This is a genomic window from Methanosarcina soligelidi, assembly GCF_000744315.1.
GTDB lineage: Archaea > Halobacteriota > Methanosarcinia > Methanosarcinales > Methanosarcinaceae > Methanosarcina > Methanosarcina mazei.
Genome location: NZ_JQLR01000001.1, coordinates 633,651 through 691,321, shown reverse-complemented (window position 1 = coordinate 691,321; position 57,671 = coordinate 633,651). Strand labels below are relative to the sequence as shown.

Annotated in this window: 36 protein-coding genes and 3 pseudogenes (2 of these 39 cut by a window edge); 20 read left to right on the top strand and 19 right to left on the bottom strand. The window is 38.8% G+C overall.

Going from position 1 to position 57,671, the window contains the following annotated elements:
* From M886_RS03100 to M886_RS03080, 5 genes are all read right to left on the bottom strand, one after another.
* Positions 1–986: the 5' portion of a disaggregatase related repeat-containing protein gene (locus tag M886_RS03100; RefSeq protein WP_230625086.1), read on the bottom strand. The gene continues 2,248 nt to the left of window position 1, outside the view; 986 of the gene's 3,234 nt are visible here — the first part of the coding sequence; the start codon lies at positions 984–986; its stop codon lies off the left edge, out of view.
* Between the two features lie 982 nt (positions 987–1,968).
* Positions 1,969–3,126 (bottom strand): glycosyltransferase family 4 protein, encoded by a 1,158-nt coding sequence (locus M886_RS03095; RefSeq protein ID WP_235203858.1) that lies wholly within the window; start codon positions 3,124–3,126, stop codon positions 1,969–1,971.
* 157 nt (positions 3,127–3,283) lie between these two features.
* Complete coding sequence (locus M886_RS03090; RefSeq protein WP_048050635.1) at positions 3,284–4,423, bottom strand: glycosyltransferase family 4 protein; 1,140 nt, start codon at positions 4,421–4,423, stop codon at positions 3,284–3,286.
* A gap of 94 nt (positions 4,424–4,517) precedes the next feature.
* On the bottom strand, positions 4,518–5,522 hold the full coding sequence (locus tag M886_RS03085) for a glycosyltransferase family 2 protein (RefSeq protein ID WP_235203857.1): 1,005 nt from the start codon (positions 5,520–5,522) through the stop codon (positions 4,518–4,520).
* 41 nt (positions 5,523–5,563) lie between these two features.
* The gene (locus M886_RS03080) at positions 5,564–7,048 is read right to left on the bottom strand and encodes an IS1182 family transposase (RefSeq protein ID WP_015411731.1); all 1,485 of its coding nucleotides are present in this window, start codon (positions 7,046–7,048) and stop codon (positions 5,564–5,566) included.
* Between the two features lie 990 nt (positions 7,049–8,038).
* On the opposite strand from M886_RS03080, the gene M886_RS03075 reads away from it, so the two are divergent.
* Positions 8,039–8,938 carry a glycosyltransferase family 2 protein gene (locus M886_RS03075; protein ID WP_011033089.1) on the top strand — a complete coding sequence of 300 codons (900 nt, stop codon included), beginning with the start codon at positions 8,039–8,041 and terminating at the stop codon, positions 8,936–8,938.
* A 21-nt stretch (positions 8,939–8,959) separates the two neighbouring features.
* On the top strand, positions 8,960–9,979 hold the full coding sequence (locus M886_RS03070) for a glycosyltransferase family 2 protein (protein WP_048050634.1): 1,020 nt from the start codon (positions 8,960–8,962) through the stop codon (positions 9,977–9,979).
* Between the two features lie 578 nt (positions 9,980–10,557).
* On the opposite strand, the gene M886_RS03065 is transcribed toward M886_RS03070, so the two are convergent.
* Complete coding sequence (locus M886_RS03065; protein ID WP_048039618.1) at positions 10,558–11,763, bottom strand: glycosyltransferase; 1,206 nt, start codon at positions 11,761–11,763, stop codon at positions 10,558–10,560.
* Between the two features lie 195 nt (positions 11,764–11,958).
* Between M886_RS03065 and M886_RS03060 the strand changes: the two genes are divergently transcribed.
* The 3 genes from M886_RS03060 to M886_RS03050 all read left to right on the top strand — a co-directional run bounded on the left by M886_RS03060 (position 11,959) and on the right by M886_RS03050 (position 19,578).
* On the top strand, positions 11,959–13,143 hold the full coding sequence (locus tag M886_RS03060; RefSeq protein WP_048039619.1) for a glycosyltransferase family 4 protein: 1,185 nt from the start codon (positions 11,959–11,961) through the stop codon (positions 13,141–13,143).
* A gap of 761 nt (positions 13,144–13,904) precedes the next feature.
* The gene (locus M886_RS03055) at positions 13,905–17,246 is read left to right on the top strand and encodes a disaggregatase related repeat-containing protein (RefSeq protein ID WP_200880712.1); all 3,342 of its coding nucleotides are present in this window, start codon (positions 13,905–13,907) and stop codon (positions 17,244–17,246) included.
* Positions 17,247–18,102: 856 nt separating this feature from the next.
* On the top strand, positions 18,103–19,578 hold the full coding sequence (locus M886_RS03050) for a flippase (protein WP_048050632.1): 1,476 nt from the start codon (positions 18,103–18,105) through the stop codon (positions 19,576–19,578).
* Between the two features lie 270 nt (positions 19,579–19,848).
* Here M886_RS03050 and M886_RS03045 read toward each other — a convergent pair.
* From M886_RS03045 to M886_RS03035, 3 genes and pseudogenes are all read right to left on the bottom strand, one after another.
* Positions 19,849–20,109, bottom strand: a pseudogene (locus M886_RS03045) (UDP-glucose 4-epimerase); the annotation flags it as partial.
* Positions 20,110–20,137: 28 nt separating this feature from the next.
* Positions 20,138–21,382, bottom strand: a complete 1,245-nt coding sequence (locus M886_RS03040; protein ID WP_011032006.1) for an IS110-like element ISMma5 family transposase — start codon at positions 21,380–21,382, stop codon at positions 20,138–20,140.
* A gap of 239 nt (positions 21,383–21,621) precedes the next feature.
* Positions 21,622–22,317 (bottom strand): annotated as a pseudogene (locus M886_RS03035) (SDR family NAD(P)-dependent oxidoreductase); the annotation flags it as partial.
* A gap of 188 nt (positions 22,318–22,505) precedes the next feature.
* Between M886_RS03035 and galU the strand changes: the two are divergent.
* Complete coding sequence (galU, locus tag M886_RS03030) at positions 22,506–23,408, top strand: UTP--glucose-1-phosphate uridylyltransferase GalU (protein WP_175413352.1); 903 nt, start codon at positions 22,506–22,508, stop codon at positions 23,406–23,408.
* A 118-nt stretch (positions 23,409–23,526) separates the two neighbouring features.
* Here galU and M886_RS03025 read toward each other — a convergent pair whose 3' ends face one another.
* Positions 23,527–24,810: a UDP-glucose dehydrogenase family protein gene (locus tag M886_RS03025; protein WP_048037467.1), complete on the bottom strand. Its 1,284-nt coding sequence runs from the start codon at positions 24,808–24,810 to the stop codon at positions 23,527–23,529.
* 245 nt (positions 24,811–25,055) lie between these two features.
* Here M886_RS03025 and M886_RS03020 point away from each other — a divergent pair, with 245 nt between their 5' ends.
* The 6 genes from M886_RS03020 (at position 25,056) to M886_RS02990 (ending at position 31,290) form a co-directional block, all read left to right on the top strand.
* Positions 25,056–25,337, top strand: coding sequence for a hypothetical protein (locus tag M886_RS03020; RefSeq protein ID WP_226987736.1), 282 nt, complete (start codon positions 25,056–25,058; stop codon positions 25,335–25,337).
* Positions 25,338–25,913: 576 nt separating this feature from the next.
* Positions 25,914–26,999 (top strand): DUF354 domain-containing protein, encoded by a 1,086-nt coding sequence (locus M886_RS03010; protein WP_015411603.1) that lies wholly within the window; start codon positions 25,914–25,916, stop codon positions 26,997–26,999.
* A complete protein-coding gene (locus tag M886_RS03005; RefSeq protein WP_011033077.1) occupies positions 26,983–28,032 on the top strand; it encodes a polysaccharide deacetylase family protein in 1,050 nt (349 codons plus the stop codon). The genes M886_RS03010 and M886_RS03005 overlap by 17 nt, the downstream gene beginning before the upstream one ends.
* Positions 28,022–28,948, top strand: coding sequence for a glycosyltransferase family 2 protein (locus tag M886_RS03000; protein ID WP_015411601.1), 927 nt, complete (start codon positions 28,022–28,024; stop codon positions 28,946–28,948). The genes M886_RS03005 and M886_RS03000 overlap by 11 nt, the downstream gene beginning before the upstream one ends.
* A 44-nt stretch (positions 28,949–28,992) precedes the next feature.
* Positions 28,993–30,207: a glycosyltransferase family 4 protein gene (locus M886_RS02995; RefSeq protein ID WP_011033075.1), complete on the top strand. Its 1,215-nt coding sequence runs from the start codon at positions 28,993–28,995 to the stop codon at positions 30,205–30,207.
* A 75-nt stretch (positions 30,208–30,282) separates the two neighbouring features.
* On the top strand, positions 30,283–31,290 hold the full coding sequence (locus tag M886_RS02990) for a GNAT family N-acetyltransferase (protein WP_048039301.1): 1,008 nt from the start codon (positions 30,283–30,285) through the stop codon (positions 31,288–31,290).
* Between the two features lie 157 nt (positions 31,291–31,447).
* Here the strand turns inward: M886_RS02990 and M886_RS02985 are convergent, their stop codons facing one another.
* From M886_RS02985 to M886_RS02975, 3 genes are all read right to left on the bottom strand, one after another.
* Positions 31,448–32,905, bottom strand: coding sequence for a lipopolysaccharide biosynthesis protein (locus M886_RS02985; protein ID WP_011033073.1), 1,458 nt, complete (start codon positions 32,903–32,905; stop codon positions 31,448–31,450).
* Between the two features lie 326 nt (positions 32,906–33,231).
* Positions 33,232–35,166, bottom strand: coding sequence for a hypothetical protein (locus tag M886_RS02980; protein WP_048045863.1), 1,935 nt, complete (start codon positions 35,164–35,166; stop codon positions 33,232–33,234).
* A 673-nt stretch (positions 35,167–35,839) separates the two neighbouring features.
* Positions 35,840–36,775: a UDP-N-acetylglucosamine 3-dehydrogenase gene (locus M886_RS02975; RefSeq protein ID WP_230633320.1), complete on the bottom strand. Its 936-nt coding sequence runs from the start codon at positions 36,773–36,775 to the stop codon at positions 35,840–35,842.
* Positions 36,776–38,023: 1,248 nt separating this feature from the next.
* On the opposite strand from M886_RS02975, the gene M886_RS02970 reads away from it, so the two are divergent.
* Both M886_RS02970 and M886_RS02960 read left to right on the top strand, forming a co-directional pair.
* On the top strand, positions 38,024–39,619 hold the full coding sequence (locus tag M886_RS02970) for a glycosyltransferase family 2 protein (protein WP_011033070.1): 1,596 nt from the start codon (positions 38,024–38,026) through the stop codon (positions 39,617–39,619).
* A 369-nt stretch (positions 39,620–39,988) separates the two neighbouring features.
* Positions 39,989–41,446, top strand: a pseudogene (locus M886_RS02960) (IS66-like element ISMma15 family transposase).
* Here M886_RS02960 and M886_RS02955 read toward each other — a convergent pair.
* Both M886_RS02955 and M886_RS02950 read right to left on the bottom strand, forming a co-directional pair.
* Positions 41,432–43,549, bottom strand: a complete 2,118-nt coding sequence (locus M886_RS02955; protein WP_048050628.1) for a disaggregatase related repeat-containing protein — start codon at positions 43,547–43,549, stop codon at positions 41,432–41,434. The pseudogene M886_RS02960 and the gene M886_RS02955 sit on opposite strands and share 15 nt — an antisense overlap.
* A gap of 363 nt (positions 43,550–43,912) precedes the next feature.
* Entirely contained in the window at positions 43,913–45,523 is a 1,611-nt protein-coding gene (locus M886_RS02950; RefSeq protein WP_011033068.1) for a right-handed parallel beta-helix repeat-containing protein, read from the bottom strand.
* 236 nt (positions 45,524–45,759) lie between these two features.
* Between M886_RS02950 and M886_RS18545 the strand changes: the two genes are divergently transcribed.
* Complete coding sequence (locus M886_RS18545) at positions 45,760–45,909, top strand: hypothetical protein (RefSeq protein ID WP_155395167.1); 150 nt, start codon at positions 45,760–45,762, stop codon at positions 45,907–45,909.
* Between the two features lie 186 nt (positions 45,910–46,095).
* On the opposite strand, the gene M886_RS02945 is transcribed toward M886_RS18545, so the two are convergent.
* Positions 46,096–47,976, bottom strand: coding sequence for a disaggregatase related repeat-containing protein (locus tag M886_RS02945; protein WP_015411588.1), 1,881 nt, complete (start codon positions 47,974–47,976; stop codon positions 46,096–46,098).
* 1,895 nt (positions 47,977–49,871) lie between these two features.
* Here M886_RS02945 and M886_RS02940 point away from each other — a divergent pair.
* Both M886_RS02940 and M886_RS02930 read left to right on the top strand, forming a co-directional pair.
* On the top strand, positions 49,872–50,777 hold the full coding sequence (locus tag M886_RS02940; protein WP_048050627.1) for a polysaccharide deacetylase family protein: 906 nt from the start codon (positions 49,872–49,874) through the stop codon (positions 50,775–50,777).
* Positions 50,778–51,457: 680 nt separating this feature from the next.
* Positions 51,458–53,269, top strand: a complete 1,812-nt coding sequence (locus M886_RS02930) for a hypothetical protein (RefSeq protein WP_048050625.1) — start codon at positions 51,458–51,460, stop codon at positions 53,267–53,269.
* A 503-nt stretch (positions 53,270–53,772) separates the two neighbouring features.
* Here M886_RS02930 and M886_RS02925 read toward each other — a convergent pair.
* Both M886_RS02925 and M886_RS02920 read right to left on the bottom strand, forming a co-directional pair.
* Positions 53,773–54,312 carry a metal-dependent hydrolase gene (locus M886_RS02925; protein WP_048036617.1) on the bottom strand — a complete coding sequence of 180 codons (540 nt, stop codon included), beginning with the start codon at positions 54,310–54,312 and terminating at the stop codon, positions 53,773–53,775.
* Between the two features lie 108 nt (positions 54,313–54,420).
* Positions 54,421–55,125: a (5-formylfuran-3-yl)methyl phosphate synthase gene (locus M886_RS02920; RefSeq protein ID WP_011033063.1), complete on the bottom strand. Its 705-nt coding sequence runs from the start codon at positions 55,123–55,125 to the stop codon at positions 54,421–54,423.
* Between the two features lie 112 nt (positions 55,126–55,237).
* Between M886_RS02920 and M886_RS02915 the strand changes: the two genes are divergently transcribed.
* Together M886_RS02915 and M886_RS02910 are read left to right on the top strand one after the other, a co-directional pair.
* The gene (locus M886_RS02915; protein ID WP_011033062.1) at positions 55,238–55,960 is read left to right on the top strand and encodes a HisA/HisF-related TIM barrel protein; all 723 of its coding nucleotides are present in this window, start codon (positions 55,238–55,240) and stop codon (positions 55,958–55,960) included.
* A 164-nt stretch (positions 55,961–56,124) separates the two neighbouring features.
* Positions 56,125–56,397 carry a hypothetical protein gene (locus tag M886_RS02910; RefSeq protein ID WP_011033061.1) on the top strand — a complete coding sequence of 91 codons (273 nt, stop codon included), beginning with the start codon at positions 56,125–56,127 and terminating at the stop codon, positions 56,395–56,397.
* Between the two features lie 151 nt (positions 56,398–56,548).
* On the opposite strand, the gene tmk is transcribed toward M886_RS02910, so the two are convergent.
* On the bottom strand, positions 56,549–57,169 hold the full coding sequence (tmk, locus tag M886_RS02905; RefSeq protein WP_011033060.1) for a dTMP kinase: 621 nt from the start codon (positions 57,167–57,169) through the stop codon (positions 56,549–56,551).
* 157 nt (positions 57,170–57,326) lie between these two features.
* On the opposite strand from tmk, the gene M886_RS02900 reads away from it, so the two are divergent.
* Positions 57,327–57,671, top strand: partial view of a DUF166 domain-containing protein gene (locus tag M886_RS02900; RefSeq protein WP_048050624.1) — the 5' portion only. It continues 318 nt past the right edge of the window; the window shows 345 of its 663 coding nt (coding positions 1–345); its start codon is at positions 57,327–57,329; its stop codon lies beyond the right edge, outside the window.

The following is a 57,671-nucleotide window of genomic DNA, read 5'->3' as shown; positions in this document are numbered from 1 at the left end:
GATCCTGAAGGGCCTGCATTGTCGTAAGTCATGTACATATTTACAACTGCAGCGTTATGTACTCCCTCAAAGACGTTGTTTTCGATCAATACATTATGGAATCCGCTGCCAAGAACTCCGCCAACCCACTGAATATTTTTGTTCGTACCTGTGCCATTGAAAATATTGTGGTGGATGTAGCAGCTTGTTAAGGTTTTATCATAGGCTCCTTCGGTTCCGATAACCCATATTCCCGGTCCGTAAGTATTCGTGATCAGGTTATCATAGATCTCTACATTCATAACATCAGCTGATCTCTGGACCTGAATTCCCGGGCCTGCATCCGGGTAAGAATCAATAAAGTTATCATGGAATTTTACGTTGTTCGAATTCCAGACTCTAAGTGCACTGTTTATCCGGCAGGTAATCCTGTTATTCCAGGCCTCCACATTATCGGATTCAATAGCATAAAGCCCATCGTGTCCAAGCAAATAGATTTTATTGTTATAGAACTGGATATTCTCACAGTAATATGTTCGCAGTCCGTCGCCATGCCCATCGTGCATGTACATATCATAAACACTTATATTTTTCACTCTACCGAAATAAATACAGTTGTAATATCCTTTTCCCTTTGACAATTCGGTGTTACCGTTGTGGTTTGCATTAATTTCAAATCCTCTTACAGTAACATTGCTTATTGAACCCTTACTACCAATTAAAGGGACCATAGTCTCCCATCCTGCATGATTTACCAGTTTGACAACAGCATCTGAATCTCCCTCCAGAATAGTGTTGCTGCCCTGAATGTAAATGGTACTGTTGATGGTATAGGTAAAGGGACCTTTGAGATGAACGGTTGTATAAGCAGAGTTTTCCGCCACAAATTTAAGGGCCTGATTTATCTGCACTTCATCGCCTTTTCCGTCACAGTTAAAGTCCCCACTCCCGTCTCCTGCAACGTAAACAATAGGAGCCGTCGGAGTCTTACACAAAGCAGTAGGCATACTGATCAGTATAAGACAAACTATTAGAAAAGAAATTATAAATTTTTGATTCAACTTATCACCTGGATTATCATAATTCAGTTTTTTCCTGTTCTGGGTAATTAGCCCGTCCTGAGGTCATTATCTGAAAAATGATAGTGTTCCATTGATAAAAACTCAATTTTTTTATTCAGTTTCTCCCTGGTTATTGAGTTTTTATAGTTAGTATCCACTCCGTAGCATGAACAAATCATAAATGCTCTGGTTAAAATCTTCAATCCAGAGAATAATATATTAAAATAAAGAGAGATACCGACAACGGAATATTATTCTTCTTTTTCAGATAATGTCTCCTTTGTAAGTTAATTCCCCCCTTTTACAAACAATCGAAAAAAACATCTATAGTTTTACCTAATTTAATTTCAATTGTTCTCATTGTAAATTAGATATTATATTATAAAAAAGTATATGCAATGTTTTTAAAATATTTTAACAGTATGGGGAAAAATACTTTCTTTAGTTATACTACTGGGGATATTGGATGAAAAAGTTATAATAGCGGGGTTCTGATTAAAATCATCAAGAAAGATTCATAAATTAGAAAATTGGCGAAGTTACAGGTGTAATAGCAGAAAAGCAATGTTAAATGAAAAGATCCTAAAAAGGGTAAAACTCAGATCTTTTTAAAAAGTTTCTTATACACAGTTTTATCTGTATGACCTATCTGTTCTTTGTCTTCATGACCTCTCGGTTGTTTTATCTGTCTAATCTATCTATTAACTCTTGAGAATATGATCATAAGCGAAATATACGTAACTCAATCTGCACTCTTTATTTCTCTATTTTTCGACTTATTTCATTAATTCCTTAAATAAAAGTTAACTAACAATATTATAGAGGGATTAAAGAGGCAAATTCCAAGTTTCGAATCGTCTTAATAATCAAAGACCTGGTTTATAAGCTGGTTTATTATGCAGACAGAATATTATTTATATCTCGTGATTTAATGGCTTTTACTAGCTTCATTGCAAACAGACAGTACCTTTTTTGCAACACTATTCCAGCTATGATTTTTAACAATATATTTACGGCCCTTTTCTCCCATTAATTTTCTGGAATTTTCATCTCGGAGTAATTTTATTACAGCAGCTGCAAGTTCTTCCGAATTTTCAGGTGTCACAGCAATTCCTCCTCCAGACAGCTCAATTAAATCTTTTACGCCAGGAATCGCACTTGCTACAAGCGGTTTCCCGCAGGCAAGATATTCATATGTTTTTAAAGCTGACAAGCCAATTTTCGAATTTCTTTCTTTTATAAATGGGGCAACACAAATATCCGAGGCATTAATGTATACAGGGACTTTTTCGTAAGGTATCCTCCCAGTAAAGGTGAAATTATCCAGTAAACCCAGATCATCTGCCAACTTCATCCATTCTTTTTTCATAGTGCCGTCTCCAACGATCAGGAAGCGGGCGTCGGCAAATTCTTTCAAAATTAAAGGGGCTGCCCTTATCAGATATTCAACACCCTGCCAGGGAATTAAATTCCCAACAAAGCAAATGTAGTGCAGTGTACTGTCTAAATTTAATTCTTTTTTTACTTTATTTTTATCCATTGGGATAAATAATTCCGTGTTAGCACCATTATTTATTACAACAATTTTGGACTCCGGAATGAAATATATCTCCATAAGTCCCTTTTTTACTCCATCGGTTACAGCAATAAGTTTGCTGCATCCTTTTAAGTTTATGCTCTCTATCAGTTGTGCGATCTTAATTTTCGATTTTGATGAACCCTGAATAATCATCTCATCTATTGTAATCCCATTTACTTCTCCAACTTGTGGAATCCCCAGAATCGACGATACGATAGTAGAAGAAGCGCCACTCCCGGATAATCTTGCATAAAACAAATCCGGTTTCAATTTGATAGTATAATAAATGAGGTACAAAAAGAGAGATAATTGATATGTGAATATATTCAGGTAATTAGAAAATAAAAACTGGAAGTGAGTAGAAGGGACTTCTATTATATTCGGGTTTTTGTAGCTTCTATTTTTCGAACTTCTTGAAAAAAGTAGCACATCGACTCCCAATTTTTTAAGATTATTTAACAACTCAATTGTATGGACGTTGGATCCATTAAATAAGTCCAGCTGCATTCCATAACTAATAAACAATTTCATATAATTGTAACTCCCATTAAAGATATAGATGTCTTGTTATTTTATGTTACTACTTCCCATTTATTGCATATTCTCAAAATACAGTCAGTTAGAAAATAGCTTTTGAAGATTTACTGGCGAAAAAAGGATAAAATCATGCATCCCTGGAGGACAGTCGATAATATAATTTTTCAAAACCATCTGTAATTGTTTCCCAGTCATAGTTTCTCACAATATGGTCTCTGGCATTGATCCCTATTCTATTTCTGAATTCTTCATTTTCTAACAGATATATTATTGATTCAGCTAGTTTTTCAGGATTTTTCGGAGGAACCAGTATACCATTTTCACCATCCTCTATTAACTCGTCACACCCTTCAACATCTGTTGCAACCGAAGGTACCCCGCAGGACATAGCCTCCATTAGACTTGTTGGGAATCCTTCTCTATAGGAAGGCAATACGAAAATAGTTGTATTTTTGTAATATTCGATAATCTGTGATCTACTTAAAGAACCGGTGAATATGACATTATCATCCAGTTCAAGTTTTTTTACCTGTTTTTTTAAATTCTCCAGTATGGTCCCTGTACCCACTAAAATAAACTTGACATCTGGATATTTTTTGCACACAATGCTTGAACATTCGATTAAGTCGAATAAACCTTTAAACACTTCGAATCTGCCGGTATATAAAACGGATTTTAAATTTGATCTATTTTCGGGGGGCATAAAGAAATCAGTATCTACTCCGTTATGAACTATACTTATCTCCCTTTTAATTGAATGGTACATTCTAAAATTATTAGCAGATGAATTTGATACAGCTGTTAATATATCACTTTTCTGAACAATTTCCTGTTCCACTTTAAATAAATATTTGCGTAATAGTTTTACAATAAAGAAATGCAGAGTTTTTACTTCCATAGAATCAAGCTTTTTTGTAGAATTACCGTGTGAAGTGAATATAACAGGTAGCGAATTGTTAAATACTGGCTTAACTGGCAGAAAATATCCATGCAAATGGATCAAATCAAAGTCAAATTTTAATGATTTTAACAGTTTAGTGACATATATTTCGTGAATTTTAAACGGAGATGGAAAAAACGGGATAAATCTTACTCTATAAACAGAAATCCCCTCTATCTTTTCATAATATGTTTTTCTCCAGTTTCCTCTTGTAATGACTGTGACTTCATGTCCTCTTTCTACAAGTTTTTTTGATAAATTATAGACATAAGTGCTTATACCACCTATATCAGGCGGGAACTCAGAAGTATACATGCAGATTTTCATAATTTTTGTCCTATATAATTAAGTGAAAAAAGATCGTTTTAATTCCATAAAATAACATATTTTTGTCTCGGAAAGTGTTTTTCTCAAAATGTGATTACTGGATATTCACTTTAGATATTACTTGCGTGATCCCTCTATAAAACGAATTATATGGAAATCCGCCTTTTGAGATCCCTTTTATTAATTCCGAACACCCTTCTTTATATTTCTTATTAAACAACAGGTCATAAACACCATGGTCACACAGATACCTGCCCTGATTTCTTATTCTCATTTCATGAATCAAAGTATCGAACTCGGTAGACTCATAACTATCATGACCAGAGTTTCTTCTTTCAATTGCGAACTCTCTGGCGATATCTGCATATATTCGTTGAAGGGTGTGGTGTTGCATAGTTACACTGCTATCGGAAACTCTCCATCTAATTAAAGGTAGTGCGATGTTGGATAATTTATATTTATCACTGAGCCTTAAAATAAGATCATAGTCCTGTGAGTATCGAAATTTTTCTCTATAGGATCCCACATTATCCAGGGCTTTCTTTCTGACCATTATAGAACTATGAATAAAAGGATTAAGATTGATAAGAAATCTATTTACAAAGTATGGTTGTGACATTACATTCATAGAGCCAATTTTATTTCCGGAACTATTAATCAGATGTGCTCCTGATCCTACCAGCCCCGCTTCTGGATAAGCATGCAAATGATCAAGCTCTTTTTCCAATCTTGAAGGCTCTGCAAAGTCATCCGAGTCCAGCCTTGCAATAAACTCCCCTTTAGAATTGTTTATCCCAATATTAAGAGAAATTGTTAAACCAAGATTATTTTCATTATCAATTACTTTAATTCTGGGGTCTTTTTCTGAAAATTGATTAACTATCTTCAGCGTATTGTCCGAAGAGGCATCATTTATAATTATAAGCTCCCAATTTTCATAGGTTTGATCTAAAATACTCGAAATCGAGTCCGAGATAAATTTTTCAGAATTGTATGCAGACATTACAACGCTAATAAGATCTTTTTTCATTGAGAAAACAACCGTAACAGGTAGTCTCAAAACCATTTTTAATTCTACAATTGGGTAATGCCCTTTCAATTTTTATTTCATTTCAACAAGAAAAAGTAAATTTTCATAGCTCAACATAGCGTATTTGCCATTCTCGCTTGAATTCTCCCCTTATTCCATCCTTTACTTTCTCCTCCAACTATCATTTTCAGCATTTCTTTCAGGTTTTTCCCTTGTCTTTTTATGAAATCTGCTATTTTCTTTATATTGTGTACAGTGCACATCATAACAAATTCAATTCCTGTTTTCCTTTTCCCCCTCAGCAGAAATTCCCTAAACCCTCTATCCTGTTTCATCTGTCCAAACACAGGTTCTACGGTAGACATTCTTTTCTGATACTTTTCCGTACCCTCTTCTGTGTTCAGTTTAGCCCTCATATCCTTCATTAAATGTTCTCGAGGATCTCTTGTTATTGTTCTTTTTCCACTCTCAGTACATGCATTTTTCAACACACACTGAGAACAATAGCTACAGACATAATACCTTAAATCAGGCTCACCTTTCCTCTTTTGTATTCTTGAAAAGGGAATTTCAAAAGCAGCAGGACAATAATAGCAGTCTTTTTCTTCGTCGTATTTAAAAAGAGATTTCCTGAACTTCCTGGTTTTTCCTTCTTTTTCAGCTTTATAGTAGTTGTCAGGAATGTAAGCATCAATGCCTTCTTCCTGTAAAAATTCCAGATTCTCATATGAAAAATAACCTGCATCTGCAAGCACGATTGTTGGTTTATATCCCAGTGTATTTTTTACGTTCTGTATGATTGGTTCTACTTGATGCAGGTCGTTTTCTTCGTTGACAACGTCTGCTGCAACGATAATTTGTTCCTTTTCATCAACAGCAACCTGACAGTTGTATGAAGGTTTCTTGCTCCCATCTTTATGTTTCATAATTCGAGCATCGTTGTCTGTGATGTTTACTTTTTTCAGCTTTTCTTCATCAAGCTTCTTCTTAGCGTTTTTAATCTTCTCTAATCTTTTCTTCTTGTCAACTAGCTCTTCTGGAATCTGATATGGTGTTGAGTCACCATAAATTTCATCTTCATACTTATCTGTCTCAATACTCTCTTTTAGTATCCGATCTATTTCTTTTTCGAGAGAATCCGAACTCTTGCTTTGTCTTGATGAAGCATTTGCCTTGATCTTTGTTCCGTCAATCGAGATACTGGAACCAATCATATCCATTTCTTTACAAAAAGTGACAACCTGGGAAAATATCTCTTTAATAGGACCAAGGTGAGTTGAACGGAATCGACAAATAGTATGAAAATCAGGTTTTTGCATGGCTGCCAGATACATAAATGCAGTATCAGTTTGAGTCATTTGTTGCAGTTTACGTGAACTTCTAATGCCTATAAGATAACCATAAAGTAATATTTTTAAAAGAATTATTGGATGATAGGCTGGGCAGCCTTCCTTAGAATAAGTGGATTCAATAGCAGTGATATCAACGACATCTACGATGTCGTTTAGTACTCGGGCGAGATGATTTTCAGGAACAAAATCTTCCAGGTTTAATGGAAGTAAAAACTGCTGCTTTTGATCGTATTTTCTAAACATGGGAAACACTGGAATTTAGTTTTGTAAAAAAGATAAAGATTACGGGTTTCTGACCCAAATGTGCGATCAGGTATAGTTTTGAGACAACCTGGTAAACAGTTTTTTAGATGATTTCCGATTACACTCTTTACTATATTATTTTAGATATTTAAAAATTCTAGTTTAAAATTTTAGCAATGAAATTTCTTAAACTATCAAGAAGATCTAATCATTTGTAAATATATTGGTTTTTTTCTAAATTACTCGATAATTTGCCTGAATTTTTAATCATGAGAATTAAATCGAATTTCTAATTCAAATCCTATTTTTATTTTTTTTAAAGTATCCTTTCCTGATCAGGTTCTATTTTTAAATAACATCTTTTGTCTAACCTATTCAAATAGTTTCTTTATAACATAACTTTCATTTTCCTGTAAGATTTATAAAAAAATTATTCCTATTTCACTATTGATTTCAGAAATTTTATAGTTCAGCTGGAGTCTAATATTTTTAGAGCAGTTTTCTGAACAAGTCTGTCCTTTTTTTTTATTTTATACTCTATTACGAAAAATCTTCTGGTTATAAGTTATATATCTAAAGTTTTTTATTTATTTCATTTTTATGTATAATTTTTTCCGCGCTTATAATAGCTTTTTTATTTAATAGGCGTTTTAATCCGGTTTCATTTCTTTTTCGTCATCGGCTAAACTGCTGAACTATTTTTTGTGCCTAAACGCTTATATAGTTCATATATTAAAACAAATACACGTCTTAATAAGAACTATGATCTGGCTGCAAAACATCTTTGCTTTCGCTAAAAGAAGCACAAAAATCCTCCAATGATGTTTCTGCACCCTTAATTGTAGTTAATCCTTAGAAACCCTATAAAATTTGTGGAGCGACGACCCTGAAAAATTTATTTACTGTATTTGGAATTCTGGTCACTTTCTCTGCAGAACAGCGGTTTATACAGACATTTGTATCTTTTGATGAAGAGGTAGTTGATTATACATGACCATTACTATTGCAGCCATGCCTGCGTATAATGAATCCCATTCTATTGCCGATGTTATTCAGGGCTGTAAAAAATACGTGGACCGGGTTGTGGTTGTGGATGATGGAAGTACTGACAACACTGTTGATATCGCTGAGTCCCTTGGCGCTTATGTCGTCCGCCACGAAGTTAACCAGGGTTATGGTGCAGCCCTCCGCCACTGTTTTGAAGCTGCCCGCAATCTTGGTGCCAGCTCCATGGTTATCATCGATTCCGACGGTCAGCACGATCCTTCTGAAATCCCCAAACTTCTTGAGCCTTTAAGAGATGGTTTCGACCTTGTTATTGGCTCACGTTTCGTCAACGGTAACGGAAAAAACGTTCCTATTTACCGTAAATTCGGCATGAAAGTTCTTGATGTGGCAACTTATATCGCAGGCGGTCTTCATGTTACAGATTCTCAGAGTGGTTTTCGCGCCTATGGCAAAAAAGCTATTGAGAATATTAACCTGAACAGAGCTGACATGTCTGCAGGTTCTGAGATTCTTATTCAGGCAAGAGACCATAAACTTAAATTTACTGAAGTGGAGATCCACTGCAGGTATGACCTTGAAGACTGCTCAAGTGAACATCCGTTTATACACGGGCCACGTGTTTTGTTTCGGCTTTTGAAAGATATGGAATACAGGCGTCCCCTGTACTACTTTGCTGTCCCTGGTATGATTATGGCATCCGCAGGCGTCCTTATGGGTCTTAAGTTTCTCCAGGACTACATTCTTGGAGGATACCTGCGTTTTGGACCCACGCTCCTTATGGTGATGCTGACAATAATAGGCGCTTTCATGATATTTACAGGAATCATACTGCATGCAATTTCGAGAATGATGTTTATTAATGAACAGATTCGAAGACAATAACGGTTAAAAAGTGGTTATTTTATGGAATGTCCTTTTGTTTCGGTTGTAGTGGGTATTCGCAACGAAGAACGATATATTGAAGAATGTATCGAGTCGCTACTTCGTCTGGATTACCCCCAGGATTCTTACGAGATTATTATCGTCGATGGAATGTCCACCGACAGAACCCGGGAACTGGTACAGAAATACCCGGTCAGGCTTCTTCTTAATGAGAGAAAAAACGTTGCAGCGGCAAGAAACCTTGGAGTGCAGAATTCCATGGGAGATTTTGTTGCATTTACAGACGGGGACTGCAAGGCAGACCCTCTATGGTTAAAAACCCTTGTCACTGAAATGAAAAATGCTCCTGAAGATGTGGTATGTGTTGGTGGGCCTAACTTAATATTTGATACCGATCCTGTTTTTGGTAGAGTGGTGGGGCGTGCCCAGGAAACATTTCTCGGTTCAGGAGGTTCTGCCCAGTCTAAAAATTCCTTAAAGAAACACTATGTTAGCTCTCTCCCTAACTGCAATGCGATGTATAAAAAAAATACAATAATTGAAGCAGGATATTTCGATGAGCGGTTTGTTGTAGGTCAGGATGGAGACCTTAACTACAGAATAAATAAAAAAGGTTATAAGTTCTTGTATATTCCAGAAGCAATAGTTCTGCATCATAGAAGGGGAACTCTCAAGTCATTTTCAGTAAGAATGTTCAAGTACGGCATGTGGATGGGGGAACTTTTTAAAAAACATGGGGAGCTTGTTCGGTGGTATGCGATTTTGCCCTCTGTCGCTATTCTCTTCTCAGTTTTTTCGCTTATCATTTCTCCGGTCTATACCACGCCAATAATAGTCCTGCTCTTAATGGGATTTTTATATCTCATTCTGGTCTTCATTGCCTCAATTCAGGTAATATTTAAAATGAAATCAAAGTACGGACTTTATGCCCTTGTTGTGATTCCTGTGCAGCACATCACTTATGGTATGGGATTTTTGTACAGTTTTGCAAACTCTCTCTATAAATCAAAAGGAGTGTCTTCTTCGATAGTTCAAAATTAAGGATCTAGCCCCATTTTAGAGCTGCTTTCTTTACCCAAATCACAAATTACTGAAATAACCTGAATTTGGGACAGATTGGAGCAAAAAGTTCTTTTTCGACATAGGCTTCACCGTAAGCTCTGTTGACTTAGAACAAAAATCTGAACTTTTTATTCAGGTTCAACCCTGAATCTTTTATTCAGATGAATTTTAATCTTTTTATTTCGCTCAATATATATTTGAGTGCTTTAAGGTTACGTAGATTTTTTAATTTTATGGTAATCCAAACTGCTTGATTTCCCTGGAATGTTTTACATAACATTTATTCTGGAAAACAGGCCAAAAAGAGTTTTGTTATACTGCTAAAGGGTCAAAAATAGGTTGTTTAATGGGTATAGGTGAATCCGATCATTGACCCTAATGAGTGACCTTGATGAGTGAATTCGATCGGTGGCCTTGATCAGTAAACTTGATTGACTCGGTGAATACCTGCAGTTCCGGAGCTTTGTCTGAGCTAAAGGGACAGCTCAGATGTTATATTAGTATGTGGAGAGAGCTTTTGGGCAAATCTGTACTTTGTCTTTAATTTTCCGGTAAATTCATTTTGAGGATCTTGCGAGGAGTTCTGAATATATATCTACAGTTTTCTTTGCATGAGATTCCCAGGTAAGTCCTCTCTGGATTATGCTTTTGCGGCCGAATTTTCCCATCTTTTCTCTTCTGCTTTCGTTTTCAAGTAATTTGTTTATTTTCTCTGATAGCTGTACAGGGTTTTTAGAAGGTACCAGATAGCCTGTTTCCCCTTCAACCATCAGTTCCGGGATTCCGCCAACGTCAGTCGCCACTACAGGGACTTCACAGGAAAGAGCTTCAAGAACAACATTTGGTCTCCCTTCTGAAAGGGAAGGTAAAACCAGCATATCAGCTGCTGAAATCCAGAGGGGAATCTCTTCATGGGTTACTGGCCCTGTAAATTTGATAAAGCCGGAGATTTTAAGTTCTTCTGCCCTTTTCTCCAGGCTTTTTCTAAGCCCATCATCCCTGCCTACCATGTAGAGGTCTGTGTTTTTATTCACAAAACTTTTTGCAGCTTCAATAAGATAATCCACACCTTTTATTTTCCTCAGGGCCCCTATAAACAGGACAATCTTTTTTTCCTGAGGCAGGTTTAAAACATTTCTTGCATATTCTTTTCCTGCCGGTCTGAATATTTCCGTATCCACGCCGTTAGGAACCACATCTACTTTATTTTCGTCTATCCCGAGGTTTACTATGTGGGTTTTGAGGTCCTCACTGACAGAAAGTATCCTGTCGGCAAAATTCATGGCTTCTATAATCTGTTTTGAAGTATAGGAACCTTCATAGGCAACTTTTCTTTCTATAGTGCCAAGGGCGCTGATTACAAGAGGAACTTCCCATTTCTTTGCGAGTTTCATCATTCCGTACCCATCAGGGTATGAGAAGTGTGCATGAATCAGCTCCGGTTTCAGATTTATGTTTTTCATGGCATATCCGGAAACAAAATAAGAATATGACATGCCGGTTAAAGGATAGAAGTACTTTTTAGGGACTGCGTAGAAGTAGCGCGGATAGTGAAGGTCATATTTTTCCGTGTGCTCAATCCCGGGTAATTTAGAAAAATTATGGTACGGAAATGCAGAAAAAGGAAGTACAAAAGCTTTTGGAGAAATAACTGTCAATTCTACTCCCTGATTTGCGATAGAGTCTATACTTTGCTTTATAAATGTTCCAAGCTGTGGATAATACCTGTTAGGGAACTCCTGACATACTTCCAGTACTCTCATAATTCTTTTCCTTTTTTCTATTTGGATGCCTCAAAAACACACAAAGGAGAGAATTTCTCCTATAAATATCTCTCTGTGGAACGCATATCTTTTCTTTTTTTAATCATGAATAAGCTCTTCCAATCTCTAAAAATTAATACCTGGAGTCGTGGGATAAGCTAATTAACTACTTTTGCTATTGAGGTAACGGCAACTATGTTTAAAAAAGTAAATAACATTTTTCTGGTTTATTACAGCTCTTTTACCACAAAATCAGGCTCTAATATACACATACTCGAGCTCTTAAATAATTTGAAGAAATATACGGATGTAGTTTTGTTTGCGCCAGGTCAAAAAGGCATAGAGCGCGTTTTTTCCGGAGTAAAGTATGTGCCTGTGATAAATAACAAGTACCTTGTACAGCCTTCTTACGAGATCATGCTGTCTGTTTATCTTCTGTACGCATGTTTAAAAAACAGACCTGAAGTGCTTTATCTCCGTCAGAACTCTTTCCCGTTCTTACCTATTGCTTTATGTAGGATTTTTAAGATCCCCTCCATAGTGGAAGTTAACGGGCTGGTTATGGACGAGCTCAGTGTGAGTCCGGATTCTAAATCTTTTGCATACAGGGTTTTTTCCTATCTGGCGCTCCGTTCTGAAAAATTTAATTACACGTACTGTGACCGGATAGTTTCCGTAACTGACAAGCTAAAGGATGAACTTGTCAGGTTATATTCAGTTCCTGCAGAGAAAGTTATTGTGATCAATAACGGAGCAAATACTGATATTTTCAAACCTATGGACCAGAAGCAGGTAAGGGATAGGCTCAAACTTGATAATTCAAAAAAGTATGTGTGTTTTGTGGGGCACCTTGCAGCCTGGCAGGGAGTTGAGTTTCTCATTTATGCAGCTCCGTATATTCTGGAAAAATCTCCTGATGTTCGTTTCCTTGTTGTCGGAGACGGAGTTATGAAGGACAAATTGATAGAAATTGCCTCAGAGACAGGGGTTCTGGACAAATTTACTTTTACCGGAAGGGTTCCCTATGAAAGTGTCCCTGAATATATCAACGCTGCTGATGTTTGTGTTGCTCCTTTTATTAAGGATAGAAATTCTAAAATAGGACTCTCTGCCTTAAAAACATATGAATATCTCGCATGTGGAAAGCCTATTGTAGCAAGTAATATAGCGGGTGTTAAAGATCTTCTTGATCTTTCAGGAGGCGGAATTTCAGTAACTCCGGAGAACCCGGGAGATCTTGCCAATGCAGTGGTAGAGCTTATTTCCGATCAAAATATAAGGAACACAATGGGAGAGCGGGGTCGTAAATATGTTATTGAGAATCATAGCTGGGACGGAGTTGCAAGAGAGATCCTTGATATCTGTTATGAAATCATTTGATTTTTCTTTTTTACTCCCTGGTGCTTCCATGATATCAATATCTGACCTTTGCTGTACTCATTGTATTAATTATTCGATATTTTAACAACATATTACGATTAAATCATTGATTCAGGATTTAATCCAATCCAGCAAGCACAAGACGGTAGTTTAAGATACTTACGCTATATTTCTTTCAGGGGGCTTACTTCACTGAAAGAAAAAAATTTTCTCGGCTTCCTCTATTTTTTAGCATTCTTAATAATCTTTAATACTTTTTAATAATCAGTCTCTTTCTATCAAACAATCTTCGAATATAAATTCATACTGTTGGTTATTCAGTTCTTAAGTTTGTAAAAAAATTTAGGAATACTGTACAAATACTTTTATAATATGGTGTTCTAATCTACAATGCTGACTATAGAAATTTAATTATAAATTTAATAATTATTTTATTTGTAATGTTGGCATGGGGGGAATTTGTGTATATTGGAGGCAAATTAGTTTAACATTAATGATATCTTTTCTGAATTCGGCGTCTATCTGCAGAATTTAATAACCCCTTCTTCAGGTCTTCCTCAGGGGGAGTTTTACTGTACGAATACCTGAAGAGTGCTGACTGGTTAAAAAATATTGCTAAATTTGCTGTATTCAGAATAAATATATTAATTAACTTATCTGCCTTCAATATATAAATTTTTAAAGAGTTTGGCAACTCGGACTAAATCTCTACCTGATATACATACCAAAATAATAGATTATGATCATTCCAGGTGATAGCAATGCTAAAAAGAGAATTAGGAGTCCTCTTCCTGGTAGGATGCCTTATAATTACAAGTGCTCCTGTGGCTTCATGCCGGAGCCCTGCACCTATAATTTATGTTGCAGGAGATGGGAGTGGGGACTTTAACTGTGACGGAAAAGATGACCATGTGCAGATAAATCAGGCCCTTAAATTCGTGGCAGATAATTCTGCTTATACAACTGTTCACCTCAAGGGACCTTTTACTTATGTTATTGACGATACTCTTCTGATAGGAAGCAATACTATTCTTGAAGGAGACTCAAATGCTGTGATTAAGTTGACCAATAATGCAGGATGGGAGACTATGAAACCCCTTATCCAGCAGATGAGCAGCTCAGGAAATAATAATATTACAATAAGAGGCTTCGAGGTCAATGTAAATCATGATGGTAACAGTGAACTGGCTAAAGGCAAAGGTTATTACAATGTGATTTATTTCCTCTACACCAGCAATGTAACTGTCCATGATATGTATATGCATGATGGACATGGTGACGGGCTCAGAATAAAGTATAGTAGCAATATTAAGTTCTATAATAATACGATAGATAAGCTCGGTCACGACGGTCTTTTTGCAATTGAGTGCTCCAATGTCGAAGCCTGGAACAACAGAATAACCTGCAGAACCAACAGTGCTCTGAGGGTATGGAACACAAATAACGTAAAGTTCCATGACAATTTCATTGATTCTTTTTATCACTGGAGTGCAGGCGGTCCGGGAGTCCAGGTTGAAAGGTCCTCGGGTGACATGAATAATATCAAAATCTATGATAATGTAATTACAAACACATATGGACCAGGCATCTGGCTTATTGGAACTGCCGGTGCATATGATAAAAGTTTATCAAGTGTGCACATCTACCACAATATTTTCTATGATTCCGGAACCAATCCGAGCATAGAATGGGTTGGTGGGGTCCTTGGCAGTGGGTTCCATAATGTCCTGGTCGAGAACAATGTCTTTGACGGAGTCCATAATGCAGCAGTTGTAAACATGTATTCGACTGATACCAATGCCGGACCTTCTGGAACAGGGTTTACGACCACTGTTCGTAATAATATAATTGTAAACACTGTACCTCGTACGAAAAATTCTGCAGGAACCGGCTATGGTGTCATTAATCACCTTCCCAGTTCCCATACTATTGTCCTGGAAAATAACTGCCTGTACAACAACGCTGCAGGGAACTACAAAAATGTCAAATCTACAACAGATATTTATGCAGATCCCCTTTTTGCAGGTCAGAGTTTGCATGATTACCACCTCAAATCAGTAGCAGGCCACTGGTTCGGGACAAAATGGGTAAAGGACAGTGTGAGTTCTCCGTGCATTGACGCCGGAAACCCATCTTCTGACTATTCAAAAGAACCTGAAGATAATGGGAACAGAATCAATATCGGGAGATACGGTAATACTATCTATGCTTCTCTTTCCGGTACAGCTCCTGAAGTAATTCCTGAGGATCCTGTACCTCAGGACCCGGTAGTTTTCAAAGTCTCTGACAACCGTCTGCGTGAGTCTTCCCCTGATGCTGTGTATCGGGACTCAACTTTTATTGATGTGGGGGGAATGAACAATGCCAGATACAGAGATGTAATGTGGTTTGATCTGAGTGAGTACACTAATCCCTCAGAAATTGATAATGCAACTCTTTCCCTTTACTGGTATTACCCTGCAGGAAGTACAAGGCCAGATGACACCATTGTGGAGGTTTACAGGCCTGCTTCTTCCTGGAACACAAGTTATGTGAGCTGGAATAAAAAGGACAAAAATGTTGCATGGAAGAATGCAGGCGGAGACTGGTATGATAAAAATGGGGTCTCTCAGGGAGACACTCCTTATGCTTCAATTACCCTTAAAGGAAGCGAACTTCCAGACAATAAATATCATGAGATTGATGTCACAGAACTTGTAAACGAATATGCCAGCGGAAAATACGAGAATACAGGATTTCTCATAAAAGCCAGGAATGAAAATAACAATTATGTTGCATTCTACAGCAACGAATGCGGAAAAGAAACACAGAAACCCAGCCTTAACATAACAAAGAAGGTATCCTCAGAGAATATACCTGTGGTTCCAGAAATTATTGAAAAAATCACTCTTAACGCAACTCTTACCGGTGCAATAGATAACAGGCTAAGGGAGGCTTCTCCTGACGCTGTTTATCAGGACTCAACTTTTATCGATGTTGGGGGAATGAACAATGCCGTATATAGAGATATAATGTGGTTTGACCTGAATGAGTTTAATAATGCAACTGAAGTCACCAGTGCAAATCTTTCCCTTTACTGGTATTATCCAGCAGAAAATTCAAGGCTAAATGATACTGTGATTGAGGTTTACAGACCTGCTTCTTCCTGGAACTCAAGTTATGTAAGCTGGAATAATAGAGACAAAAACGTTGCATGGAAATATGCAGGAGGAGACTGGTATGATAAAAATGGGGTCTCTCAGGGAGACACTCCTTATGCTTCAATTACCCTTAAAGGAAGCGAACTTCCAGACAATAAATATCATGAGATTGATGTCACAGAACTTGTAAACGAATATGCCAGCGGAAAATACGAGAATACAGGATTTCTCATAAAAGCCAGGAATGAAAATAATAATTATATTGCGTTCTACAGCAACGAATGCGGAAAAGAAACACAGAAACCCAGCCTTAACATAACAAAGAAGGTATCCTCAGAGAATATACCCGTGATTCCTGAAATTATTGAAAAAACCACTCTTAACGCAACTCTTACCGGTAAAGCTGATAACCGTCTCCGTGAAGGCTCTCCTGATATTGTATATCAGGACTCAACCTTTATTGACGTGGGCGGAATGAGCAATTCCGGATACAGAGATATAATGTGGTTTGACCTGAACGAATTCAATAGCACAACTGAAGTCACCAGTGCAAATCTTTCCCTTTACTGGTATTATCCATCGGGAAATACAAGGCTAAATGATACTGTGATTGAGATTTACAGACCTGCTTCTTCCTGGAACGCAAGTTATGTGAGCTGGAATAAAAGAGACAAAAATGTTGCATGGAAGAATGCAGGTGGAGACTGGTACGATAAAAACGGCGTACTGCAGGGCAGCACTCCATATGCCACGATAACTTTTAAGGGCAGTACTCTTCCCGATAACAGATATTATGAGATTGATGTCACAGAACTTGTAAAGGAATATGTTAGCGGAAAATACGAGAATACAGGATTTCTCATAAAAGCAAGGACTGAAAATAACAATTATATTGCGTTCTACAGCAACGAATGCGGAATAGAAACACAGAAACCAAAACTTCAGCTAGAGTATCTCATTTGAAGCTTTTAGCAATTGAGTTCTGGATGTCTTTTAAGGAGTACTCCGAGATACGGACGGAAGGATTATTTAATTTCTCCTGCATCCGTTTTTCGGAAAAACCGATTTAATTTCAGTCGAATAACCCGCTAGCTTGCTGCGGGGATGGAAAACTTCCCCGGTAACCGTTGATGATACTATGATGTATCAATTCCGTTTTCGGGCTGTTAATTTCTGCTAAAACTAAATTGTTTAGGGTTATTGTCTACTATAACGAAATTTTGAGCGGTGGCGCGAACATACCCCGTTGCTTGCAGCGGGGTGCGCCAGCGCAACTTTGATTTTTATGCTTTTTGTTTTAATTTTTTATGTCATTTTCTTAAATTTCATTTTGTCTGCTATGTCTGCCAGAAATTTCTTTTTTAACAGGCCGTTTTCCAAGCAGTTACTATTATAAAAATTTATTTAGACACAAAAGCTTTTATCCTTTGCGGAAATTCCTTATTGGGGTGAGAAGGAGCCCAGCTTCTTCATAAAAGAATGTTATTTAAGTAGACTAAAAATTAACGGTGAGAATAAATCCAGAGCTCTCGTTCTTGAATCCAGTATTATTTCTTCATTAAAGGTGTTTTCATGAATTACAATTATTATGCCTCTAATATACGAATAAAGTTAACACTGAGAAAAAATCTAATAATTTTTGATATTCCTCTCTCCAAGTAAGGGTATTTCTATGAATTACAACTATTGCGCCTTCAGTCTGCGGATTAAGTTAACACTGAGAAGTACTCTCGAATTTTCGGCCCCTTTTCTTACAGTCAAAAGGTGTTTTTGATGCCATTTACAGCGGAAAAGAGGCAGTTTCTTTTAAGGTGATGTGATGTCATATCAAAAATTTGCAAGGGATGTAGGCTTTATCGGTACAGTTCAGATACTTACGAGTCTGAGCAGCTTTTTTTTACTCCCTATTATCACAAAAACCCTTGGAGCGTATGATTACGGACTCTGGGCGCAGATAAATATTACAGTATCTTTAATTTCTTCCCTTGCACTTATGGGACTTTCCATGAGTTTCGTCAGATTTTTATCTTCCGAAACTGATAAGAAGAAAATAAGAGAAGCAGTATACTCAATTCTTTTTTTTGTCACAGTATCGGGCTTTCTGGCTTCATTTGTGTTATATACTTTTGCAGAACCACTTGCAACTTTTGGCTTTAAGGATCCTGCAGCAACCTATTTTGTCCAGGCAGGCTCCCTGTTAATCCTTGTGAATGTAATAGAGTCCATATCTCTTTTTTATTTCAGGATTTTCAGGCAGATTGAAAAATATTCTTATTTTACATTTTTTGAAACTTTTGGTAAACTGCTATTTATATTGATTTTCCTTAAAATGGGATACGGACTTCTCGGAGTAATTACCGCTACTTTAATTGTACAGGGACTGATATTTTTAATTACCTTTATCATTATAATTTCGCAGATAGGATTTGTCCTACCGCGGTTTACTTATATAAAAGAATATCTGGAGTTTTCTCTCCCCTTAACCCCAAATGCGCTTATCAGGTGGGTTACGGAATCGAGTGACAGGTATATGGTCACTTATTTCCTTGGTCTTGGCAGCGTAGGTATATATTCTGCAGCATGTTCAATTGGAAACCTTATTCAGCTCTTTGTAAACCCGTTACAGCTTATTCTCTTCCCTGAGCTTTCAAAGCTATTTGATCAGAATAGAATGGATGAAGTAAGAATTTACATGTCCCATTCTCTGAGGTATTTCCTTATCATCTCTATCCCGGCAGTCTTTGGACTTTCAGCTCTTGCAAAACCTTTGCTTGCGGTTCTTACCACTCCGGATTTTATTTCTGGCTGGTTTGTCATCCCTATTATCGCTTTTGCCGGGCTTATGGCAGGAATATTCCAGATTTTTATAAATACGATGTACCTTATTAAAGAAACGAGACCTGCTACATATATCAATATCATCGCCGCAGTTTCGAACGTATTAATAAATCTTATTCTTATTCCCATACCTTCAATAGGAATTCTGGGTGCAGCTTTTTCCACCCTCGTATCATATTTTTTGATGGCTGCATTTTGCGTTCACATTTCTCTGAAACACTTCAAGCTCGATTTTTATTATATGGATATTGCAAAAAGTATCCTCTCGTCCATTGCAATGTACCTTTTTGTTTCGAGCTTTTCCATTTCAGGCATTCTTGAGCTATTTGAAGCGGCAGGAGCAGGTACGCTAATCTATCTGATTGTAATGTTTATGGTTGGCGGATTTACTGACCATGAAATGTACTTAATAAAAAGATATTTATTCAGGTCAGAGGTGAGCCCTGACACCAAGTAAACATTCCCAATTTACCGTATTTTGGTTTTTTTAAATGGGAAACCACAGTACCAGACGCTAACGCTAACAGATTCTTTTCATCTCCGAGAATTACTATAGAATCATTTATCATGATCTCTATAAACGGAAAAAATATTAAAAAGATTAAAATATTAAAATTTTAAAAAGATATCAATCTTAAAATATTGATCTGATCCTTTGATGTAATATAATACTGCTTCAGGGAGTAAACAGATCTTCTTCTTCTTGCAATATCTCAGCTTTTATTAATCACCTTTTATCAATCACTGCTCTGGCAGTCTCTCTTACACTCCTTTCAGAAGTATATTCAGGCTTCCATCCTATGGCTTTTAACTTTTCAATCCCAAGCCTCATTCTTGGAACATCTCCTTTCCAGCCTCTGCTTCCTCCGGTATATGTAAATTCCACATCCGAAAGCCCCATCTCTTCAACAACGATTTTCCCTATCTCTGTAGCGCTGATTGTATCCTCAGAGCCGATATTGAAGATATTTACTTCTTTTTTATTTTGGCATGAAAGTCCATGATGAGAAAACTCATCACGTACTCTCTCCTTCCTTTTTTCCCATAATTGCGATAATTCCACTAATTATTGTTATCCTTTCATCAACCGAGAATATGTCTGCCTCAACAATCTTTCTCTTTTTAACTTCTCCCTTTTGGTATCCTGTTTCATCTTCGTACATCTCATCGTTTGTGATCAAATGCCATATTATTGTTGCAATTTTCCTTGCTAAGGCAATAATTGCCTTAGCATATCCAATTGTCTTCTTTTTCCTGTTAAAAAACTCCTTTAATCTGCTATTTTTCTTTCTTGCTGCTGCTTGAGCAATCTGAGTTAGAATCCACCTTGCTACTTTTGATCCTCTCTTAGTGATTCTTCCGTTATGGTATTTATCTGCAGATTGATACACATTAGGAACTATTCCAAGCCATGAAGCAAGTTTATCTCCCGTTGGAAAATCCCTGAAATCTCCTATTTCAGCAATTAGAGTTGCCGCACCAAGCTCCCCAATACCTGGAACTGACATCAAAATTTCCATTTCCCTTTTATGCTTTTGATAAGCATAATTGAAAATTTCTCTTTCAAGAACTTCAATTTCTTCATCTAAATGTTTTATAAGGTTCAGACATATCTGAAGCCTTATTGCAGCACTCTGTGATATTTCTCTATCCAGAATTTCCCTTATCTGAACACTCTTTTTCCGAACATTTGGAGAAAGCGACTCTATAATTTGATCAATATTTTTACCTGAAGAGATTCCTGCTAGAATTGCTCTACCATTTTTTCCAAAAATGTCAGTCAGAACATCACCCAGATGTAACATTTCGGAGGAAAGAATTGCATGAGCTTCATTTTTAATGTCCGTTCTTTTTCTTACAAGAGTTAGGCGAAGCCTGACGTATGACCTGAATTCTCTATGTTTCTTCGGAAAAACTCTTGATGGTTGAACCATCTTATTCAATGCAAGTTTTGCAATTACTTCGGAATCTATTTTATCTGTTTTTTTATGTGTAAATGCTTTCATATCTCGAGCATTTCCAACTATAACAGGCAAATGATCTATCAATGCCTCATAAATCGGAACCCAGAAATCACTTGTTGATTCACAGGCAACAACATCACATTTTTCAGAGGTTACTAAATTTTTAAGATCTAAAATCCCATCATCATCTCTGGCAAAACGATGTTGTTGTTTTTCACCGGATCTACTGAGGATAGTAGCAATAACAAAACGTTTGTGAATGTCTAAACCACAAGATTTGTTTATTTCTCCGTCCAATTTACATTACTCCATCATTTCCAGGACAGTAGAATTGCTTCAAAGGCAATTTGGCATCCGTGATCAAGGTCACATCTGGGCCTTCGATGGCAATTCAATGGTTAGTTTTTTGACGGCTTCGGAGAACCAAAGTAAAAACAACCTTCCTGTCCAAAGGTAATGATGGAGTTCTATTATCAAAAAAGCTAAGTGAAAAAGACTTTCATTTTTTGGGCATGTTATTCCAAGAATATCATGTGTGTTTTTTCTATTGCAAAAAGGATCGCATTAACACATTCTGAGACATGTAGATAGGATTTTTCCTGTTTTCCGTCTCCCAGTATCTCAAGTTTGCGAGGATTTTCTTTAAGCTTTTTTATAAAATCAACAGTAATCCCGTGAGTGCTACGAGGCCCTACAATATTTGCAAAACGGAAAATCCACGCCTGCATATCGAAGGTATGGGAGTACGAGGTAATGAGGGCTTCACAGGCGAGCTTTGAAGCTCCATAGAGGGATATGGGGACAAGGGGTCCGTAGTTTTCCGGAGTAGGCATTATACTGGCTTCACCATAGACCGTGGATGTAGAGGTAAATGCAATCTTTTTTGCACTGCCTTTTCTCATAGCCTCAAGTAGATTATAGGTTGCCAGGATATTCTGGTCCAGATGGACTTTCGTGTCCGAAGCGCCAAGTTTTACATCAGGATTTGCAGCCACATGGTATACCATATCAGTATCCTTGCAGGCTTTTTCGATAGCTTCTGGATCAAGAAGGTCTCCTTTTATAAAGGAAAAATCCGGATTTTCAAGGTGGTTCTCTATAAAATCCATTTTTCCGGAACTGAGATTGTCGAAAACAATGACTTCACTTTCTTTTTCTAAAAGGCGGTCTACCAGATTGCTTCCTATAAAACCGGCTCCTCCGGTTACAAGTACTCTTTTCTTCGCAGGCATATGATCCTCAGATAATCTTCTTCTTTTTATTAATACTTTGCACTATTTTTTGCAAAAGCTGTAATTCTTTTTTCATACAATATGGGACTTTGCATAGAAATAGGGGAAAAATTAAAGTTATGGGTGAAAAGTACTTTAACTCAGAAGAATACAACCTTACAGAATTTCTTTTAATTGGAGAATTAACCTTGACTATCAAAAAAGCACTTATCCCGGCAGCCGGTCTTGGGACTCGCTTTCTGCCGGCAACAAAGTCAATGCCAAAAGAAATGCTTCCTATAATTGACACACCTGTAATTCAGTATGTAGTGGAGGAAGCTATTGCCTCAGGCATAGAAGATATTATTATTATTACAGGCAGGGGCAAGAGAGCAATTGAGGACTACTTCGATGATTCTCCGGAACTTGAGATGCATCTCGCTAAAAAACACCAGACAGATATGCTGAAACTGGTCCGGGACATCTCTTCTCTTGTAGATATCCACTACATCCGCCAGAAAGAGCCCAACGGGCTTGGAGATGCGGTATTAAGGGCAGAAAACCATATCGGAGACGAGCCTTTTGCGGTGCTTCTCGGAGACGATATTATCGTTAACGACAAACCCTGCACTGCCCAGCTTATTGAGAACTTTGAGAAATACGGGAGGTCAACAATCGCAGTTGAAGAGGTCCCTTACGAAAAACTGAGCAGTTATGGAATTATAAAAGGCAAGCCACTCGATGATTCCCTTTATGTTCTTGAAGACATTGTAGAAAAACCAGCACCTGAAGATGCTCCTTCCAATATAGGAGCAATAGGGCGCTATGTATTCACGCCTGAGATTTTTGACTGCATAAAGCATGCCGGTACTGGCGTTGGAAGTGAAATACAGCTCACAGACGGTATCAGGCTCCTTAACAAATCCCAGATGATCTATGCCTGCAGATTTAAGGGAAAAAGGTTCGATACAGGAGACCGGCTCGGGTACGTAAAATCCATAGTCGATTTTGCTCTCCAGAACGAAAACCTCAGGGACGATGTGCTTGAATACCTTCGGGAAATTCTCGCAGTTAATAAGATTTCTCCAGAAATAGATAAGTTAAAACAATAATGCCGGAGAGACCTGAAAAATCAGGATATAATAAGCATCAGACAAAGGATACTTAAAAATAAATAAAAACAATAAATCTATGATATTGGTATATGGAAAGGGTTGACCCTGCTGGTTTTCACCAGCAGAGCCCCTCATAATCAATATTTTTAGCTTTGATTATCCGCCTTCCATCAATAATTATTTTTTCTTTCATGTTCTGGAATTCGGAGTCAAGGTCTCTGAACTCATCCCACTCTGTCATCACAAGACAGGCGTCTGCATCTTTAAGCGCATCTGAGGCATTGTCACAGTATTCGATTGAAGGGAAAATACGTTTCATGTTTTCAGCTGCCATCGGGTCATAAGCTGAAACTTTTGCCCCAAGTCTAAGAAGTTCGGCAATTACAGGAATTGACCTGGATTCTCTTATATCGTCAGTTTCATTCTTGAAGGCAAGTCCGAGAACAGCAATCTTTTTGTCCGCAGGGTTTCCTATTTTTCTTTGCAGGATTTCGGTCATAAGAAGAGGCTGTTTCTCATTTACAGCTATTACGGACTCAAGTAGTACTGGAGAGTATCCTATTGTTTTTGCTTTTCCTATAAGAGCTTTGACGTCCTTTGGGAAGCAGGACCCTCCGAAACCTGCCCCTGAGTTCAGGAATTTCGGGGAAATTCTGAAGTCTTTACCAACTGCTTCCATGACCTCATATGTATCTATCCCCATTTTTTTGCAAATATTTCCTATTTCATTGGCAAAAGAAATCTTGGTTGCAAGCAGGGAGTTGTTTGCATATTTTATCATTTCTGCAGTTGCAGGGCCTGTGCGCGTGACCTCACATTCAAATGTGCGATAAAGCTCGGAAACAAGATCTCCTGATCTTTTGTCAATTGCACCGACCACTATTTTATCCGGGTTCATAAAATCCTGGACTGCCTTTCCTTCCCTCAGGAACTCCGGATTCATTGCCACACCAAAGTCTTTTCCGGCTTTCTTTCCTGATGTTTCCTCAAGAATGGGGAGGACGAATTTTTCTGTAGTTTCAGGAACTACTGTACTTTTTACCACCACTACATGATAAGCATCTTTTTTTGCAAGGGCTTTACCTATACCTGCTGCTGCTGCCCTGACAATTGAAAGGTCTATAGTCCCGTCATCTGCAGAAGGTGTCCCTACACAGATAAAGGAGATCTCTGTCTCTTTGACCGCAAGTTCATAATCAGTAATTGCTATGAGCTTTTTTCCTGCATATTTTTGCAAAAGCTCTCCAAGTCCTTCTTCATAAATGGGAGGGATGCCTGCGTTTATCTGCTCCGTTTTTTTCCTGTCAATATCTACGCAGATAACTTCGTGCCCGACTTCTGCAAAGCAAGCAGCGGTGACCGAACCCACATACCCTGAACCTATAACAGAAACTTTCATAATCTTGACCTCTTTTTCGGGAATTGACAGGTAATCGATCCCAATTCTTATTTATTTTTTGATAGCCTGTCTCTTTCATATTTCTAAATCTGGAAGGTTCTCGATTTCAGGCTTTAATATATTTATCCTTTTCGTGTCTGTTCAAATATTTATATAGTTTGACAGTTTATAGGTTTCTATAGTTAGAATTTAGTATATGTTTTAACAATACCTTTACCAATTACGGGGGATTTGCAGTGCTTTCAATGCTGGCTCTGGGTTCAGAAAAACTGATGATGGGGAATAATTTTCCCGGTTCAGGCGTCTGTTTTGTTTATACGGACTTTGGAATACCTGAATATTACAGGATAATAGTCCTGGGACTGATAGCCCTTGTGGGAATAAAAGAAATGCTTCTGACTTCCAGAAAAGAAGATCATTTTTCTATAGACTCTATTGATATTGGAATATTCCCGCTACTAATTTGCTTTGTCGCTAACTTTCTTTTTGCAGGCCTGGAAATTATTTTTACAGGGTTATCTCCCTGACCCTTCTCATTTTTTACATCACTCCTATTTTTCTTTCATTATCCCGGAAGAATTCCATATCAAAATCTCAGAATGCTGTGAGAGGTTATTCTTCTTCATTTATGAAGTTAAAACCAGAACTTATGATGGTCTCAGTTTTTTAAACATTTTAGTTCAGAACCTTACTTCCAAAAACTATTTATTCACGGACTATTCATCTTCTAAGCATAATAGTGTTTGTTAGTGATCCTGTCATAATCAAAAAATTAAGTTTAAGGAGGCACTGCAATAGGGTGGGGCTATAGCCGGGGGGCTGTTGCCGACATCCTGTTGTCAGCAGCAGGGAGATTAAAGGACAACAGTCTGATAGTAAGGTTCGGAAAAAAGGGACTTAAGAAGAACCAGGGTACAACCTACTGCTTCTTTATATCTGAGGCAGAAAGACTCACTGGTTTCTTGAAAGCATCGCCTTATCTGCTAACGGATCTGGCATTAAATCCTTCTTACCTTCCTTCCACCGCTGCCTTCCTCCAGGAAATGCTGCTCTTTTCCCTGCGTCAATATTTATAAGCGGGAATCAGTTAGGGAGTGAAAACCTTGAGGGTCATTGTTGATATCGGGCATCCGGCCCATGTTCACTTTTTCAAAAATGCTATATGGAACCTTGAAAAAAAGGGACATCAAGTTCTGGTTGTCTCAAGAGATAAGGATGTTGTAATTGAATTATTAAATGCTTATAATATCCCGCATACAGTTCTGAGCAAGGTCAAGAAGGGTAAAATCTACCTCCTTGAAGAATTGTTCATAAGAGAATCCAAACTTTATAAAATCGCTCGCAAATTTAATCCAGATCTCTTTATTGGTATTCTTTCTCCCGAAGCTGCTCATGTGGCCTGGGCACTGGGAAAGAAATCTATAATCTTTAATGACACTGAACACGCAGAATTAGCTCAAAAAATGACTTATCCTTTCTGTGATATCATCTGCACGCCTGCGTCCTTTAAAAAAGACGTGGGACCAAAACAAATCAGATACAGAGGCTATCATGAAATGGCGTATCTTCACCCTGCTTATTTTTCTCCAAATCCTGAGGTTTTGAAAGAACTCGGTGTGGAGGCAGGTGAAACATTTGTGATTTTACGCTTTATCTCATGGGGCGCACATCATGATGTAGGGCAGCATGGAATCAATAATAAACTACCACTTATCCAGGAACTGGAAAAATTCGGGAAGGTCTTCATTTCCTCGGAAGGGCAAATGGCAGAAGAGTTTGACAAATATAAAATTAAGGTCCCCTCTGAAAAAATTCACAGTCTTCTTTATTATGCTACCCTGTGTGTAGGTGAAGGTGCAACTATGGCTGTTGAAAGTGCAATCCTTGGTACACCGTCTATTTATGTTTCATCTCTTGCAGGAAGCATGGGAAACTTCTCGGAACTTGAAGAGAACTACGGTCTTCTGTTCAATTATAGCAATTCGGAAGCAGCCCTGAAAAAGGCGGTGGAGCTCCTTAAGGACCCCGAACTTAAGAAAACCTGGGGTCTTAAGAGAGACGCCCTTCTAAGGGACAAAGTTGATGTAACCGAATTCATGGTAAAACTCATAGAAGGGATTCCTGGGGAAAAGCGAGGGGAAAAGAAGGGATTTTCCGTATCTAAGGTCTCGGATGAGAGCCATGTATGATTTATTAAAGCAAAAAGCAGATGTCTGGGACCTTTTTACCCGGAAAAAAGAATATCAGCCCAGCAAGCTTGATGAACATGGGCGTTTCTTTTTCACCGAAGAAGATCTGAAAAACGCCTCAAGTCCTGAAGTTTCCAGATATCTGGTGGAAAATGGGCTGAAAGTCGAATTCCCGGAAAATAAAACCTTTGCTGTGTGTTTAACTCATGATATGGATGATATTTATCCTCCTTTCTCTCACAGTTTGCTGTCTTCGGTTAGCTGCCTGAAGAGTCTGGATTTCCGGGGCTTAACAGCTCCGTTTCTCTGGAGATTTAAAGGGCCTGAATACTCGCCTTACCTTAACTTCTCCGATATCATGGACCTTGAGGAAGGGTTCGGGGCAAAGTCCTCTTTTTATTTCTTAGCCAGCAGGGAAGACCCGGTCAGATTCAGATATGATATCGAAGATCTGGAAAACCTTCTGGGAGATATTTCTGATAGAGGATGGGAAGCCGGACTTCATGGTGGATATTATTCATATGACAATCTCGAAGCTCTGAATAATGAAAAGAAAAGCCTTGAAAAAGTCCTGGGAAAAAAAGTCCTGGGGTTTCGTAACCATTATCTCAGATTTAAAACTCCGGAAACCTGGGAACTGCTGGCAGATGCAGGTTTCGGCTATGACTCAACTTTTGGCTATAGCGAATTAGCAGGTTTCAGAAACGGCATGTGCCACCCTTTCAAACCATATAATCTGAATAAGGAACGGGAGATTAATATCCTGGAGATTCCGCTTACTGTAATGGATGTTGCTCTTTTCAAAGCCTCAAGTTCCTTTGAGGAAGCCTGGAGATGCACAAAGGATCTTATAGATACTGCAGCAGGGCTCAATGGGGTCATTACCCTTCTGTGGCATAACTTCGTTTTTGGGTGCAGTTTCAGAAAAGACTGGATAAAGCTTTACGAAAAAGCACTGCAATACTGTTCCGAAAAAGGAGCATGGATCACAAGCGGAGAAGAGATCTACAGGTGGTGGGAAAATGGAGCCTGATTCTAAAGGAAGATATCTTCTGATCACACCTGCAAGAAATGAAGAAAAAAACCTGCCTGAAGTTTCCAGGTCTGTTGCCGGGCAGAAAATCACGCCTGTACTCTGGATCATAGTGGACGACGGAAGTACGGACGGAACTCCTCATATTCTCGAAGACCTGAAAACAAAATATTCCTGGATTCGGAGTATAAGGCTTCCTCCAAGGCCCAGGGATATAACTTTTCACTACAGCTACGTCTGCAAACAGGGATTTGATTATACGCTGGAATACTGCAGAGAAAACGGCATTGAGTATGACTATATAGGTCTTCTTGACGCCGATACCATACTGGAAGAAAACTATTTTGGAAAATTAATAGACGAATTTGAAAAGGACTCCTCTCTCGGGATTGCAAGCGGTGGGGTTTATTATGATACGGGCGACAAGCTTTCACGGGAAGTTTCAGATAAAAACCTGCCCCGTGGCACTGGCAGGCTCTGGAGAAAAGCCTGTTTCCTCGAAACTGGGGGCTATCAGGTAGAGCCTTCCCCTGACTCCATCTCCAATACTAAAGCAATTCTCAGGGGCTGGCAGCTGAAGCAGTATGCAGATGTCGTTGAGGTCCAGACAAGGAAAACGAGTGCAGGAGAAGGTCTCTGGAATGGATATGTTAAAAATGGCTGGATGGCTCATTACGTAGATAAAAGCCTTCCCATGGTTCTATTCAATACGCTTTATTATTGCCTGAAATCTCCTTATTACACTGGTACTGCGTATTTTTACGGTTACCTGAATTCGGTTATTAAAAAAGATGTGAAAATCCAGGATATGGAGATAAGAAATTATTACAGAAGCCAGGGCCTGGGATTTTTGTTTTCCAGAGTTTCGGGAGTTTTAAACAACAATTCTACAGAGCCCGAGCAGGGAGAGCAATGATCACTTTAAAATATTTTAATAGAGTATTTTGTTAAGGTGATTGTATGAAAATGCTCTTTCTGGACATCGTGTGGCCTCTTTACCTGGCTGACGGGTCGCTTATTCACAGGCATGAACTTGTAAGCAACCTGGCAGAGCTGGAGAATGAAGTTCATATCTTCACCACGGATAGTTCTACTCTTTCACATCTTGATAATATCCGCTGTCATTACGTAAGGCCCGGAAGCCTGCTCGCTCTTACTATTAATTATTTCAGGAACTCTGCGGGCCTGGTCAGTTCCGAAACTTTTGACGTACTCTATACCAGAAACCCCAATTTCGGCTTTCTTGCCGGGATCTTCTGCAGGAGCAGGTGTAAAGCCCTGGTTTATGAATTGAATGGAATTCCAGAGGACGAGACAAGTCTTATAAAATCAAGACATGGTGAAGCACAATCTTTGCAGGGCAATAGAAAAGGCAGTTTTTCCGGGTATTTTTCTTCTGCCAAATCAAGGTTAAAGGTTCTGGTTCTGAAAAAAGCCCTTGGGTTTTCGGATAAGATTATAGCTGTGACTCCTGGAATAAAAGAGAATCTTGAGAGTGTTTACGGGATTCCCGGTGAGAAAATAACCGTGGTGCCCAACGGAGCAAATACTACTATGTTTAAACCTCTTGAGCCGGGCTCATGCAGAAAAGAACTCGGGCTTGACCCGGGATCTCCTTATGTCTGCTTCGTGGGAAACCTCGCCCCCTGGCAGGGAGTTGAGTATCTTGTACAGGCAGCTCCTTCAATACTCTCCAGATACCCTGACTGCCGTTTTCTTATTGTCGGTGACGGAGTTATGAAGAATGAACTTTTAAACCTCTCAAGAGATCTTGGGGTTGATGGCAGATTTATTTTTACAGGCGTGGTCCCTTATGACCGCGTACCGGTCTATATCAATGCAAGCGATGTCTGCGCCGCCCCCTTTATCCTGGCAAGAAATGCAAAAATAGGGCTTTCTCCTCTGAAATTGTATGAGTATATGGCATGTGGAAAGCCGGTTGTTGCAAGTGCGATCAGCGGGGTCGCCGATGCTCTCAAGGCTTCAGAAGGCGGTTTCTCAGTCCCTCCGGAAAATCACGAAGCTCTCGCGAAGGCTATTTTGAAGCTTCTTGAAAACCGGGAATTGAGAGAGAAAATGGGCTCAAAAGGTTTAAGTTATGTTACTGAAAATTACAGCTGGTACAGCGTTGCTAAAAAGGTAGACAGAGTCTGCAAATCCGGACTCAAGGATTGATACACGAAATTCATCTTTCTACTAATTTCATAACTTATTGAAGATATAACTATTATCTCTTAAACGGGGCTTAAAATGGACGAAATTGAAGTCAGAGAATTAGTACCGTCTGAATACAAAGAATGGGATTTGCTTGTTGAAAAAGCTCAACCCGGTACGCTCTTTCATACCAGTGACTGGCTGGGAATTTGCAGAGATGTCCTTTCCAGAGACTTAAGGATTTATGGCTGCTTCAGGAATGGTGAACTTGTAGGGGGATGTCCCATTTTCATTAAAAATATTAAAGGAATGGTGAAAATAGCATCTTCCACCTGTAATATGACTGATTATTGCGGTCCCCTCATAAAAGAAGGGGGGAGTTCTAAAGTCAGCAAACGTATGCAGGACACGCACGAGATTTTAGGAGCTCTCAGGGAATTCCTCTGCAAGCAGGGGTTTGACAGCATTACTCTAACACTTGCCCCGGGGCTTGAGGATGTAAGACCTTTTACCTGGAAAGGATGGGAATCGAGTGTGTATTATACTCACCACCTGGACCTTAAAGAAAATGTAGACAGCAATCTCTCCAGGAAAATCCGGAGAGAACTTAAGAGCGCTGAGGAAGCAGGCCTTAAAACAAGAATCTCAAATGACCCTGAAACTTATTATCACCTTCTTTCTCTTGTATATGATAAACAGAATCTGAAGCTCCCTGTACCAAAGGAATTCTTTGAAAGAGTGTTTAAATTGGTAGCGGAAAAAGATGCTGGCTATATGTTTGTCTCGGAGACTCCTGAAGGTGAAGCAGTTGCATCTCATCTGAACCTGTATGGTAAGAAGTGCACTGTCACCTGGTCTTCAGCCCTTAACCCCGATTTTGGCAGAATGGGTCCAAATGCGCTTTTATATTATAATGAGTTTCTCGACCTTAAATCCAGAAATTTTGAATATATGAACGTAATGGCAGCAAACATTCCAAGATTTACGGACTTTATTATGGGATTTTCTCCAAAGATTGTTCCTTATTATAGAGTAACCCTCCGCAGCAAAAAGTATTCTCTCATGAGGATATTATATCAGGCTACGCATGAAGAAAATGAATGATTGGGGAATAGAAGGAATTCTTTTCCTGGAAATCAGGTAAACTGAAAAACTGATATCAGGGTCTTTCCCCTGATCTGATTTATTAAAAATTTGTAGAAGCCCTTTAAATGATAGCTTCTACCTGAGCTTATTTTTTCAGAAAAATACAATTCTCATCTTAGCTTCTATTTTTTACTTTTATAAGAAAAGATGAGAACATTTTTTTGAACATAGGGTCTTCGTGAAGGGTTATCGCATAATACATGACCGTTGTGATAACAGCTGTAATTATTATTACATAAAAGCTCGAAGAAATCAGTTCTACCAGAATTAGAGGGATAGAAACTGCAAAGCCTATTATTGCATATTTTATAAGCACTTCTAAACTCTCTTTCTTACTAATTCCTGCAAGCCCCAGGAGGTATGCATTGTTCCATAGCCAGAACACAATTCCCGTAAAACTATACAGGGCAAGAGCAAACTCAGGGCTCCCATACCTTCCTCCGATAACCAGCGCCACCACTCTTGAGACAAGGAGAGACATGCTGAAAATGAGCCAGACTTTCTGTTTTTCAAATACGTTATAGAGGGTTGTAATAGGCGAAGACAGAAAGACAAGAAATATCCAGGGTACAAGGATTCTCACATATGTCCCTGAAATGCCCCACTCTTCTCCGAAAGCAAAAGTGAATATCTGCTCTCCAAGAATAACCAGGAGTATCATGGGGAAGAGACCTATTGAAATCAGTTTGTTATATACTTCGCCAACTATGACTTTCATATCTCCTTCTCCATTCCCGTTTTTAACCTCGCTCACTTTCTGGAAAAAAACCTGCCCTATAGCGCCGCCGACAATTCCCATTGGCAGGTTTACAACCTGATTTGCCAGTGAGAAATGCCCTACTACCGCAGTGCTGTAAAAGTATGCGAGCAGAAAGGCAGGGACCTGTGGGGATATGGTGTTCGCGATAGATGACCAGAAGCTGAATAATGGGAACTTCTTATACTGGATGGCTACCTCTTTCATTCTTTTTACTGATACCTTTTTGAAAATCTGAATGTCTTTTTTAACACCTTTCAGCATGACAATGTCTGCAAATGCATATCCTGCAATGTATCCTCCTATCAGGCCGAATGGAGTGACACTCATTTTTGCAAGCCCTATTTGAGATATTTTTGAGGTCAGGGTGTTTGAAACTCTGGACCCTGCAATAACCCCAAACCGGGTTTTTCTTGAAAGCCAGTAGTTTTGTACAAAAAACATCCCATTGAGGAATATTATCACTGGCAGGAGAGGAAGATATTTCGAAATCCCAGGAGTATTAAAAATATTGATGTCTTCCGGGATAAATAAGACCACAACGCCTGTAAGTATGGATATGAGAGTCACCAGTACGACGCACACAGAGGTAATATTTGCAGCGTCTTCCTCTGTTTTGGGCAACATTATAGCCAGCTGATACGAAAAAGTAGAAACTATTACAAGTATGCCTGATATTGATATGAAGAGCTGAAAAATTCCAAAATCATCCGGGTTATAAATTCTTGTGATTATAGGTATGAGAAGTATGCCCAGGATCTGTGCAGTAACACTACCTGATACCAGTTTCAGTACGTTAGTAATAAAGTTTGACATGGGGTTTCAACCTTTTTTATATATTAAACCAGTTCCGGTCATGGATAAGAGCTTTCACTCAGGCGATTTATATAATAGTTTCCAATGAATTCTTATCTAGTGCTTCGATTCCAAAGTGAGTTCCTTATTTAATTGGAAAATCCACGATCATTGGACAGATTAAAACATCAAGTTTTATGAACACACTTCGGAATCACAGTACTAGTACCATGAAAACTTAATTATGGATCATCAATTTAGATCAAAACAATATCAGCTGACGGTAGTCATTAAAATATATGTTAAACATTTGGGTTTTCACGATACTAGTTTCCAATGAATTCTTATTAGTTTGCTTCTTTGCTCTTTTTAAGGTAAGCCAGTACTTCTGCGTTGTCATATACAAGTTCATATTCCGGAGCATCGAAACTGTTAAAGAACTCTGCAGGTAATGGCCTGATTATATTTACTCCGTATCTTTCCGGATCATTTATGGATACTGGTTCACCAAGGGACGATCTTCTAAGCAGTATCATATGGTCGCCACTTATTTCTTTTGACTCTATCTGCTCAGTATCGAAATATGTTGCGTTATTTACATCATATCCAGGGTCCCTGTAAAAAAGGCAGCTATCATAGGGAGAGTCCATCAAGATGCCTCCAGAATACATTCCAGTTAGAGTTTTTACAGCCTGGATTTCAATATTCTTGAACTGGTTTCTTACAGTTGTATCTTTTCCTACAAGAGGGTTGTCTTTATTTATTCCCGGTGTTGTTATCATTACAAATGAAAATAACAGCATTATGGCAAATACCGCAGAAACTTTTGCTTTTCTGGAGCTGAACAGGCTCACAAGTTTTAGCATATATGATGCAGACACAAGTACCAGAAATACTGCTATCAATGGGAACCACCTGCTTGTAAGGAAATTTCTCATGCCAAGCAAAGGAATCCCATAGGCTAAACCATATAAAATTGCAACAACAAGGGCAATTGAAAATTTATTTATTTTTTCGGCGTCCCTGCGGGAAAACCAGGTTAGAACTCCTCCTATTGCAAAGAAAGGCAGGGCAAGGTAGCTTATATGAAGTATCAGTACTTCCATTGAGCTCTGGCTGGTCGCGCTTCCTACGATAAGCTCATCACTTGAGTAGCTGGACCCTGACTGGAGCACTTCTACAAGAGGTTTGAAGATCATTTCAAAAAAAGAAGTATCCCGGGTGACATATGTAAACATCCAGTAGGTCTGCAGACTGATTACAAAAAAAAGTATGTAATTGAAGCTGCCTGATGCGGTGGGCAAACTGCCATAAAGAAGGTTATGCAGATATTTTCCCGCCAGAATCGAGATCATAGCCAGAAAAACAACAAATGTGGTCAGCTGGTGGGTCAGCACCATCAGGATTGTAGCCAGAAGAAGAAGACCTGCCTGAACCAGACCAGGCTTTTCGCTGAAGACCGCGTAGAGAATGATTATAAAGTAGCAGAGAACCAGGGAACCCGGTGTTATGTTGGTAATTCCGGTGACAATATTGTGGTTATTAAGGTTTATCAACAAAGCAGCAAGTAACCCCATCTGGGGGCCTTCAAGTTTTTTTCCTATAAGGTAAATCCCCGCCGTGATAAAGATATTAGCAAAACCTATGGAATAAAAGAATCCATCTTTGACGTCCAGCCCGCCCATCAGCTGGGTCATGGAAACAAAAATATGGGCAAGTGGGTAATAAAAATATTTACTGCTGATTTCAATTGGAGGAACGGTTCCTGTCTCTGTAATCAATTTTGCTATTCCGGCATGTGCATAAGCATCATAACCCATAAGGCTTGGAAAATTATAATAAATTCCGGACCTTATGAGAATTGAAAGGAGGAATATTTGCAGCAGGATGGGAGCTACTCGGTCTCCTTTCTTTACATAGAGAATTTCCGAGGCTATGATCCCTGCAAGTACGCATAAAAGTATAAAGTAAGATAACGGCCTGTAATAAAGGTGCATGCTATAAATCAAAATGCTTATCAGAAATACGAAGTAAAAGGATAGATTAAGTGCGCTCTTTAATTCATCTTTTCCCGGGGAAATAGGGGCTTCGTTTTTAAATTTTTTTCTGAAAACGTAATAGATTAAGCAGGCAAAAAGAACAGCAAGTCCAATGTCTTGCTGGTTTAAATTGATAAGGTAATATAATGAAACAATGAACAGGCCCAGGCTAAATCCCATGAAGCTGAGAATCATGTCAAGATTCCCGGTAAATGTCTCTTTACACTTTTTTACAATTTCCATATTACCCACTACATACTAAACTTTCTTTGAGGTTATATAGTTTCCCGATGAAGAATTTTTGTAACCCGACGTCCCCTGTTCATCAGGTTGCACATCCTTTTTTTCTTTCTTTTTAAGGATTGATATCTATCACTTCTCTTTGTTTAGACTAATTATGTTTCTTTTAATTGATGACTCTTTTACTTTTTTAGATTTAATAATTATCTCTGACTTTTGTATTTTACTTTCCATCAGCCACAGACCTGAATGTTTGAATCCATCTATGAGCCTTTTCTGAGCTACAACGTGAATTTTTTTGTAATTTCTTGGCGTTTATTCTGTGAATAAGTACCATTTCAGCAGCTGTCAAAAATCTCTTTGCAGAGTCCAGTTGTGAAAATCAATCTTTTCCTGAGAACCAGCGCGTACTTGAAGTCCAGAAAACTGAATGTTAAAAGAAGGGGCATCCTTCATGGTTAGAGTAAATTCAAGAAGTCCCATAACGGGCTCCATTTTTTATTTATTCTTGAAAGCAGAAGCATCGTGGCTCCCTAAAGCTGACTTTTTAGAACCTATAAGTTCTTTCCGTAGTGTTTACTTTGCGTAGTGTTTACTTTGCGTAATATTTTTCTATCCGTAAATAAAGGCAGGTTAACGGGCAAATGTATGGAGGTTGCTTCATCTGGCTGCAGTTTCAGATCTCTATCATTTTTTCTTCCCTGTATGATTGAATTGCAGCTAAAGCCACTTCAAGAGCATGTTTTCCTTCTTCCCCTGAAGGACTCGGACAGGTTCCGTCTCTGGAACAGCAGATAAAATGGGAAAGCTCTTTTTGCAGAGGCTCAGCTTTTTCTATCCTGGCTGTCTGTACCCAGCCATTGTCATGAAACTCAACACTCTGGTCGAGATAATCAAGATATGTAACTCCTTTAACGCCAACGGCTGTAAGCTTCCTAATTTTATGCGGAGTAAGCCAGTTAGTTTCTACAAGTCCTGAGTACGAATGGTTAAGGCGCAGATGAATAGTTGCATGATCCTCAAAAGAGTGGATATCCGAGCCAGCTATGGCATAAACCTGGTTTATCTTCATCCCGTAAATAAAAGAGATTATATCTATATCATGGACTCCTATATCCAGAATTACACCAACATCTCTTATCCTTGGGTTATAGGGACCGACTCTTCTTGTCGAAACTGAGACTATTTTCCCCAGGACTCCTGAGTCAACTACCTCTTTTAATTTCAGGACTGCAGGGTTAAATCTTTCTATATGGCCTACCATCAGATGCCTGTCCATCTCTTCAGCGGATTCGATCATTGCAGTTGCATTTTCCACGCTGTCTGCAATAGGCTTTTCTACAAGCACATCAACTCCCGCTTCGAGGGCGTCAAGCACTATAGGACAGTGAAGGGTAGTAGGAGCTGCAATACTTATCGCGTCAAGATTTGTTTTCCCGAACATCTTTTTGTGATCAGAAAAAGGCAATGTGTCATATCTTGCCGCAAGCTCTTTTACCCTTGAAGAATTGGGATCGGATATACCTATCAGTCTTACATCTTCCATTTCGCTATATATTCTGACATGGTTTTCTCCCATATAGCCGGTTCCAACCACTCCTACACGTATCAATTCTTTTTCCCCCACAATAAATATCCATCATGTGCTTTTTCTTCCTTTTCTGAAAAGCACACTATTTTAACACAAATAATATGTTATCAGTAAATTAAAAATTCATCCTTTAAATACAGGTTTTAGTTCTTACTTCTTTTTTAAATTGGTTATGGCTCAGTTTTCCATTATACTCCCTTTATATGGAAAACCTTTCGGAATACCTGTAAGTTAAAAGTTGTAGCCCTTTATTCCCATCTGGCAACCCTGAGTTTTACAGGTAAACCTTCCCTCTAAATGAATAAATATTCTTCGAATATAAGTTTTAGTCTTGCACTAATATTTTATGTCAGTGTACGATGATTATTTTAATATCTCTGACTTCTATGTTTTAATTTTTAACTCCTGTTAACACTTTCAATATTTTTCCTGGACATCTCTCAACAAGGCAACTTCAAGAACAGTTTTGTGCCTTCTGAAACAGGATTTACATATTAAATTTTTATATCTCCCCTTTTTCTCGCAGCTTTCTCTTTTCACTATACTCGGAAGGCTAAATAAGCTTCCTGTAGACATATTATTTTCCTTAACAGCTACTGAATGAGAAGCAGGATCTTTCTACAGTGATTATTTTGTATTATTTTTTATTCGGGGACTACATTATTCTTTAAATGAATAATACTATTCCTTCTACATACTATTTTATCTGCCCGATGCCGCAGGTTGATTTAGTCCCAGCATATATTCATCCCGGAGAGTAACTTTATGGCAGGTAACTGAGTCAGGGCAGGTATCACGTGTGCTCCGGGATTCAATATTTTTTATATAGTATTTCCCTCGGGTAGCGGAGCCGTTAAAGCATTCTGATCTGGAAAACATTTGTTTATTTTTGAATCATATAATTTTTTTACTTTTTTCTTTGATACATAAATTTACAGTGAATAAACTGGCTTTTCTCAAGAATCTCCCTTTCAAATGCATTATTTTCCAAACATGGGGAGAATATGCCTTAATTTCTAATATCTCCTGTGCCTAAAAACCGCGATAGTGAAAATATATAATTTACACTTATATATAATCAGGTCTCTATTTAATGCAGGGATATTGTCGTAAGTTATTAATATTTTCATAGATTATTTTCAGTCAGATGTTAACTTTATATATATTTTGTTCCAAATATCTTTCAAATGATAGCCTTTAATATTTTTGCATTTATACACATACTGGGGGTTATAGTATAATGCATACTCATAAGGGGGTGGAGAGGGTTTGTATTCAGCCCTTACACTTTGTTTCAATTCTTTAATTTCCGATCCTGTTAGTATAGTTTCATCGCCATCTCAACTTTCCGATAGGCCTCTAAGACATGAGTTTACGGTCCTGATTCCAGCCCAAAATGAGGAGGCTTCCATCGGTAGCAAGGTTCTGCTTGCGGCGAGTTATGCAGATCGTGTACTTGTGCTTGACAAAGGGTCTACTGACAGAACCATGGAAGTGGCAGCTCTGGGTGGGGCAAGAGTTATTCCTCTTGCAGGAGGGGAGGAAGCTTTGCTTAAAGTCCTCTACAGGGCGTCACTTGATTCTGAGCTTGTGGTTCTCATCTATCCGGAGTGCATGCAGGATATAGATTTGCTTTCCCATGTCCTTGAGCCTTTAAGGCAGGGGTTTGACCTGTCAGTAGGTTCCTGGCCCTGCCGTGTTTCCTGTGAACAGGAAGCTGTGATGCTTCTTAACGGGAAAAGCACCTTTAAAGAAAAAATAGGCTTTCTTGCCGTAACCTCAAGGTCACTTCAGAATATAAGTTCAGGCAAAGAGCACATGTCTTTAAAGTCCCTGCTTTCTGCGGCAAAGACTGAAAAACTTAAGGTTAACTATCTGAGCTTTGATGTCGACCCAGCATTTCGGAAGCTTGAGAGTACCCGCATAGGAGTTGTTGTTCCTGCATACAACGAAGAACTGCTTATCGGTGAGACTCTCAGCGGAATTCCAGAGTATGTGGACCGTATATATGTGATTGATGATGGAAGCACTGACCGGACAGGAGAAATAGTCAAAAAGTTCGGAGACTCGAGAATAGTTTATCTGCGTCACGAGGTAAATAGGGGCGTCGGGGCAGGGATAATTAGCGGGTATAAACTCGCTCTGAAAGATGAAATGGATATTGTAGCAGTTATGGCTGGGGATAACCAGATGGATCCTGCCCATCTTCCGAGATTGATCTTTCCGATTATCGAAGGACTTGCCGACTATACAAAGGGCAACAGGCTTCTTTCAGACAATTTTATGACCGGGATGAGCAGGTTGAGGTCTTTTGGAAACCTTCTTCTGAGCTTCCTGACCAAGATAGGAAGTGGATACTGGCACATAATGGACCCACAAAATGGGTACACAGCCATTTCAAGGCAGGCTCTTGAAGTTATCGATCTGGATGCAGTCTATCCTTATTACGGGTACTGTAACGACCTGCTGATCAAGCTTAATGCCTTTGGAATGAGGGTAATGGATGTGGTCATTCCTGCCCGTTATGGAAGAGAGAAGTCATCTATAAAATATAGCAAATATGTCCGTAAGGTCTCACCCATGCTTTTCAGGGGTTTCCTCTGGAGGCTCAGGGTCAAATACACTGTCCTGGATTTCCATCCCCTTGTGCTATTTTACTTCCTCGGGATGCTCGCATTACCTCTGAGTGTCCTCCTGGCTTTCTGGGGAATTTTCCAGCTATTGCTTCAAAACACGCTTCCGTCATATTACCCACTTCTTGGCTTCCTCGTACTGGGTACAGGGCTCCAGATGCTCCTTTTCGGAATGCTCTTTGACATGCAGGTAGAGAAGAAAAGAAATGAAAGAGTAGGACTTGCTCGTTAAGGTCTGGAATTTATCTCCCAGATCTTTTTCTATTTATTTTAATCATCATTAAGAGCCTGAATATCTATTGGTTTTTCTGCATATCTTTGTCCGCTTGTTAATATCTGGAGTAAAAAACCATTTGGATCAGGTATCTGTTTTGGGGATATAACCTTACATTCAGGGACTCAATCTGATATGACTTTATTTTCAGATATGATGCATTTCTAAATGCTTCCTGTCTCATATCCATATCTTATAATTTTCGCCACATTTCCCTGTTATATTATTCATTTGTAACTATTCAGGTAGAGCCTTTGAAAGGCTACAATTTTTCCTCTTTTCGAGGAAAAATTGCATATAAATTGAATCCTATTTCCTTTCGTTATTATGCTTACACGTGAAGAGATTCTTATCATTTATGACGCTGGTCCTGAAGCTGTAATTTCTGTAATCCAGAGGCTTGAGACTATCATAGAAGAACAATCTATTCGTATTGCTGAACTCGAAGAACGTGTAAAGGTATTAGAATCTCGTTTAAACCAAAACAGTCGTAACAGCAGTCGCCCTCCTTCTACTGATTTTTTTATCAAGGAGAAACCTAACCCCAAGAGTCTCCGTAAAAAGAGTGGCAAAAAACCTGGAGGTCAAGATGGTCATCCAGGAACAACTCTTGAAATGGTTGATCATCCTGAGTAGGTAATAGAACATTCTTTGAGTTGCTGCAAAGAATGTGGCCATACTCTTGAGAATGTTGAAGTTGAAGCCTATGAGAAAAGACAGGTCTTTGATATTCCTCCTGTAAATCTGATTGTTACAGAACACAAAAGTCAGATAAAGACCTGCCCTTACTGTGGAAAAATAAATAAAGCTGTTTTTCCTGAATCAGTTAAATATCCAGTTCAGTATGGTCCAAATATTTTAGCTTCAGCTATTTACTGTAAAAATCACCATTTTATCCCCTATGAAAGAATTTCCGAATTTTTTGAGGACATAATGGGAATAAAAATCTGTCCTGCTACGATAATTAGAGCAGAAAAAGAATGTTTCCAGAATTTAGAGTGTTTTGAAAACATTATTCGAGAGAAATTAATGATTTCTCATGTTGTCCATTTTGATGAAACTGGTATGAAGATCGAAGGAAAACGACACTGGCTTCATGTAGCTTCTAATGAGAAATACACCTGTTATTTACCTCACTCAAAAAGAGGAGCAGAAGCAATAGACGCTATGGGTATTCTTCCGGAGTTTAAGGGAGTAGCAGTTCACGACGGATGGAAACCTTACAACGTTTATGACTGTGATCATGCTCTCTGTAATGCTCATTTACAGAGAGAACTTACTGGAATTGAAGAGAACTATAAACAGCAGTGGGCTAAAGAAATGAATGAATTGCTCACTGAGATGAAAAAGTATACCGACGAATGCAAGGATCAAGTCAAAGAACTGGATTTTGAGCAAATTAAAGCATTGGAAGAAAGGTTCGATGCTATCATAATTAAAGGAATTGAAGAAAATCCACAATCTCTAAATCCTGAAAAGAAAGGAAAACGTGGAAAAAATCCAAAAACAAAAGCAAGGAATCTGCTAGATAGGTTTATAGAACACAAAGAAAATATTCTGAGATTCCTGACAGATTTGAAAGTTCCGTTTGAGAATAATCAAGCAGAAAGAGATATCAGGATGATGAAATTACAGCAGAAAATATCAGGAACTTTCAGAACTATACAAGGAGCGGAAGCTTTCTGCAGAATTAGAGCTTACATCTCTACAATTAGAAAGAACGGATTACCTGTTTTGGAGGGTATTATAGCGGCGCTCAAGAGAGCGCCGTTAACTATACCCTGAATAGTTACATTCATTTTTATATTCTATTGAAAGTCTTGGCATCTGATTTTTGTTTTGCCATTCCGAACTGTAAAATGCAATATAGTCACTGTCTTCCGCTCTGGTTTTTATAAGGAATCCGGTGTTTTCATATTTTCCACTAATGTATTCCTTTACAAGCTCTGTTACGTCCAGCTCATAATACCTGTTATCAGGAAAACTGCTACCCTTAAAAGTTATTGTGGAATAAGGAGTACTGCCCTGAGATACTCCATTTTTATCGTACCAGTCCCCCCCTGGATTTTTCCATGGAGTGTTTATTTCTCTCGCGCCCCACGAAATATGTTCTTCACACCATTTTTCAGGCCTGTATAATTCGAGAATAGTATCTTCCTTTCGGGATTCTTCGGGGTAATACCAGAATAGAGAAAGAGTTGCTTTTTCAATTTTATTTGTTTTATTCAGTTGTCCCAGCTCAAAAAGTATAACTCCTCTGTACTTCCCGCCATCCGGGCTTTCTCCAACGTCGATATATTCAGTGTCCCTCAACGTCGAGTCAGGATTTTCTTCCTTCAGTCTATTGTCTGAGATTACTAGGGGTAAGACAATTTCAAGTTCCTCATTGTCAGATTCTCCCGAAATAAAACTTAAAAAAATCTTTTTTATGGATCTTATAATCTCTGAAATCGTTCTTTTTATCTCATATATAAGACCTTTTTTCTGTCCTATATCAATGCCGTCATCTATTTCATACGATATATTCTGTGGGCCGGACTTTATCGCCTCTGCACAGGGCAAATCCTGTATCTCTGAAAGGTCGTCTTTATTCAGCTGCTCTATCAGTTCGGGAGTGGCTTCCCTGTCCGATGTAGATTCAGCATGCATGTAGTTCCCACCGGCATTGTTCAGGAGACAGTTATTTTGTAGGATAAATGAATGACTGTCTTCTAACTGATTATAAAACGCATAACCTTCTCCGGCTGTAGGACTTGACCGGGTATTAATTATTATATTATTTCTAGCAGTGGTCGTATAATCTGACCCCGGAGATGAAAACTCTTCATCTACCTGTTTATGGGCAATTGCCGCTCCGTAGCACCCATCGAATACATTGTCTTCTATAAGGGTATTATAAAATCCGTTGAGGACCACGCCCCCTGCCCAGGCAGCGCCAGGATTAATTCCGGTTTTGTAAAATCTGTTATTGTGTATGTATACATCTTTTGCGGAATCTTTTGAATATACAGACCCGTAACCAGTAATCCAGATCCCTGCTGCATTTGTCTCGTACAGCAGGTTATTATAAATCTCAATATCATCCATTACCGTTGAAGAACCCGTTTTCTGGATCTCAATCCCGGCTCCCCCTTCTCCCTCGGAATTAATGATATTATTATAGAATTTCACATGATTTCCATTATATACCCTGAGCCCGCTATTTGTTCTGCATGTTATTTTATTGTTCCATGCCCCTATGTCTGAACTGTAGATGATATAAAGAGCATCATGCCCGACTTTATATACTGTGTTATTATAAAACTGGATATCAGAGCCTTTTACAACTTTCAATCCATCTCCATGGCTGTCGTGCATGTACATATCATAAACTCTGATATTTTTGCAGTTCAGGAAGTGAACCAGGTTATAATATCCTTTTCCCCTGCTTTTTTCTCTATTTCCATCATGGTTCCCGTCAATTTCAAAACCTTTTACAGTAATATTCTGGCTTTCCGAGCTGTCTCTCTGGGTAATAAGGGGCTTCTCCAATGGCCAGTCTGCTTTATCCTTAAGTTTTATCACGGCTGTAGGGTCCCCTTCCAGGATAGTATTGCTCCCCACAAAAATGCTGTCTGAGATTAGGTATGTGTTTGGACCTTTCAAATGAACTGTTGTAAACTCAGGGTTTTCTGCTACATATGCGAGGGCTTCATTAATCTCTATATGGTCATCGGTGCCATCACAGTTGAAATCCCCACTCCCGTCAGTACTTACGTAAACCGTCATTTCGGTTTGGGAAGTTGAAAGGGTAATAGTTACACCTGCGACCAGAATAATAAGAATTAAAATCAGGATTCCTTTATTCTTTTTTTCTCCCTGTCTATGTATCCAGTTATTTTCGTTCATCTGTATCCCCAATGCACTTAACTATAACTCTCTAAGCTTAAAAAAAGTTATCTGTGGAAATCTAAAATAAATTTAAAAGAAATAATGGAACCCTTTATATTCTCTAAGGCTTAAGGAGCTTGATTTCTGAATATATTGTCTCTCTCCTCTGCAACACTATTAATGCATACCTCCAAATAATTTGTAAATATTTAATGTGTTATCAGAATCATGGGTTATAAAAGTTGAAAATAAGTTAATTGCTTTTAAAAGTAGTCAGATAGATTTAATCCTAATATAAAAACAAATCCCTGAAAATTTAAGCCAGAATATTCATTTCAGGGATGGAATTAAATTTTAACTCAAAAGATACCTGAAAATAAATTATATCTGGATTTTAAAGCAGAATAAAAGGAATATCCTCAGGAGTGTCCTTAGTATCCTCCATTCTGGTGAAAGTATCTCATTCCACCATGCAACATATCCGGGCATCACCCCTGACTTTGATGCTTCTTCGGTGTTTCCATATCTCCCTATATTGATCCTGCCCCCATTGTCATCAGGCTCATTGGAGCAATCAGAGGACGGATATCCAGCGTCAATGCAGGGTGATGTCTGGAAATCTTTTACCCATGTTTTTCCATTCCATCTGCCGCCTATTGATCTGAGATGGTAATCATTTTCCTTCTGATTTGCAAATCGGGGGTTCTCATATATATCACCTGTCGAATTTGCATTTTTATAGTTTCCTGCCGTATTATTGTAAAAGCAGTTATTTTCCAGTATAAAGCTGTGGGTTTCAGGCAGATAATTAATTACACCATACCCTGTACCTTCCGGGTCGTTCTTACGTTCAAGTGTGTCCACTATGATATTATTGCGCACAATGGTTGTATATCCAGTATCTTTTGGTGAGAGATCCGTAGAATATCCCGTAGGGTGCATCAGGGCAATGGCAGTATGATATGTCCCGTCAAACACGTTATTCTCTATCAGGGTATTGTAAAACCCGCTGGTTACAATACCTCCTACCCAGTCAATGTTCGGGTTCGTGCCTGTACTATAAAATATATTATGGTGAATTTGGACATTCTGAGCTTCTTCTGTTGAATATGAATTGTCGTAACCTACCAGCCAGATTCCGGGTCCATAAGTGTTGTAGATAGTATTATTATAGACTTCTATATCGTCCATAACGGCTGAAGATTTTTGAATTTGAATCCCGGGTCCTCCTGCACTCCAGTGATAGAAGGAATCAATAACATTATCATGGAATTTTACATGATTTGAATCCCATACTCTAAGCCCGCTGTTGGTTCTGCAGGTTATTGTATTATTCCAGGCTTTCAGATATTGAGACTGGATCCCATAGAGACCTTCATGCCCGAGCTTATATACCTTATTATTGTAGAACTGGATATTGGAACTATTTTCAACTTTCAATCCATCTCCATGACCGTCGTGCATATACATGTCATGAACCTGAATATTTGTTGTGTTATTGAGATAGATCAGGTTATAATATCCTTCACCTTTATTTTTTTCCTCATTCCCATCATGATTCCCGTCAATTTCGAAACCTCTTATGGTAATATTCTGTTCCGAAAAATCTCTCTGGGTAATGAGAGGCTTCAAGGACGGCCAATCTGCTCTGTCTTTGAGTTTTATTACAGCTGTAGAATCCCCCTGAAAGGTTACATTGCTTCCTATCAAAATGCTGTCCGAGATAACGTATGTGTTTGGACCTTTCAAGTGGACTGTTGTAAACTCAGGGTTTTCTGCTACGTATGCGAGGGCTTCATTGATCTCTATCTGGTCGTCAGTTCCGTTACAGTTATAGTCACCTCTCCCATCTCCAGCCACGTAAACAGTTTCTTCCGGTAGCGTTATGGAAAGGGCTGTTGTAGTCGTCACAACCAGAAGTATAAAGACTGTAATGCAAACTCCCATTTTTTTCCTGTTTTTCCATATATTTGCCAGATCTTTCCCACTCATTTTTCATCCCTGTGTCCTGAGATATAACCCTCCAATCTCGAAAAAAGTTTATTAATGCAAGAACAGAACTGTTATGGAGGTCTTCAAGAAGCGTGAAGTTGTCAATGATCTCAGAGGCTTAATCTTTATAACAATCCAAAGTGATTAATTCCACATTTCTGTTTTTTTCTTAAATATATGCAGGCTATTAAATAATGATAATAATCATTGATTGCCGCAGTATACAAATAGCTTGTGTGAGTAAAATTGTTCTGTTTGTTCCGGAGCAATATAGTGTGGACAGCCGCACGGTTCCGAATCTTTTTGTCGACAGAATTCTATCTGGAAATAATTTTATTTATGGCTGCAGGTTCAGGATTGAAACAGTAATATACGGGCACTTTTGAAAATATTCACTGTTAAACTATTTCTCCATTCTAAAATAAGCTAATATACTCAAAATGGTCCTGTATTTGTTCTGGAGTTTTCTATAAAAAGCAGAGAGGAGAAACTGAAATATCCGGTAAGGAGATTTTTATAATCTCACAAACACCGGATTTTTCAAGTTGTCTCTTTCAATTAAGGGTGCCAGATTATATTTTTTCTTCTATGGCCAGCATTGGGCGCTGGTTTTCATCATCAATTTCACTGCTGTAGAATGCTACATAGTCTGCATTCTCAGCACGAGTTTTTATAAGGAACCCTGTGTTTTCGTATTCGCCGCTGACATACTCTTTTACGAGGTCTGTTACGTTCAGCTCGTAGTACCTGTTATCCGGTATATCACTGCCCTTAATAGTTATTGTGGCATATGGCGCATCTCCCTGAGAGACGTTATTCATGTCAAACCAGTCTCCTCCGGGCTGTGTCCAGAGCACCCCATTGTCCCTGGTGTTCCAGGTTACATTTTCAGGGTTCCAGGCTGCAGCTGGTCTGTATACTTCTACGATTGTGTCCTCTGGCCTTTCAATTCCATCGGGATAGTACCAGTAGAGAGACAGAGTGGCGTTGCTAATATTTTCTGCATCGTTGTATTCGCTAAGATTAAATAAAAGCAGGTCTCTGTACTTTCCTATTCCAGGTCTGCCTCCGATGTCGAGATATTCTTTGTCCTGATAAACCGTATCAGGTGTGGATTCCTTGAGGCGATTGTCTATAATGTCTGATGAATTCTCTTCTGTCAATGATGTCTTATCAGTTTCAACCACCTGTTCAGGATCAGCCTCTGTTACAGGAGGCTCATTAACTCCTGTCTGGGTGCCTGTCTCAGATATATTCTCTTCTGTCAGTGATTCGTTATCAGTTCCAGTAACCTGTTCTGGAGCAGCTTTCGTTATTGCAGTTTCATTCTCTGCTGTCTGGTTATTAGCTGTTGCAACTTCAGTTTCTTTTGTTTCCGTAGCAAGTTCGGTTTCTTCTGTCTCTGTTACAGCAGTTTCATTAGCAGTCGTCTTGGAATCTTCCTCGGATGTCGGGCTTACAGTTTCTGTACTCTGTGAGCTCGATGCACTTCCAAGAGATCCATAGCCGTATCCTTTGGCTACCCAGTTCTCAACGCTGCGGTCAGATGGTCCTAATATGTTTGAACCTGAGCCCACCTGGATGTAAGGTGACACGTTCCACATTACATTATCACGAACGCTAATCGACCCGCTTGCGTGCCAGTTACCAATGCCTGCGCTGCTGCTTGATCCTTTGTAATCATGCATAATGTTGTGATGGACATCCACATTTGTCAGTTTGTTTTCCAGCTCAACACAGCACCATCCGGACCCGGCGCTACCTGTGAAGGTGTTGTGATCTACCTCTATATTTGCACAGTTGTCTACCCTGACACCTGTGTTGGTCTGAACCTCAACATAACAGTTGTACATTCTGGAATCTTTAGTGCCGGATAAAAATGACACTCCATCGTGTCCTGAAGACTGCATCCTGCAGTTATATACTTCTATTCCAGAACTCTTACTGATTCTGACACCGTCACCATATAGATAACGAGTCAGTAAGATATCATGTACCTTAGCATTGGTTACAGACGTCAATTTTATGCAGTTCCGGTAGTCTCCGTGCCCTCCATCTTTAGGTCCTGTTGCTGTACTCTGGAACTGAAGATGAGATACTTCTACGTTAGAAACACCTGATCCGTATATGTAGGCAGGTGATCCATCTGAGTTACAGACTGAGCCGGTAGCAAAGATTATTGTATTGTCGCCCGCACCTTTCAGTACTACATTGGATTTCAAAATTATAGGTGCACTTATCTTATAAGTGCCAGCACCGAGAATAACCACTCCCGGGTTGCTTGATGTTGCTCCTGCTGCTACGGAGTTTATTGCGTTATTAATTGCAGTCTGGGCATCTGAGCCAGATGCAGGATTTACAGTTACTGTATTCTGTGCGCCTAACGCAGCGGGTACGGCTGTTAAAATAAGGCACGTTATTAGGAATAGGGTTCCTATCTGTCTTTTTAGCATCGTATCACCTTTGGGTTGGGATTGGAATTTGAGTGGATTCAAAAAGTTTTATTGGGTTTCAGTATATTTCCCCAAAGCACATACGAACGTTAGACGAGAACATGCTGTCAGGAATAGGGTTTCCTTCTTAATTTCAGGCATCGTATCACCTTTGGGCCGGATTCGAATTTGGGTAAACTCAAAAAACTATAGAATCGTTTTGTATTTCTCCAGCAGTTGATACGGTTGTTAAAATAAGAAATGCCGTCAGGATTAGGGTATCTAAATTCTTTTTTAGCATCGTATCGCCTCTGGATTGGATTTAAAATTTGAGTAAACTCAAAAATCCAGGATTATCGCATACTTTTCCCAGATATTTCTCAAAATTCCATATTACGTACTCGTAACGTTTTTCCGAACTATCTAATTAGACCTATTCTGTTTTTAACATCTAATTATGTCGGGTCTATACGGTAATTCAAAAATTCTAATCACGTTTGCGTAATATTTTTGAATCTATCCAATTGGTCCTCTGCGATTTATGTGGGGCGGACACGTTGCACACAGAGTTTCACTCTCCAATCACATTATAGGGATCAGTCACTGGAGGTGGTCGGGCACTGGAAGTTCTGGCTTTTCATTTTTTTAAAGCCTTGATTTCAGGATATCTTCTTAAAGTCAATATTTCCTGTTCTTTTTTACCTTCACTTTTAGCCCGGTCAACCCATCTACGAAATTTTTGTTTACTTATATAGTTCTGAGTTGACTTTGATGGTTATGCGATCCTATTATAAAATATTTTTGTTATTTTTTTTAAATTTTTTATATAGTATTGGAGACATTTTATTATCCCTGTACGCCTCATCATACGGAAAAAAGAGTTTTTTAGAGAGAAAGTTGCAAAAATACCCCGATTTTACCCGGCAGATCCTAAAAGCAGAACAGTTTATATATTATTTATCTGAGGCTTGCTTAATTTCAGGGGTGTTGTGAGCTCTATTCCGGTTTGCAAAAGTAATATTTGAACAGAAATTATTCGTTATTTCTTCTTTGTTATTTCTTCTTTGTTATTTCTTCTTTTATACTGTACTTCTCTCTATTTCCTAGCTCCAATATTAGTTCTAATATTCTTGCGGATAGGAAGGTGCGGATTCATAAATAATATTTAAAGTCCCCCTTCTTTTTTCCTGCATCTGTCTTATATTTATGATAAACTTTCCATTTTTCTCTTTAATGGTTGCTTCTCCTATCTACTTATAATATTATTCTATATGCTGTATAAATATGAAGTCTATGTTGGTAAAACAGCTTCAATAGCCAGATAATTTATTTTTTATGTATAATATTCTCATTAAAAAAGTGGGTATTTTTCCTGAAGTATCCTTAAAAATGTGAGCCCATAAATAAAATCAGGATTAATACAGTTATATATTTTCTCTCAACTCAAACATAAATTACTTTATTTATTCCTGGATATACTCTCAAAGCCTTCTATGTTTTAAAAAATATATCCCTCGATAAGTTAAGCACAATTTCCGTTTAAATGTCACTTATGGATTTTTAAAATTTAAGGGGCCCTGTAGATAGGCTAATAAATTTAAACTTAATTACTTTATGTCTTAAAATAAGAAGAATATGTCTATTTATTGAAGTCATCTCATATTTATAGTTATCTCCTCTTTTAAATTTATTTTTCCTGTTTTCATTGTTACGGTATACTTTATTTAATCTAGTCTCACTTTGTCTTCATATTTGCTCTGATATTTCAAAAAATCTTTTATACTCTCTATGTGTTCCTTTAAGTGGGGAGGCTTTCTAAGCCAATGGGGAAATGCATAGTTGCCTATTCCCATTCTTATTAAAACTTCCATTTTTGTTTCACGATACACGCATTATAGCTCGTATTGAGGGATTTCATGAAAGGTAGTCTTTCAGTTACGGTTGATCTTGAAGATTGGTATCATATTCCTTCCGTCTGCAGCTCACCTTTTTCGGTTTACAGGAATGTAGACGAATTCTTTAGGAGCTGGCACGGCAGGTATGATTACTTGAGTGAGCCTACAAAAAGGGTACTGGACACTCTTGACGAATTCAATGTAAATGCTACTTTTTTTGTTGTTGCAGACACTATAGAACATTATCCGGGATTGGTAGAGTCAATTGCAGATAGAGGGCACGAGCTTGCCTGTCACGGGCTTAGCCATGCTTGCAAGATTGATCCTGAGACAAAAAAACAATTAATGAGTGTGGAGGAATTTGAACAAAGGACTCTGACTGCAAAGAAAATGCTTGAAAAAATCAGTGGAGAAAAGCTAATAGGTTATAGGGCACCAAATGCCCTTGTAAGCGGTTGGATGATTGATTCCCTTGAAAAGATGGGTTTTAAATATGACTCTTCTGTTTCGGTAAATTCTTTTTACAATAAAACTGATTCAGCTCTGAGAACAGTTTCATCTTACCCTTATTACCCTGAGGAAACGGAACTTGAAGCAGGGATTGACAGAAACTTTCTCGAGTTCCCATGGGCTTACTGTCAGCATGGATTGAAGTTTCCAGCATCAGGCGGCCCGATGCTTCGGTTCCTGGGCTCATCTTTTATACTGGACGGGCTTATGCAGAGCCTTAAAAGAGGGCATACCATATTCTATTTCCATCCACTGGATATTTCCTGTGCCAGATTCCCATCTCTTGGAAATAAAAGGCCCTTTTACTGGTGTATAAAAGGGAGGCTTGTTGAACAGAGAATCCGGCATATCCTGAGTAAATTGGATGATGTTGAAAAGATATCTCTTAGAGATTATCCGGGAGTATCATGTGTTTAAAATGATTTCTGATGCTTTTGATGTAAAATTCAGGTTTATGAAATCCCTGGACACAGGATATCTCTGACTCCAGAAATATCCGGGTTTCTGGATATAGCTGAGTTTTCAGCATAATAAAAATTGATCGCAGGATGATTGCAGGATGAACCCTGGAGCTGGAGTTCATTATAAAACAGGACTTAAGCTCCTTAAAATTCAATTTTAGATCAATTTCTTTCTGTATAAACTCTATTTCTTTTTTCAGGCTTCAATTTTTTCATTTCTACATTCTGTGGAAAAGGAACTTGAAATCCTTTTTTTTTGAGTAATCTATTATTTATATATCAATATTTTTTAAAAGTTCTGAAAATTACTTAAGTGTCTTTTATCTCTCTATAAGACCTCTAAAGCCTTTAATTCTCAAGTATTTTTATTTATGCGAACATTAATTAACTTGAGAATACTGTATCAAACTACACACCGGGCACAACAATTAATTATTTATTAAGCAATTGCATACACGGAAAAGAAAAAGGAGAAGAATGTTAAGGAAACTCTTAGATAGAAGGAAATTTGAGAACTGAAGTTCCCTTAGATCAAACTGTCTGTGAAATAGCCTCCACGGGAGTTACACAGGCGCTGGCTTTAAATTTAAGTATGGGAACTGGACTCTGTAACTTTCCGGAAGGATGGGGGACACATTGTCTAAACTCAACAACAAAATATTGAACCTGCTAACCTCGATTTCTCTGTTATTACTTGTTTACAGTCTCTTCATTCTCAGAGAAATCCAGCCTGAAGGATATATTGTCAATATCTATGAACAGCTTCCCTTCCGTTTTTATATGATTTTGCTTTTCTGTTACTTCTCCGGATGCTTTGTGCTTCTTGCGTACAGAAAGATCAGTGCGGTTTTCACACTGATGCTTGTTCATATTACCGTAATGATAATCCCTTACATGCTCGGTTACGCTTCAGTAGGCAGAGGAGACGAATTTTTATATCCGGGACTGGCAATAAGCACTGGAATTTCAGGAGCTTCGTGCCCGTCAACCTATTCAGATCTTTCCCCTACAGGGCCTCTCCTGGTCTCAACTCTGGGCCTTATTTCAGGCATGAGGGCACAGGCATTATCTCACTTTTTACCGGTAGTCTTTTCTATCGCATTTATTACCGGTATGTTTCTGTTCTATCGTGGTTTTATGAGCCGGGAAAAACTGGTTTCAGTAACCTTTATTTCTTCGATTATTCCATATTTCGGGCATTTTCAGGTATCAACGGTTTCGTATTACCTTATTTTTTGCCTGGTTCCTCTCTATCTCCTTTTACTCTGGAATGCGATATCCCATAAAAACAGGTTGGCAATGGTTGTCTGTTTACTCTTTATGATACCTTTGCTTCCGCTAGCTCATCCCTTTATTTTTACTTATCTGCTGTGTTTCGCTTTGCTGCTCACTTTTGCAGGTAAAGCCATGCAGTCAGGTCTCCTCAAAAAAATTATTAGCTTTAAAAATCTTGCTCGAGACCCTCTCTCCAGCTCTTCAGGAAAAATAGTTCCTCTATTTCTATTCCTGTCGTTTACTTCAGGCAGTCTCCTTATCTATGCAAGGTACGCATCAGGGGTTTTTGATGTTTTCCTTCCGGATATTGTCTGGCGTTTTGAGACCCTTGTAGCTGCAGGTTTTGCTACAATTCCAAGCATGGAACCCGGGGTCTTTAAGTTTATACACCTTTTCAATCTTTACTATGGGAAGTATTACATCCCCTTAATTTTTGTTATTATTAATACAATAATCGTATGGCAGAACCGTAAACGTTTTTGTCAGCACTTTGTCCGCAGGTATCCTCGCTTTTTACTCCTGTATATAGCCTCTTTCTTCCTGGAACTCTGCTTTCTCCTGAATCCCTTCATACCCTATCCTCCTGATAGGTTTGCAAACCTGAGTTTCATTATATTTGCCCAGATTCCTTTGCTTGGGTACTCTGTATATATCGTCCTTCTCAGGAAGGGATATCCAATAGGCCTTGGAGCTGCAATTCTTGTACTGGGATTCGTATGGACTTTAGGGTTTTTCAGCTGTTTCAGTTCCCCATATGCCGGTGGATTCTCGGAGGTCATCCCGCAGAATGAGGTGGAAGGAGTGCAGTGGCTGGTAGAAACAAAATCAGAATATCCGTATTTTGTATCTTTCAGCGAAAAAGAAAATTATGCATTTTCAGAAAAATCTTCTGACAACATAGCGCAGTTTGATGCCTTTTCCGGAGCTTCCGACAATTCCGGGCCAGCACCTGTGAGCCTCTCTGAAAATTTAATGCCTCTGGAGAGTACCACTGCAAACGAACCTTTTTACCTTATAGTGACATCGTTTTCGGAGGCTATAGGTCTGGAAATCTCAGGAAAACCCGAAATGGAATCTTCTTCAGTTGAAAGAGACCCTGAAACTCAAAAAGACAGACCTCTGTACAAGATATACGATTCCCTTGACATAAAAATTTACAAGCATACTCCCTGAATTTGCTTTTTTCTCGCCCGAATTGCGCCTCGGGAGTACGCGGTCCTTTTCACTCCCCGAATTGCGCCTCGGGAGTACGCGGTCCTTTTCGGTCGCTTCGCTTCCTCAAGAGGACTGATTTTATCTGGAGATGAGCTAAAACAAAGAGGACTAATTTGTGAGTTGCAGAATTATCTAAGCTCAAGAGAACTGACAGTATTGAATCACAAACTCAACCTGTGTATATAAACTATTGCTGGTTCTTTTATAGGCTTACCTGAGAGAAATTTCCAGATAAAAGAAGCTACAAAAGGAAGGTAAAACCAGCAAGTCAAAATTATCTGAAGCTCCTGCGAAAAGGTTTATACGGAAAATTAGAGTACTTTTTATTTTCTTTTTATCTTTTTTATTCCTCTGACTGGACATCAGAAGGTGTGGTGTGAGCACTAATTACATTTAACTGAAAAAGAACCAATTAGATTTAACTGAAAAAGGCGTTTGGGTCAAAAAAAGTGTTTTTTCGGTCAGGAAGCTGTTCTGTGGTTTTCTTTCATTTTTGACCTTATATGGTTGCCTGCAAACAGGAGAATTATTCCTATACCTATTATTTCCGGAATAAACACACCTGAATAAGCCGGGTCGTATGAGCGATTAAGGATTCCAATTAAGTATTCAATAAAACCTCCGGAAAACGTGTCTCTTGGAAATTCCCATCCGAGAAACGGCCAGAGAAAAGCTCTGGGAGAGTTCCACATCTGATCCTCAAGTACATGACAGAATGAAGCGCCTGCAATGATCAGGGGGGCAGTCCAGCCTTTATGGTAAAAGATGCAGTATGCCCCCAGCCCCAGCAGGATCGCAAAAATAAGGGTATGGGCAAATATTCTCCCGCTTCCTATGGTCTCAGCAAGGACTATCCTGCCAAGGGGTTTGTCAATAAAGTCCGGAAGGAGTGCTCCAAAAGCTATCCATTTAAAGTCTACGGGAATATTCTTTTTCGGAAATAGACGGCTCAGCAAATAGAAGATTCCCAGGGTTATACCTATATGACCGAAAATAAACATCAGATTAAAAAAGTATATACCATATAATTATTTTTTGGCTGGCCTGCCTTAAAGACATGCCAGCACAGTTTTTAAATATTTTTTATTACTGCAGATTCACACTATTTTTCAGGCCTGGCACTCAGCCACCAGCTTTTCCACGAGTTCCTGCCTTATTGAAGTGCTCCGGTCTCCACCGCAGACCATTCCTCTAACACCAATTATATCCGGGCCTATCCTTTCAAGCAAAGGAATGTCCTCGAATTTCAGAGAGCCTGCAATTGCATTCTCAAGCCCGTAGCTGTGAGCAAGATCTGTAAACTCTTTCAGTTCTTTTTCATCCATGAATTCAAAGGTAGATTTTCCGTCTTTAACGCCTGTATCCACCATAACCACATCTACTCCGGCTTCTGCGGCAACTGCAGGAAGTAAAAGAGGAGAAATAGAATTTATGCGTTTGTAATCCGAATATCCTGAGGCAACAACCTTTTTTAATGGGTTGTAATCTTTTACAGCCCGTGTAATTTTCGTGAGCAGCTCAAGAGCCTGCGATTCGGTCTGAATATCGTAAAGTCCTACTTTTATGTAATCTGCTCCTGCGACTGCTGCTCCAAGAGCTGCAAGGGCAGCAGTTCCGGGTTTGTAGTTAAAATCGCCAATTGTCGCGCTTATTGGCTGCCTGCCGTTCACAACCGCTTTAACTTCTCTGATTACCCAGGGGAAATTGGCTCCAAGAGAACCTTCTTTAGGGTTTTTGACATCTACAATGTCCGCGCCACCTATAGAAGCGATAATCGCCTCCTCACTATTAATTGGACTTACAAGCAGTTTCATAGAAAGCCTCTAGCAAACATGGAGTTAAATCTTTTACACAGTATATTCTTTAATATATACAATAACGTTTATTTTATATTTTTTTATAGGATGATGCAACTATCAAATAAGTATGTTCCGACTAGTCTTTGTAATGGACATATTTAACCGTAACGTGGTTCTCGCAAAAGGCGGAATAAGGGAAAATTACCGGCCGGTCTCGGATTCAAGCGCTGTATGCAGGACCTCAGACCCCCTGGAGATACTTGAAATTTTACGTCCAAAAGAGGTTTACATCGCCGACCTTAATGTTCTTCAGGGAAAAGGTCCTCTTGATATGAATGCGGAAATTATCCGGGAGGTAAGTTTTAAAGCGGATACCATGCTTGATTCTGGTGTATCTTCTTCAAAAGACGTTGACAGAGCACTTTCTATTGCAGGAACCGCAGTTATAGGCACGGAGACCGGCACTCTTGAGGTAATTAAGGATTCAATCTCCAGAAATCCGGGACGTATCAGTGTCAGCATTGATATAAAACATGGGAAGCTTCTGAAGCAGGATCCCAAGATCCCTGAAGACCCATTTGAAATCGTAAAAATCCTTAACAGGCTTCCACTAAAAGACCTGATTTTTCTCGATCTCGACAGGGTAGGCACAGCTTCAGGATTTGACCCTGAGTTCCTGCGCAAACTGGCTGAGAGCTCAGCACATGACGTCCTGCTTGCAGGGGGTGTCAGGGGTATGAAAGATCTTTTTGCTCTTGACAGTCTTGGCATAAAGGGCGCTCTGGTGGCAACTGCAATACACTCCGGTGAGGTCTCTCCGGAAGTAATGACCCTGGGACTTAAAAAATAAGGTGCTGATTCGTAAATATACAGAAGATCTTTAACTCAGCTTTATGCCTCCGGTATATAAGGTATTGAGCATCTTATATAGCCCTACAGGTATAACCCATTTAATAGATTTATCTGGATTCTCAAATTTTTATCATAAATACAAAGAATTTATGAGGTTACAGTATGGCAAAAAGAAAAGTAACTGAGGAAAGTGTTGAAGAACAGGTAGATGAGAGCGAAGGAGTAAGCAGTGGAGACGGCTACGTGGAGATCAAGATGGGAGGAGGCTGGTACATGACCATCTCTCTCGCGCATAGCGAACGTTTCGAAAAGGAATATGTAGAGTTAGCAAAAGAGCGCGGGGGCATGAAAAAATCTCGATTTAATCTTAACCCCTCTCATGTCCGGATGCTTGGTGAAGCCCTGATCAAATTTGCGGATGATAACGGGCTTTGATCTTGATTTTTCTTCCTCTTTTTTATTTTTACATTTCATTAAATCTACTTTTCCCGTATCTGTTTCTCATTTCCCGTAATATCTAACTCAATACGTTGAATAAACTCAAAAAAATACGTTGAATAAACTCAAAAAAATGCGTTGAATAAACTCAAGAAATACGTTGAATAAACTCAAGAACCTTTTTAATTACTTTTTTCTCTACTTCTTCCTGGGGGCGAGAGGCATCTATTACCACGAAACGACCCGGATCTTCTGCGGCAAGGATAAGAAAATTTTCTCGGACATTTTGTAAAAACTCTATTTTCTCAAATTTGGTCTGTTCTCCTCGTTTTCCACACCTTTCAACTGCGATTTCAGGTTCTATATCGAAAAGAAAAGTAAGATCCGGGACAACTGTCCATCCTGAGTGCAGGCTCCTGACCCACTCAAGAGGATTTTCAAACCTGCTTTTAAGGGTAACTCCCTGATAAGCATAGCGGCTATCTGAATAGCGGTCAGAAATTACGTTTTTTCCATTTGCAAGTGCAGGCTTTACAAGCTTTGCCAGATGTTCCGCATGGTCCGCTGTAAAAAGAAACAGCTCAGCAAGCTGGTCAGTTTCAGACTGGATAGCATTTTCTACGGCAGTTCCTGTAAGTGTACCTCTGGTCGGCTCCCTGGTAAATACCGGGTCAAATACCTGAATCTCAGGGTTTTCCTGAATTTTTTTTGCAACTGTACTTTTGCCTGAACCATCAATACCCTCGAGTGTGATCAGTTTGCCTCTCATAAAGACCGCCTTTTTATCTTTTCTTAACAGGTTTTAACAGGTTTTATTGAAACGCGTTATCTGTATTTATAGCCTGCAGGAGCCAGTGGCAACTAACAGGACAGTGTTCCGGATAAAATGAGTATCTATTTATGTAAACATTAAAAATAGCTTAGTAATGACCATAATAGGAGTTATCACAAGGGGCAAGTACGGGCACCGCCTTATTGAAACCATAAAGGAACACAGTGATTTCTCGGTTGTAACTGCCGATCTGCCTGAGTTCGTGCCTGTATTCATTGAGGAGCCTGACGAATTCCTGGAAAACCTCAATTTCGACAGGAATGTCTTTTCTGCCGAGATCGTGATTAGTTATTCCCTTCATCCTGACCTTACTCAGGCAATTGCAAAGCTTGCCGCAGAAGCCGGGGTTCGATCTTTAATTGTTCCTGGAGGACCTTCCAGGGCATCAGTCCCTGAACTTAAAAAGATTTCAGAAATTTCCGGAATGGATATAGAAGTA

What these genes read in the sequence shown, in the direction of transcription:
- M886_RS03095 (WP_235203858.1), bottom strand. Translation starts at nt 3,126, where the DNA reads ATGCAGCTGGACTTATTTAATGGATCCAACGTCCATACAATTGAGTTG.
- M886_RS03090 (WP_048050635.1), bottom strand. Translation starts at nt 4,423, where the DNA reads ATGAAAATCTGCATGTATACTTCTGAGTTCCCGCCTGATATAGGTGGT.
- M886_RS03080 (WP_015411731.1), bottom strand. Translation starts at nt 7,048, where the DNA reads ATGTTTAGAAAATACGATCAAAAGCAGCAGTTTTTACTTCCATTAAAC.
- M886_RS03075 (WP_011033089.1), top strand. Translation starts at nt 8,039, where the DNA reads ATGACCATTACTATTGCAGCCATGCCTGCGTATAATGAATCCCATTCT.
- M886_RS03070 (WP_048050634.1), top strand. Translation starts at nt 8,960, where the DNA reads ATGGAATGTCCTTTTGTTTCGGTTGTAGTGGGTATTCGCAACGAAGAA.
- M886_RS03065 (WP_048039618.1), bottom strand. Translation starts at nt 11,763, where the DNA reads ATGAGAGTACTGGAAGTATGTCAGGAGTTCCCTAACAGGTATTATCCA.
- M886_RS03060 (WP_048039619.1), top strand. Translation starts at nt 11,959, where the DNA reads ATGTTTAAAAAAGTAAATAACATTTTTCTGGTTTATTACAGCTCTTTT.
- M886_RS03055 (WP_200880712.1), top strand. Translation starts at nt 13,905, where the DNA reads ATGCTAAAAAGAGAATTAGGAGTCCTCTTCCTGGTAGGATGCCTTATA.
- M886_RS03050 (WP_048050632.1), top strand. Translation starts at nt 18,103, where the DNA reads ATGTCATATCAAAAATTTGCAAGGGATGTAGGCTTTATCGGTACAGTT.
- M886_RS03025 (WP_048037467.1), bottom strand. Translation starts at nt 24,810, where the DNA reads ATGAAAGTTTCTGTTATAGGTTCAGGGTATGTGGGTTCGGTCACCGCT.
- M886_RS03020 (WP_226987736.1), top strand. Translation starts at nt 25,056, where the DNA reads ATGCTGGCTCTGGGTTCAGAAAAACTGATGATGGGGAATAATTTTCCC.
- M886_RS03005 (WP_011033077.1), top strand. Translation starts at nt 26,983, where the DNA reads ATGAGAGCCATGTATGATTTATTAAAGCAAAAAGCAGATGTCTGGGAC.
- M886_RS03000 (WP_015411601.1), top strand. Translation starts at nt 28,022, where the DNA reads ATGGAGCCTGATTCTAAAGGAAGATATCTTCTGATCACACCTGCAAGA.
- M886_RS02995 (WP_011033075.1), top strand. Translation starts at nt 28,993, where the DNA reads ATGAAAATGCTCTTTCTGGACATCGTGTGGCCTCTTTACCTGGCTGAC.
- M886_RS02990 (WP_048039301.1), top strand. Translation starts at nt 30,283, where the DNA reads ATGGACGAAATTGAAGTCAGAGAATTAGTACCGTCTGAATACAAAGAA.
- M886_RS02985 (WP_011033073.1), bottom strand. Translation starts at nt 32,905, where the DNA reads ATGTCAAACTTTATTACTAACGTACTGAAACTGGTATCAGGTAGTGTT.
- M886_RS02980 (WP_048045863.1), bottom strand. Translation starts at nt 35,166, where the DNA reads ATGGAAATTGTAAAAAAGTGTAAAGAGACATTTACCGGGAATCTTGAC.
- M886_RS02955 (WP_048050628.1), bottom strand. Translation starts at nt 43,549, where the DNA reads ATGAACGAAAATAACTGGATACATAGACAGGGAGAAAAAAAGAATAAA.
- M886_RS02950 (WP_011033068.1), bottom strand. Translation starts at nt 45,523, where the DNA reads ATGAGTGGGAAAGATCTGGCAAATATATGGAAAAACAGGAAAAAAATG.
- M886_RS02945 (WP_015411588.1), bottom strand. Translation starts at nt 47,976, where the DNA reads ATGCTAAAAAGACAGATAGGAACCCTATTCCTAATAACGTGCCTTATT.
- M886_RS02940 (WP_048050627.1), top strand. Translation starts at nt 49,872, where the DNA reads ATGAAAGGTAGTCTTTCAGTTACGGTTGATCTTGAAGATTGGTATCAT.
- M886_RS02925 (WP_048036617.1), bottom strand. Translation starts at nt 54,312, where the DNA reads ATGTTTATTTTCGGTCATATAGGTATAACCCTGGGAATCTTCTATTTG.
- M886_RS02920 (WP_011033063.1), bottom strand. Translation starts at nt 55,125, where the DNA reads ATGAAACTGCTTGTAAGTCCAATTAATAGTGAGGAGGCGATTATCGCT.
- M886_RS02915 (WP_011033062.1), top strand. Translation starts at nt 55,238, where the DNA reads ATGTTCCGACTAGTCTTTGTAATGGACATATTTAACCGTAACGTGGTT.
- M886_RS02910 (WP_011033061.1), top strand. Translation starts at nt 56,125, where the DNA reads ATGGCAAAAAGAAAAGTAACTGAGGAAAGTGTTGAAGAACAGGTAGAT.
- tmk (WP_011033060.1), bottom strand. Translation starts at nt 57,169, where the DNA reads ATGAGAGGCAAACTGATCACACTCGAGGGTATTGATGGTTCAGGCAAA.